Origin of the sequence: Streptomyces sp. NPDC007164 (genome assembly GCF_040634135.1) — a bacterium.
In the GTDB taxonomy this organism is placed as follows: Bacteria; Actinomycetota; Actinomycetes; order Streptomycetales; family Streptomycetaceae; genus Streptomyces; species Streptomyces sanglieri.
In genome coordinates this window covers 1-50,491 of sequence record NZ_JBEYFB010000046.1, presented here as the reverse complement: position 1 = coordinate 50,491, position 50,491 = coordinate 1, and the positions used below count along the sequence as shown (strand labels likewise).

General features: G+C 71.4%; 47 protein-coding genes and 2 pseudogenes. 21 read left to right on the top strand and 28 right to left on the bottom strand.

Features of this window, described 5'->3' with window-relative positions:
* Window positions 1–100: 100 nt before the first annotated feature.
* The 3 genes from ABZ622_RS34695 to ABZ622_RS34685 all read right to left on the bottom strand — a co-directional run bounded on the left by ABZ622_RS34695 (window position 101) and on the right by ABZ622_RS34685 (window position 4,246).
* Window positions 101–1,453, bottom strand: coding sequence for a carboxyl transferase domain-containing protein (locus ABZ622_RS34695; protein WP_360550159.1), 1,353 nt, complete (start codon window positions 1,451–1,453; stop codon window positions 101–103).
* Window positions 1,446–2,900 carry an acyl-CoA synthetase gene (locus tag ABZ622_RS34690; protein WP_360550157.1) on the bottom strand — a complete coding sequence of 485 codons (1,455 nt, stop codon included), beginning with the start codon at window positions 2,898–2,900 and terminating at the stop codon, window positions 1,446–1,448. The genes ABZ622_RS34695 and ABZ622_RS34690 overlap by 8 nt, the downstream gene beginning before the upstream one ends.
* 137 nt (window positions 2,901–3,037) lie before the next feature.
* A complete protein-coding gene (locus ABZ622_RS34685) occupies window positions 3,038–4,246 on the bottom strand; it encodes an MFS transporter (RefSeq protein WP_360550155.1) in 1,209 nt (402 codons plus the stop codon).
* 148 nt (window positions 4,247–4,394) lie between these two features.
* On the opposite strand from ABZ622_RS34685, the gene ABZ622_RS34680 reads away from it, so the two are divergent.
* Window positions 4,395–4,826, top strand: coding sequence for an Lrp/AsnC family transcriptional regulator (locus ABZ622_RS34680; RefSeq protein WP_124717831.1), 432 nt, complete (start codon window positions 4,395–4,397; stop codon window positions 4,824–4,826).
* Here the strand turns inward: ABZ622_RS34680 and ABZ622_RS34675 are convergent.
* The 4 genes from ABZ622_RS34675 to ABZ622_RS34660 form a co-directional block, all read right to left on the bottom strand.
* Window positions 4,804–6,213 (bottom strand): GAF domain-containing protein, encoded by a 1,410-nt coding sequence (locus tag ABZ622_RS34675; protein WP_360550153.1) that lies wholly within the window; start codon window positions 6,211–6,213, stop codon window positions 4,804–4,806. The two genes, ABZ622_RS34680 and ABZ622_RS34675, sit on opposite strands and share 23 nt — an antisense overlap.
* A gap of 122 nt (window positions 6,214–6,335) precedes the next feature.
* A complete protein-coding gene (locus ABZ622_RS34670) occupies window positions 6,336–7,373 on the bottom strand; it encodes a rod shape-determining protein (protein WP_360550151.1) in 1,038 nt (345 codons plus the stop codon).
* A 149-nt stretch (window positions 7,374–7,522) separates the two neighbouring features.
* A complete protein-coding gene (locus tag ABZ622_RS34665) occupies window positions 7,523–8,032 on the bottom strand; it encodes a hypothetical protein (RefSeq protein WP_360550161.1) in 510 nt (169 codons plus the stop codon).
* Between the two features lie 47 nt (window positions 8,033–8,079).
* The gene (locus ABZ622_RS34660) at window positions 8,080–8,553 is read right to left on the bottom strand and encodes a MarR family transcriptional regulator (protein WP_360550149.1); all 474 of its coding nucleotides are present in this window, start codon (window positions 8,551–8,553) and stop codon (window positions 8,080–8,082) included.
* A gap of 151 nt (window positions 8,554–8,704) precedes the next feature.
* Here ABZ622_RS34660 and ABZ622_RS34655 point away from each other — a divergent pair, with 151 nt between their 5' ends.
* The 4 genes from ABZ622_RS34655 (at window position 8,705) to ABZ622_RS34640 (ending at window position 11,827) form a co-directional block, all read left to right on the top strand.
* A complete protein-coding gene (locus tag ABZ622_RS34655) occupies window positions 8,705–9,724 on the top strand; it encodes an NADP-dependent oxidoreductase (RefSeq protein ID WP_360550147.1) in 1,020 nt (339 codons plus the stop codon).
* A gap of 89 nt (window positions 9,725–9,813) precedes the next feature.
* Complete coding sequence (locus ABZ622_RS34650; RefSeq protein ID WP_360550145.1) at window positions 9,814–10,242, top strand: organic hydroperoxide resistance protein; 429 nt, start codon at window positions 9,814–9,816, stop codon at window positions 10,240–10,242.
* 169 nt (window positions 10,243–10,411) lie between these two features.
* The gene (locus ABZ622_RS34645; protein WP_360550143.1) at window positions 10,412–11,203 is read left to right on the top strand and encodes an EI24 domain-containing protein; all 792 of its coding nucleotides are present in this window, start codon (window positions 10,412–10,414) and stop codon (window positions 11,201–11,203) included.
* A 15-nt stretch (window positions 11,204–11,218) separates the two neighbouring features.
* The gene (locus ABZ622_RS34640; RefSeq protein ID WP_360550141.1) at window positions 11,219–11,827 is read left to right on the top strand and encodes a LysE family transporter; all 609 of its coding nucleotides are present in this window, start codon (window positions 11,219–11,221) and stop codon (window positions 11,825–11,827) included.
* A 21-nt stretch (window positions 11,828–11,848) separates the two neighbouring features.
* On the opposite strand, the gene ABZ622_RS34635 is transcribed toward ABZ622_RS34640, so the two are convergent.
* On the bottom strand, window positions 11,849–13,807 hold the full coding sequence (locus ABZ622_RS34635; RefSeq protein WP_360550139.1) for an FAD-dependent oxidoreductase: 1,959 nt from the start codon (window positions 13,805–13,807) through the stop codon (window positions 11,849–11,851).
* 119 nt (window positions 13,808–13,926) lie between these two features.
* Entirely contained in the window at window positions 13,927–14,523 is a 597-nt protein-coding gene (locus tag ABZ622_RS34630) for a TetR/AcrR family transcriptional regulator (protein WP_360550137.1), read from the bottom strand.
* A gap of 151 nt (window positions 14,524–14,674) precedes the next feature.
* On the opposite strand from ABZ622_RS34630, the gene ABZ622_RS34625 reads away from it, so the two are divergent.
* Window positions 14,675–17,146, top strand: coding sequence for a glycoside hydrolase family 3 C-terminal domain-containing protein (locus ABZ622_RS34625; RefSeq protein WP_360550135.1), 2,472 nt, complete (start codon window positions 14,675–14,677; stop codon window positions 17,144–17,146).
* A 50-nt stretch (window positions 17,147–17,196) separates the two neighbouring features.
* On the opposite strand, the gene ABZ622_RS34620 is transcribed toward ABZ622_RS34625, so the two are convergent.
* Both ABZ622_RS34620 and ABZ622_RS34615 read right to left on the bottom strand, forming a co-directional pair.
* A complete protein-coding gene (locus tag ABZ622_RS34620) occupies window positions 17,197–18,195 on the bottom strand; it encodes an aldose epimerase family protein (protein ID WP_360550133.1) in 999 nt (332 codons plus the stop codon).
* 11 nt (window positions 18,196–18,206) lie between these two features.
* Complete coding sequence (locus tag ABZ622_RS34615) at window positions 18,207–19,115, bottom strand: SGNH/GDSL hydrolase family protein (RefSeq protein WP_360550131.1); 909 nt, start codon at window positions 19,113–19,115, stop codon at window positions 18,207–18,209.
* A 350-nt stretch (window positions 19,116–19,465) separates the two neighbouring features.
* On the opposite strand from ABZ622_RS34615, the gene ABZ622_RS34610 reads away from it, so the two are divergent.
* Window positions 19,466–19,960, top strand: coding sequence for a DUF3145 domain-containing protein (locus ABZ622_RS34610; protein ID WP_360550129.1), 495 nt, complete (start codon window positions 19,466–19,468; stop codon window positions 19,958–19,960).
* 129 nt (window positions 19,961–20,089) lie between these two features.
* On the opposite strand, the gene fabF is transcribed toward ABZ622_RS34610, so the two are convergent.
* The 5 genes from fabF to ABZ622_RS34585 form a co-directional block, all read right to left on the bottom strand.
* Entirely contained in the window at window positions 20,090–21,352 is a 1,263-nt protein-coding gene (gene fabF, locus ABZ622_RS34605) for a beta-ketoacyl-ACP synthase II (RefSeq protein ID WP_360550127.1), read from the bottom strand.
* A gap of 77 nt (window positions 21,353–21,429) precedes the next feature.
* On the bottom strand, window positions 21,430–21,678 hold the full coding sequence (locus tag ABZ622_RS34600; protein WP_360550125.1) for an acyl carrier protein: 249 nt from the start codon (window positions 21,676–21,678) through the stop codon (window positions 21,430–21,432).
* 62 nt (window positions 21,679–21,740) lie between these two features.
* The gene (locus tag ABZ622_RS34595; RefSeq protein ID WP_360550123.1) at window positions 21,741–22,742 is read right to left on the bottom strand and encodes a ketoacyl-ACP synthase III; all 1,002 of its coding nucleotides are present in this window, start codon (window positions 22,740–22,742) and stop codon (window positions 21,741–21,743) included.
* Window positions 22,743–22,755: 13 nt separating this feature from the next.
* Window positions 22,756–23,670, bottom strand: coding sequence for an ACP S-malonyltransferase (locus tag ABZ622_RS34590; RefSeq protein ID WP_360550121.1), 915 nt, complete (start codon window positions 23,668–23,670; stop codon window positions 22,756–22,758).
* A gap of 89 nt (window positions 23,671–23,759) precedes the next feature.
* The gene (locus ABZ622_RS34585) at window positions 23,760–24,959 is read right to left on the bottom strand and encodes a helix-turn-helix domain-containing protein (RefSeq protein WP_326765455.1); all 1,200 of its coding nucleotides are present in this window, start codon (window positions 24,957–24,959) and stop codon (window positions 23,760–23,762) included.
* A gap of 161 nt (window positions 24,960–25,120) precedes the next feature.
* Between ABZ622_RS34585 and ABZ622_RS34580 the strand changes: the two genes are divergently transcribed.
* Entirely contained in the window at window positions 25,121–25,786 is a 666-nt protein-coding gene (locus ABZ622_RS34580) for a pirin family protein (RefSeq protein ID WP_360550118.1), read from the top strand.
* A gap of 1 nt (window position 25,787) precedes the next feature.
* On the opposite strand, the gene ABZ622_RS34575 is transcribed toward ABZ622_RS34580, so the two are convergent.
* The 3 genes from ABZ622_RS34575 to ABZ622_RS34565 form a co-directional block, all read right to left on the bottom strand.
* Entirely contained in the window at window positions 25,788–26,378 is a 591-nt protein-coding gene (locus ABZ622_RS34575; protein WP_360550116.1) for a GNAT family N-acetyltransferase, read from the bottom strand.
* 92 nt (window positions 26,379–26,470) lie between these two features.
* Window positions 26,471–26,665, bottom strand: coding sequence for a DUF397 domain-containing protein (locus tag ABZ622_RS34570; RefSeq protein ID WP_360550114.1), 195 nt, complete (start codon window positions 26,663–26,665; stop codon window positions 26,471–26,473).
* The gene (locus tag ABZ622_RS34565) at window positions 26,625–27,473 is read right to left on the bottom strand and encodes a helix-turn-helix transcriptional regulator (RefSeq protein ID WP_360550112.1); all 849 of its coding nucleotides are present in this window, start codon (window positions 27,471–27,473) and stop codon (window positions 26,625–26,627) included. Before ABZ622_RS34565 ends, ABZ622_RS34570 begins: the two co-directional genes overlap by 41 nt.
* 85 nt (window positions 27,474–27,558) lie before the next feature.
* Here ABZ622_RS34565 and ABZ622_RS34560 point away from each other — a divergent pair, with 85 nt between their 5' ends.
* Window positions 27,559–28,044 carry an ATP-binding protein gene (locus ABZ622_RS34560; protein WP_360550110.1) on the top strand — a complete coding sequence of 162 codons (486 nt, stop codon included), beginning with the start codon at window positions 27,559–27,561 and terminating at the stop codon, window positions 28,042–28,044.
* Here the strand turns inward: ABZ622_RS34560 and ABZ622_RS34555 are convergent.
* The gene (locus tag ABZ622_RS34555) at window positions 28,004–28,825 is read right to left on the bottom strand and encodes a serine hydrolase domain-containing protein (RefSeq protein ID WP_360550108.1); all 822 of its coding nucleotides are present in this window, start codon (window positions 28,823–28,825) and stop codon (window positions 28,004–28,006) included. The two genes, ABZ622_RS34560 and ABZ622_RS34555, sit on opposite strands and share 41 nt — an antisense overlap.
* A 153-nt stretch (window positions 28,826–28,978) precedes the next feature.
* Window positions 28,979–29,938 (bottom strand): Lrp/AsnC family transcriptional regulator, encoded by a 960-nt coding sequence (locus ABZ622_RS34550; protein WP_360550106.1) that lies wholly within the window; start codon window positions 29,936–29,938, stop codon window positions 28,979–28,981.
* Between the two features lie 119 nt (window positions 29,939–30,057).
* On the opposite strand from ABZ622_RS34550, the gene ABZ622_RS34545 reads away from it, so the two are divergent.
* The 3 genes and pseudogenes from ABZ622_RS34545 to ABZ622_RS34535 all read left to right on the top strand — a co-directional run.
* The gene (locus ABZ622_RS34545; protein WP_360550104.1) at window positions 30,058–31,602 is read left to right on the top strand and encodes an MFS transporter; all 1,545 of its coding nucleotides are present in this window, start codon (window positions 30,058–30,060) and stop codon (window positions 31,600–31,602) included.
* A gap of 155 nt (window positions 31,603–31,757) precedes the next feature.
* Window positions 31,758–32,705 (top strand): 2-oxoglutarate and iron-dependent oxygenase domain-containing protein, encoded by a 948-nt coding sequence (locus tag ABZ622_RS34540; protein ID WP_360550102.1) that lies wholly within the window; start codon window positions 31,758–31,760, stop codon window positions 32,703–32,705.
* 64 nt (window positions 32,706–32,769) lie between these two features.
* Window positions 32,770–32,868 (top strand): annotated as a pseudogene (locus ABZ622_RS34535) (IS5/IS1182 family transposase); the annotation flags it as partial.
* 3 nt (window positions 32,869–32,871) lie between these two features.
* Here the strand turns inward: ABZ622_RS34535 and ABZ622_RS34530 are convergent.
* Window positions 32,872–33,158 (bottom strand): annotated as a pseudogene (locus ABZ622_RS34530) (serine hydrolase domain-containing protein); the annotation flags it as partial.
* 627 nt (window positions 33,159–33,785) lie between these two features.
* On the opposite strand from ABZ622_RS34530, the gene ABZ622_RS34525 reads away from it, so the two are divergent.
* The 4 genes from ABZ622_RS34525 (at window position 33,786) to ABZ622_RS34510 (ending at window position 37,586) form a co-directional block, all read left to right on the top strand.
* Window positions 33,786–35,282, top strand: a complete 1,497-nt coding sequence (locus ABZ622_RS34525; RefSeq protein ID WP_360550100.1) for an alpha/beta hydrolase — start codon at window positions 33,786–33,788, stop codon at window positions 35,280–35,282.
* Window positions 35,283–35,680: 398 nt separating this feature from the next.
* Window positions 35,681–36,142 carry a MerR family transcriptional regulator gene (locus ABZ622_RS34520; protein WP_360550098.1) on the top strand — a complete coding sequence of 154 codons (462 nt, stop codon included), beginning with the start codon at window positions 35,681–35,683 and terminating at the stop codon, window positions 36,140–36,142.
* On the top strand, window positions 36,142–37,158 hold the full coding sequence (locus ABZ622_RS34515) for an aldo/keto reductase (RefSeq protein WP_360550096.1): 1,017 nt from the start codon (window positions 36,142–36,144) through the stop codon (window positions 37,156–37,158). The genes ABZ622_RS34520 and ABZ622_RS34515 overlap by 1 nt, the downstream gene beginning before the upstream one ends.
* Before the next feature lie 173 nt (window positions 37,159–37,331).
* A complete protein-coding gene (locus ABZ622_RS34510; RefSeq protein WP_241196347.1) occupies window positions 37,332–37,586 on the top strand; it encodes a hypothetical protein in 255 nt (84 codons plus the stop codon).
* Window positions 37,587–37,604: 18 nt separating this feature from the next.
* Here the strand turns inward: ABZ622_RS34510 and ABZ622_RS34505 are convergent, their stop codons facing one another.
* From ABZ622_RS34505 to ABZ622_RS34485, 5 genes are all read right to left on the bottom strand, one after another.
* The gene (locus tag ABZ622_RS34505) at window positions 37,605–38,288 is read right to left on the bottom strand and encodes a response regulator transcription factor (protein ID WP_360550094.1); all 684 of its coding nucleotides are present in this window, start codon (window positions 38,286–38,288) and stop codon (window positions 37,605–37,607) included.
* Window positions 38,285–39,631, bottom strand: coding sequence for a sensor histidine kinase (locus ABZ622_RS34500; RefSeq protein WP_360550092.1), 1,347 nt, complete (start codon window positions 39,629–39,631; stop codon window positions 38,285–38,287). The genes ABZ622_RS34505 and ABZ622_RS34500 overlap by 4 nt, the downstream gene beginning before the upstream one ends.
* Window positions 39,632–39,733: 102 nt before the next feature.
* Complete coding sequence (locus tag ABZ622_RS34495) at window positions 39,734–40,702, bottom strand: DUF4429 domain-containing protein (protein WP_360550090.1); 969 nt, start codon at window positions 40,700–40,702, stop codon at window positions 39,734–39,736.
* An 85-nt stretch (window positions 40,703–40,787) separates the two neighbouring features.
* Window positions 40,788–41,999 carry an alpha/beta hydrolase gene (locus ABZ622_RS34490; protein WP_360550088.1) on the bottom strand — a complete coding sequence of 404 codons (1,212 nt, stop codon included), beginning with the start codon at window positions 41,997–41,999 and terminating at the stop codon, window positions 40,788–40,790.
* Window positions 42,000–42,284: 285 nt separating this feature from the next.
* The gene (locus tag ABZ622_RS34485) at window positions 42,285–42,956 is read right to left on the bottom strand and encodes a TetR family transcriptional regulator (RefSeq protein WP_360550086.1); all 672 of its coding nucleotides are present in this window, start codon (window positions 42,954–42,956) and stop codon (window positions 42,285–42,287) included.
* A 117-nt stretch (window positions 42,957–43,073) separates the two neighbouring features.
* Between ABZ622_RS34485 and ABZ622_RS34480 the strand changes: the two genes are divergently transcribed.
* Together ABZ622_RS34480 and ABZ622_RS34475 are read left to right on the top strand one after the other, a co-directional pair.
* Complete coding sequence (locus ABZ622_RS34480; protein WP_360550084.1) at window positions 43,074–44,684, top strand: MFS transporter; 1,611 nt, start codon at window positions 43,074–43,076, stop codon at window positions 44,682–44,684.
* Between the two features lie 203 nt (window positions 44,685–44,887).
* Window positions 44,888–45,265: a peptidase inhibitor family I36 protein gene (locus tag ABZ622_RS34475; RefSeq protein ID WP_360550082.1), complete on the top strand. Its 378-nt coding sequence runs from the start codon at window positions 44,888–44,890 to the stop codon at window positions 45,263–45,265.
* Between the two features lie 72 nt (window positions 45,266–45,337).
* On the opposite strand, the gene aceE is transcribed toward ABZ622_RS34475, so the two are convergent.
* Entirely contained in the window at window positions 45,338–48,079 is a 2,742-nt protein-coding gene (gene aceE / locus ABZ622_RS34470; RefSeq protein WP_360550080.1) for a pyruvate dehydrogenase (acetyl-transferring), homodimeric type, read from the bottom strand.
* A gap of 471 nt (window positions 48,080–48,550) precedes the next feature.
* Here aceE and ABZ622_RS34465 point away from each other — a divergent pair, with 471 nt between their 5' ends.
* The 3 genes from ABZ622_RS34465 (at window position 48,551) to ABZ622_RS34455 (ending at window position 50,356) form a co-directional block, all read left to right on the top strand.
* A complete protein-coding gene (locus tag ABZ622_RS34465; RefSeq protein ID WP_360550078.1) occupies window positions 48,551–48,973 on the top strand; it encodes a DUF3052 domain-containing protein in 423 nt (140 codons plus the stop codon).
* A 202-nt stretch (window positions 48,974–49,175) separates the two neighbouring features.
* Entirely contained in the window at window positions 49,176–49,634 is a 459-nt protein-coding gene (locus ABZ622_RS34460) for a peroxiredoxin (protein ID WP_124717865.1), read from the top strand.
* A 146-nt stretch (window positions 49,635–49,780) separates the two neighbouring features.
* Window positions 49,781–50,356, top strand: coding sequence for a TerD family protein (locus ABZ622_RS34455; protein ID WP_326770018.1), 576 nt, complete (start codon window positions 49,781–49,783; stop codon window positions 50,354–50,356).
* Window positions 50,357–50,491 lie beyond the last annotated feature (135 nt).

Genomic DNA, 50,491 nt, shown 5'->3' with positions numbered 1-50,491 from the left:
CCGAACCCGCACAGTCACCCTCGCCGCATGACCAAGGCAAACAGCTACAAATCCGATGGCGCAGCCTTGACGAAGGACATAGAGGCACCCCCCCCGCGCCTCACTCCCCGGGCGGCCCCACCACCGAGCGGGCGAAGCCCAGTTCCACCAGGTCCTGGGGGCGCAGCCGCAGCTGGTCGGCCGTGGCGTGCACCTCGTCCGGGGTGCGCTTCAGGATCGCCGCCGCCGGCTCCGGGGCGATGACCGAGAAGTAACTGTCCCGGGTGACATGGGTGTTCCCCGGCGCCGCCAGCGCCAGCGCGCCGCCCGAACCGCCCTCGCCGATCACCAGGGTGGTGACGGGGACCCGGGTCCCCGCTATCGCCGCGAAGGCGTCGGCGATGGCGGCGCCCGCGCCCGCCCGCTCCGCCGCCGCGTCGTTGGCCGCGCCGGGGGTGTCGATCAGGGTGAGCACGGGGACGCCGAGCCGGTCGGCCAGCCGGACCACCCGCGCCGCAGTGCGGTAGCCGGCCGGGCGGGTGGCGGTGCCGCACTGGGCCACGTACGCGATCGGGCGGCCGTCGCGCCGCCCGAAGCCGCAGAGCAGCCCCGGGTCCGTACCCCCGCAGCGGTCGCCGGTGAGCGGGAGCCGGTGGTCGAAGTACGCGTCCAGGTACGCCTCGGCGCGCGGCCTGGCGGGCGAGCGGGCCTGCCGCACCGCGTCCCAGCCGGTCACCGGGAGACCGGTGGCGGACAGGGCGTGGGGGACGGGGGCGGGGAGCGCCGGGGAGTCTGTGCCCCGCAGCGCCCGCAGCCAGTGGGCCACGGTCCCGGGGAGTTCGTCCGGCGGGACGACGGCGTCGATCTGGCCCGCGGCCAGCTGGCCCTCGGCGGTGTACGCGTGGGGGTCCGCGTCCGGCGGCCGGACCCGGGAACCGGCGAACCCGACCTGGGCGCCCGGCAGCGCCAGGATCACATCGGCGCCCGCCCCCAGCGTGGCCCAGCCGCCGCCCGTCGTCGGATCGCGCAGGACCGCGAGCTGGGCGGGGCCCGCCGCCCGCAGCCGGGCCGAGGCACGGGCCACCCGCTGGAGCTGGGTGAGGGCGACCATGCCCTCCTGCATCCGGCTGCCGCCCGTCGCGATGAGCGAGACCAGCGGCAGCGCCCGGACCCGGGCGGCGTCGTACGCGGCCTCCAGCCGGTCCCCGGTGCGCTGCCCCAGCGAACCGCCCAGGAAGCCGAACTCGAACGAGACCAGGACGCAGCGCTGCCCGCCGACGGTGGCGAGGCCGTGCACGACGGACTCCTCCTCGCCGGTCCGGGCGGCGGCGCGGGCCCGGGAGTCCGCGTAGCCGGCCCAGGACAGGGGCCCGTCCCCGGTGCTGTCCGGACCGGGCGCGGTGGTGTCCGCGAACTCCTCGAACTCGGTGGTGACGGCCGCGATCGCCGCTCTCGCGCTCATCCGGTCAGCCATGGAGCGACCGCTTCATGATCTTGCCGAGGTCGTTGCGGGGCAGCGCGTCCAGGTAGCGGACCGTGCGCGGGCGCTTGTGCGGGGACAGCTGGGCGGCCACATGGTCCGCGAGCTCCTGCTCGGACGGCGGCGCCGCCGGGTCGGCCGGCACCACCCAGGCGACGATCCGCTCGCCCAGGTCCGGGTCCGGTTCACCGGTGACGGCGGCCTCGCGGACGCCCGAGTGGTCCAGCAGCGCGTTCTCGATCTCCCCGGCGCCGATCTTGTAACCGCCGCTCTTGATCAGGTCGGTGGCCTTGCGCCCGACGATCCGTACGTAGCCGTCGGCGTCCCGGGTGGCCATGTCCCCGGTGCGGAACCAGCCGTCCTCGGTGAGCGCGGCGGCGGTGGCGTCGGGGCGGTTCAGATAGCCGGTGAAGAGGTTCGGGCCGCGCACCTGGATCTCGCCGATGGTGTCGGGGCCGGTGCCGTCCCCCGGCAGGACGGTGCCGTCCTCCTCGACCAGGCGGAGCTCCACGCCGCGCAGGGGTGCGCCGACCGTACCGGGGCGGGGTTCGCCGTCGGCCCGGACGCCCGTGTTCATCAGGGTCTCCGTCATGCCGTACCGCTCGATGACCCGGCGGCCGGTGGCGGCCGCGATCCGCTCGTGGTCGTGCACCGGCAGCGCGGCCGACCCGGACACCAGCAGCCGGGCACCGGCCAGCGCCTTCGCCAGCCCGTCCGCCCCGGGGCCGTCGAGGGCCTCGGCGAGCCGGTGGTACATCGTCGGTACGCCGAAGAGCATGGTGCCGCCGGACGACAGCTCCCGGGCCACCCCGTCGGTGGAGAACCTGCCCAGATGCCGCACCGAGCCGCCCCGGCGCAGCGGCCCGAGCACGCCCAGGATCAGGCCGTGCACATGGAACAGCGGCAGGGCATGGACGAGCACGTCGTCGCCGGTCCACTGCCAGGCGTCCTCCAGCGCGTCGAGCGAGGCGGCGATCGCCCGCCGGGGCAGGATCGCGCCCTTGGGCGGACCGGTGGTCCCGGAGGTGTAGACGATCAGCGCGGGGGATTCGGGGGACGGCTCGGGGAGCGTGGCGCGGGCGCCCTCCCCGGCCGTGTCGACGTCGATGCGGTCCAGCGCGTCCAGCACCGGCGGGAGCGCGTCGCCCGCCCCGGCCAGCACCGCGGTCGGCTCGCTGTCGGCCACGATGTGGGCGAGTTCGCGCGTCCCCGTCTTCGGGTTGAGCGGAACCGCCGGCACCCCGGCACGCAGCGCGGCCACGACGGCGACCACCGTCTCCGGGGTGGGGGTGGCCCAGACCGCGACCCGCCCCGCCCCGGCGAGACGCCCGGCGAGCGCGGCGGAGGCGGTGACCAACCGGTCGTAGGTCATGGTGTGTTCGCCGAACCGGGTGGCTTCCCGGGTCGAACCGTCATCCGGCACAAACAGAAGAGGAGTCACCCACCGCACCCTATGGGCTGAGCCCCGAAGCGCGGACTCAGTCCCGCTTGAGTCCGCGCGCGGCCGTACGCGCACACGCACGGGCTCAGTCCCGCTTGAGTCCACGCGCGCGGCCGTACGCGTGCACGCGCCGGCTTTCAGTCCCGCTTGAGTCCGCGCATGCGGCCGTACGCGTACACGCACCCCGCCAGTGCCAGGTCCGACAGCAGCATGAAGCCGATCGAGTACGAACCCTTCGCGCTGTAGATCGCGCCCATCACCAGCGGTGGCACGAAGCCGCCCAGGCCGCCCATCGCGCCGACGATCCCGGTCACGCTGCCCACCTTCGCCTGCGGGGTCACCTGCGATACCAGGGCGAAGACGCTGCCGCTCGCGGTGCCCAGGCCCGCGGCCATGCAGAGCAGCGCGATCGTGCCGCCCGGGGCCAGCGGCGGGTCGAAGGCCTGGACGATCGCCATGAGAGCGGCCAGGCCGAGTGCCCCGGCCGTGACCACGGCCGGGTGGACACGGTCCGAGAGCCAGCCGCCGATCGGCCGGAAGACGACCGTGACCAGGGCGAACCCGGCTGCCTTCGTGCCGGCGTCGGTGGGCGACAGGTCGTACCAGGTCTTCAGATACGTGGGGAGGTAGACACCGAACGCGACGATTCCGCCGAAGCCGATCGCGTACAGCGCGGACAGCTCCCAGGTGACCCGCAGCCGTCCGGCGTCGGCCAGCCGGTGGGCGAGCGAGTCGGTCGGCACCGGGCGGCCCGGCCGGTCGCTGACCAGCACCGCGGCCAGTGCCGCGTACACCACGAGCGCCGCCGCGACCACCAGGTACGGCAGGTTTTCGCCGTGCCCGGCGATCCTCGGGGTGAAGTACCCGGACAGCGCGACACCGCCCATGCCCATGCCGAACACCCCGAGCGCGAGGCCTCGTTTGGCGGGCGGGAACCACGAGTTGACCAGCGGGATGCCGATCGCGAACGTGGTGCCGCCCAGGCCCAGCAGAAAGCCCACGGCGAGCATCGCGCCATAGGAGTCCCGTGCCGGGATCAGCAGCAGCACGGGCACGATGGTGAGCGCCGAGACCAGCGGGAACATCAGCCGTGCGCCGTACTTGTCGGTCAGCGCGCCCGCCGGGATCCGGCCCAGCGAACCCACCAGCACCGGCACCGCCACCAGCAGCGACTGCTCGAACGAGCTCAGCCCCAGCCGTTCCTTGTAGTCCCCGGACAGCGGCGCGATCAGATTCCAGGCCCAGAAGGTGAGCCCGAAACCGATCGTGGCCATCAGGAGGTTGCGGTAGGCGGCCGGGGACGGCGCGTCGACCGGGGCGGGGGACTGCTTGACGGCTGTATCCACCCCTTCAGTCAAGGGCGGGCGGGGGCCGCGGGCCTGCCGGAATGAGCCATGCGGGTCACCGGCGACCGGGGGACCGGGTACGGGGGCGGGGTACGGCCGGACGCGACTTGCACAGTCGCGAACCGGAAAAAGCTGCGACAATCGCAGTATGGACCGGCTGGACAGAGAAATCCTCGGCATCCTCCAGGAGGATGCCCGGATCTCGTACCGCGATCTGGGCGTACGGGTCGGGCTCAGCGCCAACGCGGCGGCCGACCGGGTGCGCAGACTGCGCCGCGACGGTGTCATCCGCGGCTTCACCGTGATCATCGACCCGGCCGCCGACACCCGCACCGGCCTCGTCGTCTTCATCGATGTGACGCTGCGCATCGACACGACCAACGAGGTGTTCGAACGGGCGGTGCTCGCCCTGCCCGGCATCACCGAGGTCGTCCATGTGACCGGCGGCCACGACTATCTCGTACGGGCCACCGTCGCCGACACCGCCGCCCTGGACGGGCTGCTGCGCAGGCTGAAGCGGGAGGCCGGGGTCGCCCACTCCAACACCCGGGTCGCGCTCAGAGCGGCGCCTGCCAGGTAACGGTCGGCGAGCGCGAGCCGTCCTCGTCGCGCCCGTCGTCGGCGACCGTCAGCCGGACCGCGGCCCGGCCGTCCGGCAGCTCGGCCGTCGCGTCCACGGCCACCTCGATCGCCGACACCCCGGCCCGCCGGTGCGCGGTCGCGAGCGCGCCGCGCAGCGCGGCGAGCAGCTGCCGGTCCACGGGCTCCCGGACCAGCGCGTCGACCGCCCCGGTGAAGTGCACCGACGGCTGGAAGCCGAGTACGGCGGCGGCGCCCGCGGTCTCCCGCAGCACCTGGCCGCGGAAGGTCGCGGGGGCCTCGGCGGGCGGCTGCTGGAGGGCGAAGATCGCCGTCCGCACCTCCTGAATGGTGGAGTCCAGCTCGTCCACGGCCCTGCCGAGCAGCTCGTCGGTGTCCGGGGCGGCGGCCCTGCGGCGGGTCGACTCCAGCATCATCTCGGTCGCGAACAGCCGCTGGACCACGAGATCGTGCAGATCGCGGGCGATCCGGTCCCGGTCCTCGTACACCGCGAGCTGCTCCCGGTCGTGCCGGGCGTCCGCCAGGACCAGTGCCAGCGCGGCCTGCGAGGCGAACTGGGTGGCGAGCAGCCGGTCCACGGCCGTGTACGGGCGGTCGCCGCGCCGCCGGGGCAGGGCGAGGGTGCCGATCAGCCGCCCGCCGCTCTGCAGCGGCAGCATCATGCTGGGGCCGAAGCGCGAGCGCACATGCGTCGTCATCCGCGGATCGGTCGCCGAGTCCTCGATGAACACCGGCTCCCCGCCCAGCAGTTGGACCAGCACTGCGGAGCCGGGTGCGATGGCCGTACCGACGATCCCGGCCGGGTCGTCGAGCGTGGACGCGGTGACGATCTCCATCCCGCCCTCCTCGTTCGGCTGGAGGATGACCCCCGCGCAGGCGTCGGCGAGTGTCCGGGCCCGTTCGGCGACGGTCATCAGCGCGTCGGCCGCGCTCCCGCCGGTCAGCAGCGCGGTGGTGACGGCGGCCGCCCCCTCGATCCAGCGCTCCCGCTGCCGGGCCGCCGCGTACAGCCGGGCGTTGGCGATCGCGTTCCCGGCCTGCGAGGCCAGCGCGCCGAGCACCGCCGTGTCCGAGTCGGTGAACCCGCCGGTGTGCTTCTCCGTGAGGCACAGGTTGCCGAAGACCTGGCCGTGCACCCGGATCGGCGTCCCGAGGGAGGAGCGCGCCGACGGCCGGCCGGGCGGCGACCCGCCTGTCTCGTCGAGCCCCGAGGTGTACCGCTCGACGATGGTGCCGCGCTCCGGGTCGAGCACGCCGAGCGCGCCGTACCGGGCCCCGGTCAGGGCCGTCGCGGTGTCCACGATCTGCTGGAGCATGGTCCGCAGTTCGAGATCGGAACCGATGCTCAGCACCGCTTCCAGAAGCATCGACAGCGCCGGTTCCGCCGGGGCAGGAGCTGGGCCAGGGGCCAGGGCCGAGGCCGCCGGACCCGCTCCGCACGGTCCCGCGTCCGCTGCCTCGTCGGTCATGCGCCGCACGCCCGCAGTGCTCAGCAGGCCAGCGGGTCGAGGACCATCGGCTCGACCTTTCCGTCCAGCATGGCGCCGAGCCCCAGCACCGCGCAGACGTCCGGCCGCTCCGCGATGTGCACCGGCACGCCCGTCGCGTCCCGCAGCATCTGGTCGAGTCCGGGCAGCAGCGCGCTGCCGCCGACCATCATGATCCCGCAGTCCGCGAGGTCGGCCACCAGATCGGGCGGGCAGTCGCGCAGGATCTTGCCGAGCCCGTCCAGCACCGCGGTGAGCGGGGCGTGGATGGCCTGCTGCACGGCCGCGGTGTCCACATGCACCGAGCGGGCCAGACCGGTCGCCACGTCACGGCCGTGGATCTCGGTCGTGGCGGGCCCCTTCGAGGTCAGGCCGCTGCCGCTGAGCGCCAGCTGAAGCTGGCGCACGGACTGGCTCGGCAGCATCAGCTCATGGTGCTGGCGCAGATACTGGATCACCGCGTGGTCGATGGCGTCGCCGCCCACCGGGATGCGCACGGCGCTGACGATCGAACCGAGCGAGAGCACCGCGATCTGGGTGGTCGCCGCCCCGCACACCATGATCATGGTGGCGGTCGGCTGCTCGACCGGCAGTCCGCAGCCGACGGCCGCCGCGATCAGGGTGTCGACCAGCTCGACCCGCCGGGCGCCGAGCCCGACCATCGTCTCCACGGCGGCCCGCTGGGCGAGCGGATCGCTGTCGTGCGGGGTGCAGGCGGCGGCCCGCAGCCGTGGCTTGCGGCGCAGCTGCCGGCGGAGCTTCTCGCCCAGCAGATGGCGGAGCATGCGCTGGGCCATCTCGATGTCGACGACGGTCCCGCCGGTGACCGGCCGGGCCACCCGGATGTAGTCGGGGGTGCGGCCCGTCATCTGTTCGGCGAGCGCGCCGACGGCGATGAGCGACCCGGTACGGGTGTTCACCGCGGCGACGCTCGGCTCGTCGACGACGAGCCCGAGGCCCTTGACGTACACCCGGGTCCGGGCGGCCCCGAGGTCGACGGCGACATGGCAGCGGCGCAACTGCTCAAGACTGACGGTCACGGCAGGTCTCCCGAGAGCGCGGACGATGGCACCGGCGGCAGCCGGTTCTCTCCCGCAAGCGTGCGCCGTTCGGAGTCCTGGCGCGCGTTGGGATGAGCCGTCGGGGGGACCGGGCTGACGGGCCGACAGAAGAGTGCGGTACGCGGGAATCAGCCCGGCAGCAGCCGCTGGAGTAGCCCCCAGGTGAACTCGGCGACGTACGGCTCGCCCGTGCCCGGCGCGGTGATCGCGAGCGCCCACCGGGTCGGCGCACCGCCCTCCATCGGGCGAGCCGGCGCGAAGGCCCGCGCGACCTCGTCGACCGTGCCCGACCAGGGGCGCAGATCCTCGACCGTACGCAGCTCGGGGCCCGGCGCCCCCGGCGCCCGGACCAGCCACTCGTTCCACACCGCGCCGCCCGGCGCGACCATCACCTCGAACCACAAGTCCGGCCACAGCACTGTCCGCCACCGCAGCGCGTCGCACTCCAGGTCGCCGACGGTACGACGGACGGACGACACGGGCTCACCGAGCACCGAACGGTAACGGCGCAGCGCGCCCCGCCCGCCGGGCGCCCGCACCATGGCCTGCCAGCGGCGGTTGGCCTCGCGCATCTCGGCGAGCGTGGCGCTCAGTTCGTGCCGGGCGTCCTCGACCAGGCCGGGCTGGTGGTCGGCCATCCGGCGCAGCAGGACCAGCTGGAACTCACGGGGGCCGAAGGGGGCGGTCACGGCTTCGACGGTCCCACACCGGGGCCCCGGCCGCCGGACGGCCCCGGCTCGCCGAGCATCCGGCGCAGCAGGTCCCGCAGCATCGCCCGGTCCCCGTCCGACAGCCCGGCCAGCGGCTCCCGGGCGAAGGTGAGCGAATCACGCAGCTGCTGCGCCGTCCGGGCGCCCAGCTCCGTGGGGGCGGCCAGCTTCACCCGCCGGTCGGCCGGATCCGGCCTGCGCTCCACCAGGCCGCGGGTCTCCAGCCGGTCGACGATGCCGGTGATGTTCGACGGCTCGCACTTCAGCTTCTGGGCGATCCTGCGCATGGGCATCGGCTCCCGCGAGAGCAGCCCGAGCACCCGCGCCTGCGCACCCGTGAGCGAGTGGGCCGCCGCCGCCTCGTCGTACTCCTCGTAGTAGCGCGCCACGACGGTACCGATGAGCTCGACGACTTCGAGGGTCAGGGGGTCTGTGCGGGAGGTGGCCATGACACCCAGGATAGCCGGTTGCTTGACAACATGAAATATTCAGGAGCATGGTTGTTTCACCACCTGAAGTATTTCGCTCCCCCTGGTGCGGCCCCCACCGCCCGGCCGGAGTTTCCCCCACCTCGTAGGACATTGAGGAGAACCCGAGCCCATGTCAGCAGCACTTCCCACGTCCGGCCGTGAATGGCACCTCGTCGCCCGCCCCCACGGCTGGCCGAAGGCCGAGGATTTCGCGCTGCGTGAGGTCCCGGTCACCGCTCCCGGCGAGGGCCGGGTCCTCGTCCGCAACCTGCACTTCTCGGTCGACCCCTACATGCGGGGCCGGATGAACGACGTGAAGTCGTACACCCCGCCCTTCAAGCTCGACCACCCCATGGACGGCGGAGCGGTCGGCGAGGTCATCGCCTCGAACGCCGACGGCCTCGCGGTCGGCGACCACGTCATGCACGGTCTCGGCTGGCGCGAGTACGCGGACGTCCCGGCCAAGCACGCCGTGAAGGTCGACCCCTCGCTCGCCCCGCTCTCCGCCTACCTCGGCGTGCTCGGCATGACCGGGCTCACCGCCTACGCGGGCCTCTTCGACGTCGCCTCCTTCAAGCCGGGCGACGCCGTCTTCGTCTCCGGCGCGGCCGGCGCGGTCGGCAGCCAGGTCGGCCAGATGGCCAGGATCAAGGGCGCCTCCCGGGTCATCGGCTCGGCCGGCTCCGACGAGAAGGTCAAGCTCCTCGTCGAGGAGTACGGCTTCGACGCCGCCTTCAACTACAAGAACGGCCCGGTCGCCGATCAGCTGCGCGAGGCCGCCCCCGACGGCATCGACGTCTACTTCGACAACGTCGGCGGCGAGCACCTCGAAGCGGCGATCTCCTCGCTCAATCTGCACGGCCGCGTCACCGTCTGCGGAATGATCGCCCAGTACAACGCGACCGAGCCGACCCCCGGCCCGCGCAACCTCGCCCTCGTCATCGGCAAGCGGCTGCGCATCCAGGGCATGCTCGTCGGCGACCACGTCGACCTCCAGCCGCAGTTCGTCCAGGAGGTCGCCGGCTGGCTGGCCTCGGGCGAGCTGAAGTACAACGAGACCTTCGTCGAGGGCATCGAGAACGGCTTCGAGGCCTTCCTCGGCCTGCTGCGCGGCGAGAACACCGGAAAGATGATCGTCTCCCTCGCCTGACAGCCGCCCCGGCACCCCCATTAGGCTCATCCACAGGCCGCCGCGATCGTGGGCGCGAGTCGCGGCGCACAGCAGGAGGAATCCTCAGCATGACCATTCAGGACATAACCGTTGCCTACACCGCCGTCGCCACCGCCGAGAACGGCCGTGACGGCCGCGTCTCGTCCGACGACGGCAACCTCGACGTCGTCGTCAACCCGCCGAAGGCCATGGGCGGAAGCGGCGCGGGCACCAACCCGGAGCAGCTCTTCGCGGCCGGCTACAGCGCCTGCTTCCAGGGCGCGCTGGGCGTCGTCGCCCGCCAGGAGAAGGCGGACATCACCGGCTCCACGGTGACCGCCGAGGTCTCCATCGGCAAGACGGCCGAGGGCGGCTTCGGCCTGGAGGTGGCGATCAGCGCCACCATCCCGAACGTCGACACCGCCACCGCGCAGTCGCTCGTCGAGAAGGCCCACCAGGTGTGCCCGTACTCGAACGCCACCCGTGGAAACATCAAGGTCGAGCTGTCGGTCGCCTGACCGGCCGTCCGCGACAGCCGAAGGGCCGCACTCCCGAACGGGGTGCGGCCCTTCGCCGCCGCCGGTCGCGGCAACGGCCGCCGACCATTGGGGACAAACCGTCCGGCGGGCCGCGCCCCGCCCCAACTCCCAGGTCAAGGGCCCCCTTCGCCACCAGTACGCTGACGCCATGCGTGATCTGGGTGCGGGCTTCGGCTACTTGATAAAGGGACAGCGCTGGGTCGGCCGGCACGGCCGCTGGTTCGGCTTCGGGCTGCTGCCCGGACTCATCACACTCGTGCTGTACGCGGGCGCCCTGATCGGCCTCGGCCACGGCGCGGACGACCTCGTGGACTGGGCGACCCCGTTCGCCGACGACTGGTCCTCGCCCTGGCTCGGGCTGCTCCGCAACACCCTGACCGTGCTGGTCTTCGGCCTCGGACTCTTCCTCGCCGTGATCACCTTCACCGCCGTGACCCTGCTGGTCGGCCAGCCCTTCTACGAGTCGCTCTCCGAGCAGGTCGACCGCACCGAGGGCGGTGAGGTCCCCGAGTCCGGGCTGCCGCTCTGGCGGGAGCTGTGGATCTCCGCCCGCGACAGCGTCCGCATCCTGGTACGGGTGGGGCTCTACGCGCTGCTGCTCTTCGCCCTCGGATTCATCCCGGTTCTCGGCCAGACCGTCGTCCCCGTGCTCGGCTTCTGCGTCACCGGCTACTTCCTCGCCGAGGAGCTCACCGCCGTCGCGCTCCAGCGCCGCGGCATGGCGCTGCGCGACCGGCTCGCGCTGCTGCGCGGCCGACGGCTGCTGACCCTCGGCTTCGGCGTACCGCTGGGGCTCGCCTTCCTGGTCCCGTTCGTCGCCGTGTTCCTGATGCCGGGTGCCGTCGCCGGAGCGACCCTGCTGGCGCGCGAACTGGTCGCGCCCGCCGAGGACGAGGACGAGGACGACACCCCGGCCCCGTACACCCTCGACAAGGACTGAGGAGAACATCCGCCCATGACCGAGCTCATCGCCGTTGCCGTCATCACCGTCCTCGCCGTCATCAGCCCGGGTGCGGACTTCGCGATGGTCATCCGCAACAGCTACCTCTACGGCCGTGCGACGGGGCTCATGGCCGCCGCCGGGGTCGCCGCCGGCGTCCTCGTCCACGTCACGTACACGATGCTCGGCGTCGGGCTGCTGATCGCCTCGTCGACCGCCCTGTTCACCGCGATCAAGCTGGTCGGCGCGGGCTATCTCGTCTACATCGGCCTGCGGACCTTCTTCGCCCGCGGCGACCTCGACGTCGATCTGGAGTCCAAGCCGCAGCTGACGCGGCTCGGGGCCCTGCGCACCGGCTTCCTCACCAACGCGCTGAACCCCAAGACCACACTCTTCGTCGTGTCGACCTTCACCCAGGTCGTCGGGCCCGACACCGCTCTGTGGCAGCAGGCCGGCTACGGACTGTTCATGTCCGCCGCCCACTTCGGCTGGTTCGCTTTGGTCGCACTGTTCTTCTCGAACTCGCGGCTGCGCACCTCGATGCTGAAGTGGCAGAAGGCCCTCAACCGGGGCATCGGATCCGTGCTCGTCGGACTGGGCGTCACCCTGGGCCTGGCCCGCTGAGCGACGCCCGCCGGACCCGGGTCAGCTGCTGTGCACCTCCAGCGCCGACCTGACCGCCGACTCCAGCGCCCCCTCGATCCAGGCCGGCTTGACCGAGGTGTGGTCGCCGGCGAAGTGCAGCGGCCCCTCGGCCGTCCGCACATCGGCGAGGAGTTCGGTGTGCTGGCCCGGCAGCAGCACCGAGGCCTCGCCGTACGCGTACTGGTCGCGCATCCACGACTGGGTGGCCCCGGCCCCCGTGTAGAACACCTCGATGCGCTGCCCGTACACGTCCTGCACCCCGCCGAGCGTGTGCGGGTAGCGCTCGTCGTCGTCCAGCGAGTCCCACTTCAGGGCGTCGTCGGCCCAGCTGTACGAGGCGAGGAGGACACCGCCCCTGCTGCCCTCGACCGGGTGGGAGGGCTGGTAGACGAAGCGGTTGGCGTTGTCGGTGACCGATCCGCCGCCGATGACGTGGGCCGCCTCGGGCTGGTTGCGGGCGGTGGCCCGGGAGGCCGCGTAGTGCACCCGCTGGTTGGGGGTGATGTGGCCGGGCGGTACGGAGGGGTGCGCGCCGAGCAGCGAACCGTCGGCCGGTGCCCTGCCCAGCCGGTAGTCGTCGTACAGACCCGGCCTGACCTTCTCCAGCTCGGTCTTCCAGTCCTTCTCCTCGAACTCCCACCAGCGGCGGCTGAATTCGAGCAGCACCTTGGTCGCCGCGTCGTAGTGGATCTCGGTGATCGCGCGCCGCTTTCCGTACGAGAGCGCGGGCGCGACGGGGATGTGGCGCAGCCCGGAGAACGGCACGGTGACGATCGCCCGGTCACCGGTGAACTTCTGCCGCACCAGCGGCTTTCCGTCGCGGCCCTCGGAGACCGTCTCGACCTCGACGCCGTCGGGTCCGTAACTGATCCTGGTGGCCCGGCGGTCCAGCCGCACCATGTCCTTGACCCGCTTGTACATCGCGTCGGCCAGGGTGGCCGTGCCGTCCGGCAGCTCGTAGAACGCGGTGTCCGGGCTGATCAGTGCGGCCCCGATGAAGCTGTGCACGAAGGCGAGATGGAGGCGGGAGGTGAGGTTCTCGACCGTGCCGATGAGGTCGATGGTGCGCTCGTCGAGCTTGGCCGCCTCGGTCAGGAAGCGGAACATCGACCAGTGCCCGTACTTCTGGATCACCCGGGCCCAGCCCTCGACGAGCTCCCGGCCCTCCTTGCCCTCGAACTCCTGCCGTACGGGCTTGAAGGCGTCCCGCACGATCGCCGCGGCGGTCTTGTTCTCGAACTCGGCGGGGACCCCGAACGAGCGGTTGACCGCCTGGGGCCTGACCGCGTAGTCGGCCTTGCGCATCCGGACGCCGTTGACGTGGATCCAGGTGCGGTTGACGGGCTTGCCCTCGGCGTCGACGTCCACCAGGTAGAAGGGGCGGCGCTTCAGGCCGAAGCTGTCCATGAGGCCGGTGACCAGCGGATGGCTGTCGGGGATGCGCATCGCGCCGGCCTCGGCGTACTGGTTCGGGTCCGCGAACGGCGTCCTGGCGTTCTCGTGGCCGCCCTTGCGGAAGGTCTTGATCCGGCCGCCGACGCGGTTGCCGTTGGCCTCGATGACGGTGACGGTGTGCCCGGCTTCGTGGAGCAGATGGGCGGCGGTGAGCCCGGCCGGTCCGGCGCCGACGATCAGCACCTTCTTGGGAGCCTTGCCGCTGCGCGGCAGGCCCTTGGACAGCAGGATGTCCCGGTAGCGGGGGACCAGCGGCCGGTCCTGTTCGTCGTATACGAGGACGGCGCGGGCGACGGCCAGGCAGGCGTCCCAGTCGGAGCCGGTGGCCGCGGGGGCGAGCGCGGCACCGGAAGCGGTGGCGGATCCGGCGGCGGCGGGCGCCGCGGCTCGCGCGGTGCCGGAAGCGGCGGTGACGGCCAACGCGGCGGCACCGGCGGTGGCGCCGGTGATCAGGGTGCGGCGGGAGGGCAGGCCGGAGGAGGTTCCGGTGGGCTCGGTAGTCATGCGGCAACCCTGCGGCGCAGGCAAGGGTGCTCTGTGCCCGAACGCGCGTAGACCACCCTGAAATCACCCGCAGGGGGCGCGAGTTGATCGCGTTCCGCCCCGTGTCGCCGCAGGTCATGTCATGATTGCGGGTTCTTCGCGGTCTCTTGTTCCGGCGGCCGCAACAGCGCCAGGAAGTCCCCGAACGCCGCGGGCATGTCCACCGAGTCCGGGTCCAGCAGCCACTGGTACTGGAGCCCGTCCATCACCGCCACCAGCAGCGGCGCCGCACGCTCCGGGGTCAGTCCGCCCGGCAGCCGTTCGCCGTACTCCGCGCGCAGTATCGCCGCCATGCTCGCCCGGACCTGGGTGTAGCGGCGGGTGAAGAACTCCCGCGCGGGATGCCCCTCCGTCACGCTCTCGCCCAGCAGCGCCGAGAACGTCTGGACGATGCCGGGCCGCATCGCGTTGTACTCCACCAGCGAGGCCAGCAGCTCGATCCGCCAGACCCCGTCGCTCCGGGTGCCGCCCCCGGTGTCCCACTGGTCGCGCTCCTCCAGCACGGCGACGAGCAGCGCGTCCTTGGTCGGGAAGTAGTGCAGCAGCCCCTGCTGGCTGAGGCCGACCCGCTCGGCGACGGCGCTCAGCGAGGCGCCGCGATAGCCGCGCTCGGCGATCACTTCGAGGGCGGCCCGGACGATCTCCGCCCGGCGCTCCGTACTTCTGGCCCGCACCATCGCCCCGGCCCCTTTCGGCGCTCCATCGGTCCCGCACAGGGACCGTACGCCATCGCTCGAAATCACGGAATGGTAACGAAACCTACTGGTCTACCTGCGGTGGGGTCAGTATGGAGGTATTCAGTCCAGAATCCGACCAGGAGGCACGGCCGTGGCAGACGCGTCCACACCCACCAACCCCGATGCGGTCCGCGAGGCCGTGGTCGACGCGGCGCTCGCCGCGCTGGGGCTCGACGACAAGGCGCGACTCCTGGCCGGCCAGGACATGTGGTCGCTGCCCGCGCTCCCGGAGATCGGGCTGCGGTCCCTGGTGATGTCCGACGGGCCGATCGGGGTCCGGGGCGTCGCCTGGAGCGCCGACGACCCGTCCGTCGCACTGCCCTCGCCCACCGCGCTGGCCGCGACCTGGGACCCGGCCCTGGCCCGCCGGGCCGGCCGGCTGCTCGCCCAGGAGGCCCACCGCAAGGGGGTGCACGTCCTCCTCGCCCCGACCGTGAACCTCCACCGGTCCCCGCTCGGCGGGCGCCACTTCGAGACGTACAGCGAGGACCCGTACCTCACCGGCGAGATCGGCACCGGCTATGTGCTCGGGGTGCAGGACGGCGGGGTCGGCACGACCGTCAAGCACTTCGTCGCCAACGACGCCGAGACCGACCGCTTCACCGTCGACAACATCGTCTCCCCGCGCACCCTGCGCGAGATCTACCTCGCCCCGTTCGAGCGGATCGTCAGGAACGCCCACCCCTGGGGCATCATGTCGGCCTACAACCGGGTCAACGGCTCCACCATGACCGAGCACCACTACCTCCAGAACGCGGTGCTGCGCGGCGAATGGGGCTTCGACGGCTACATCGTCTCCGACTGGCTGGCCGCCCGCTCCACCGTCGCCGCAGCGGACGGCGGCCTCGACGTCGCGATGCCCGGACCGAAGACGGTGTACGGCAAGGCGCTCGCCGACGCCGTGCGGGCGGGCGAGGTCGAGGAGTCCGTCGTCGACGGCGCCGTACGCAATGTGCTGCGGCTGGCCGCCCGCGTCGGCATCCTGGACGGTGCCCCGCCGGTCGTCGACGAGGCCGCCCGCCCCGACGACGTCGACGGTGACGCGCTGGCCCGCGAGATCGCCCGCCGCTCCTTCGTGCTGGTGCGCAACGAACGCGCCGCCCTTCCGATCGACCCGGCGGCCGTCCGCAGGCTCGCGGTCAGCGGGGCGCTCGCCCGGGACGCCCGGGTCCTCGGCGGCGGCTCCGCCCAGGTCTTCCCGCACCACATCGTCACCCCGCTCGACGGCCTCCTCGCCGCCCTCCCCGGGGACGTCGTCGACTACCGGACCGGCGCCGACCCGAACACCGAACTCACCCCCGCCGAGAAGGGCTTCGAGGTCAGGGCCGTCTGCTACGACGAGGCCGGCACCGTCATCGGCACCGCGCCGCTGCGGGGCGGCACCGTCCAGTGGATCGGCGACGACCTCCCCGAGGGCGTCACCCGCGCCACGCTGCACAGCGTCGAGATCACCGGCACCTTCGTCCCGCGCGACAGTGGCGAGCACGTCTTCGGCACGCGCGGCACCGGCGCGCTCACCCTCACCGTCGCGGGCGAGACCCTGTACGACGAGATCCACCGGGTCGTCGGATCCGCCGACCCGGGCGAGGCCTTCTTCGGCAACCCGCTGGAGCGCGGCCGGATCACCCTCACCGCGGGCGAACCCGTCGAGGTCTCGCTGCGGCAGGTCCCCGAGACCCTGGGCGACGACCAGCCGGTCCTCGGCGTCTCGTTCTCGCTCTGCCACCTCGGCCCGCGCCGCGACCCGCAGGAGCTGATCGCCGAGGCCGTCGAGGCGGCCCGCGCCGCGGACACCGCGATCGTGGTCGTCGGCACCACCGAACGCGTCGAGTCCGAGGGCTTCGACCGCACCGACCTGAGGCTCCCGGGCCACCAGGACGACCTGGTCCATGCCGTCGCCGCCGCCAACCCGAACACCGTCGTGATCGTCAACTCCGGCTCCCCGGTGGAGCTTCCGTGGCGTGACGAGGTCGCCGCGGTCCTGCTCGGCTGGTTCCCCGGCCAGGAGGCCGGCCACGCCCTGGCGGACGTCCTGCTCGGCGCGGACGAACCGGGCGGCCGCCTCCCCACCACCTGGCCCGCCGCGCTCGCCGACGTCCCGGTGCTCAACACCACCCCCACCGACGGTGAACTCCACTACGACGAGGGCGTCTTCGTCGGCTACCGGGCCTGGGAGAAGGCCGGCACCGCACCGGCCTACCCCTTCGGCCACGGACTCGGCTACACCACCTGGGAGTACGAGAGCCTGGCGGCCGGCCCGGACTCCGTCACCGTCCGCGTCCGCAACACCGGCACCCGGCCCGGCGCCGAGACCGTCCAGATCTACCTGGCGCCCCGGGACGACACCGCCGACCGCCCGGCCCGCCGGCTGGCCGGCTTCGCACGGGTCGAGGCGGCCCCCGGCGAGAGCGCCGAGGCGGTGATCGCGCTGGAACGGCGCGCCTACGAGATCTGGGACGAGGAGGCGTACGACTGGGTCCTCGTCCCCGGCACGTACGAGGTGCAGGCGGCCCATTCGCTCGGTGACGTGCGCCGGACGGCCACCGTGGACATCAGGGAATAGCGGGCCGGCGGCAGGGGCGCGGGACGCCGCCCCGTACCCCTGCCGCGCCGTCAGCGCACCCCGAACCCGTACACGGTCGTCGAGACGAACTCCTCGCCCGGCCGCAGCACCGTGCTCGGGAACGCGGGCCGGTTCGGGGAGTCGGGGAAGTGCTGGGTCTCCAGCGCGATCCCGGCGCACGGTCCGAACGGCCGCCCGTCGAAGTGGTCCGCCGTGTACAGCTGGAGCCCCGGCTCCGTCGTGGTCACGCTCAGCACGCGCCCCGAGGCCGCGTCGTACAGCTCGGCCGCCGGACCCGGGCCCGCCCCGTCCAGCACGAAGTTGTGGTCGTAGCCCGCGCCGACCGGCACCGGCTCACGGAAGTCGAACCGGGTGCCGTCCACCAGCAGGAACTCGCCCGTGGGCAGCGATTCTTCGTCCGCCGGGGTGATCCGCCCGGCCGCGATCCGCAGCGTCTGCCCGAGCGCGCTGCCGCTGCCGGCGCCCGCGAGGTTCCAGTACGTGTGGTTCGTCAGGTTCAGCACCGTCGGCGCGTCGGTCGTCGCCCGGTACGTGATCCGCAGCGCCCCGCCCTCGTCCAGGGTGTAGGCCGCCGACACCGTCAGACGGCCCGGGAAGCCCTCCTCGCCGTCCTCGGAGACCAGCGACAGCTCGACACCGTCCGCCACCTCCCGGGCCCGCCACACGCGCTTGTCGAAGCCGCCGGCCCCGCCGTGCACCTGGTTGCGCCCCTCGTTGGCCGTCAACCGGTGCGTGTGCCCGTCCAGCTCGAAACGGGCCCCGCCGATCCGGTTCGCGTACCGCCCGACCAGCGCGCCGAAATACGGTCCCGAGAACTCCTGGTACCCGGCGAGATCCGGCAGCCCGAGCGCGACACCGGCCCGCACCCCGTCCCGGTCCGGCACCTCGACCGACTGCACGGTGCCGCCGTACGTCAGCACCCGCACCCGTGTGCCGTCCCGCTCCAGCGTCCAGCGGTGCACCGGGGTGCCCTCCGCGAGGGTGCCGAACTCTTCCGTACGCATCGCCGTGCCCGGACCAGTGACCATGATCACGGAGCCTACGCGGGGGGCCGGGCCGCGGTGACATTGCGGTAGGCGATCTCCGCCAGCCGCGCCTGCCCGTCGCGCCCCGGATGGAACCAGTCCCACTGGCTGAGCTGCTCGCCGGTGAACGGGTAGTCGAAGACCGCCCCGCCGTCGTAGCGGCAGCGCGGGTCCTTCGCGCAGACCTCCCGGAGCACCTCGTTGTACGCCACGACCCGCTCCTGCACCGATGCCCGCCGGGCCTTCGCGGGCGCGCCCATGTCGTCCGCGTCGCCCAGCATCGACCGGCAGATCCCCAGCTTCCAGATCTGCTTGCCCAGCGCGTTCCCGCGCCCCGTCGACCAGAGCCGCTTGAGATCCGGCACGCTCGACACGTACACCTGCGCCTTGGACGCCCCGGCACGAAGTTGACGCATCGACGCCTCGAACGAGGCACGGAAATCAGCCACCGGGGTCATGTGCCGGGCCGAGTCCCGGCAGGCGTCGTTGGCGCCGATCATCACCGTCACCAGATCCGGCTTCTTCTTCGCCGCCGTCGCCATCTGCTCCGGCAACTGCGCGATCCTGGCGCCCGTCTCGGCGTGGTTCCAGCTGCGCGAGGAGGCCCCCGACGCACCGAGCAGCCGCACGGCCAGGCTGCGCACCCCGCTGTCGGTGCCGGTCGCCCAGGAGACCTCCGGGCAGTCCGCCAGCACCGAACAGGCGTCGAAGCCGCGGGTGATGGAGTCGCCGACGGCGGCCACCGAACCCGGTTCGCGGTCCCAGACCGGCCCCGGCCTGGCTGACGGCTGTGCGGCCGCCCCCTTCGTCGTCCCCTCCCGGCCGGAGTCGCAGCCGGTCAGAACGGCCGTACCGAGCAACGAGACCGCCGCCAGGACGGCGGCCGCGGTACGCGAACGGCGGCGGGCGGAACGATCCTGCATCCCTTGGTCCCCTCGGTCATGCCCCCGGCAACCCCTGGTGGCACCGGTCGGAAGGCCCGGACGCCCCGGCGGGTGAAAGCTGAGCGAATGATGGGCCCGGGACCGACCGTACGTCACACCTGGGCCCCCGCCGCGCGGTAGCTTTTCCTCGTCGAACCAGCGGCGCGTTCCCCCGCCCGGCTCCACTCGGGTGGCTTTCCGGAAATCACATCACGTCACTTACTGTCCCTTTTCAGGAGCTTCACCCCGATGCTGTTTACTGATGACAACCTCGGGATCCGGCCGAGAAGAGACGGTACGGGCGCGAGGCCGCTGGGGAAGGCGAACTTCGTCCCACACTGGAGGTCCCGGTGACGACACGTGGAGTTCTGTACGTTCACTCCGCACCGCGCGCGCTCTGCCCCCATGTCGAATGGGCGATGGGGGGCGTCCTCGGCGTGCGGGTCCAGCTCGACTGGATCAGACAGCCCGCCGCACCCGGCACCTGGCGCGCCGAGTTCTCCTGGCAGGCCCGCCCCGGCACGGCGTCCAAGCTCGCCTCGGCGCTGCGGGGCTGGGACCTGCTGCGCTTCGAGGTGACGGCGGAGCCGAGCCCCACCTCGGAGGGCGAGCGCTACAGTTCCACGCCCGGCCTCGGCATCTTCCACGCCGTCACCGGCATGCACGGCGACATCCTGGTGCCCGAGGACCGGCTGCGGGCCGCGCTGGCCCGCTCCGTGCGGGGCGAGAGCGACCTGGAGGCCGAGATCGCCAAACTGCTCGGCAAGCCCTGGGACGACGAGCTGGAGTCCTTCCGCCACGCGGGCGAGGGCGCACCGGTGCGGTGGCTGCACCAGGTGGTGTAATTCCGGCCTCACCGGCGTTCGAGGCGCGGGGTCCGGGGCGGAGCCCCGGGAATGCCCCGCGCGACGTGCGATGCCGCCTCCCCCCGCAGGGGAAGGCGGCATCGTCGTACCGGGGCTGCGGACCGCAGGTCAGACGCTGCGGAACGCCAGGACCACGTTGTGCCCGCCGAACCCGAACGAGTTGTTGATCGCGGCGATCGAACCCTCCGGCAGCGGACGCGGCTCGTCGCGCACGATGTCCGCCTCCACGGCCTCGTCGAGGTGCTCGACGTTGATCGTCGGAGGGGCCATCCGGTGGTGCAGCGCCAGGACCGTCGCGACGGTCTCGATGCCGCCGGCGCCACCGAGGAGGTGACCGGTCATCGACTTCGTCGCGGAGATCGCGACATGGTCCAGGTCGTCGCCCAGGACCTTGCGCAGCGCCTTCAGCTCCGCGACGTCGCCCTGCGGGGTCGAGGTGGCGTGCGCGTTGAGGTGCACGACCTCGGACGGCTTGAGGTCCGTCTGGTCCAGCAGGTTCTGCATCGCGGCGGCGATGCCGCGCCCGGTCGGCTCGGGCTGCGCGATGTGGTGGGCGTCCGCGGACAGGCCCTGGCCCAGCACCTCGCAGTAGACCTTGGCGCCACGCTTCGCGGCGTGCTCCGCGGACTCCAGGACGACGACCCCGGCACCCTCGCCGAGCACGAAGCCGTCACGGCCGGTGTCGTACGGGCGGGAGGCCTTCTGGGGCTCCTCGTTGTTCTTGGACATCGCCATCATGTTGGCGAACGCGGCGATCGGCAGCGGGTGGATCGCCGCCTCGGTGCCACCGGCGAGGACCACATCGGCACGGCCGGTGCGGATCATCTCGACGGCGTACCCGATCGCCTCGGCGCCCGAGGCGCAGGCGGAGACCGGGGTGTGCACGCCGGCCTGGGCGTTGACCTCCAGGCCTACGTTGGCCGCCGGGCCGTTGGGCATGAGCATCGGCACGGTGTGCGGGGAGACGCGGCGTACGCCCTTCTCCTTGAGCACGTCGTACTGGTCGAGCAGGGTGATCACGCCGCCGATGCCGGAGGCGATGACCGAACCCAGCCGGTCGGGCTGGATCTTCTCGTCCTCGCCGGCCTTGCCGGTGAAACCGGCGTCCGCCCAGGCCTCACGGGCCGCGATCAGCGCGAACTGCGCCGAGCGGTCCAGCTTGCGGGCGAGCGGGCGGGGCAGGACGTCGCCCGGGTCGACGGCCGCGAGGGCGGCGATCCGGACGGGCAGTTCGGCGAAACGTTCGCCCTCGAGAGGCTTGACGCCGGAACGACCGGCCATCAGACCTTCCCAGGTCGACGCCGAGTCGCCACCCAGCGGAGTGGTTGCGCCGATACCGGTGACGACCACGGTGCGATTGGTCGAGTTCACTGGAAAATCTTCTCCACGTGTAGAGGGTCGTGAATCAGCGGCGCCACCGCCGGGTGGCGACACAGGAGCCGGGCTGATCAGGCCTGGTGCTTGAGGATGTAGTCGGTGGCGTCGCCGACCGTCTTGAGGTTCTTGACGTCGTCGTCGGGGATCTTGACGTCGAAGCGCTCCTCGGCGGCGACGACGACCTCGACCATGGACAGCGAGTCGACGTCCAGGTCGTCGGTGAAGGACTTGTCCAGCTGGACGTCCTCGACCGGGATCCCGGCGATCTCGTTGACGATCTCTGCGAGACCGCTGAGGATCTCTTCCTGAGTGGCGGCCATGATGGCTCCTTCGGTATTTATCTACAGGGTTCGGACGTCCGGGCCGAAACGGCCTGGTGTGCCTAGGGGAGGGTAACGACCGTCGCGGCGTAGACGAGACCCGCCCCGAAGCCGATGACGAGCGCGGTGTCGCCGCTCTTCGCCTGCCCGGTCGCCAGGAGCCGCTCCATAGCGAGCGGGATCGAGGCGGCGGAGGTGTTGCCGGTGGTCTCCACGTCGCGGGCGACGATGACGTTCTCCGGCAGCTTCAGGGTCTTCACCATCGAGTCGATGATCCGCATGTTGGCCTGGTGCGGAATGAAGACGTCCAGGTCTTCCGGGGAGATCCCGGCCGCGTCCAGCGCCTGCTGGGCGACCTTCGCCATCTCGAAGACGGCCCAGCGGAACACCGCCTGGCCCTCCTGGGTGATGGCCGGGAACTTCTCCGGACGCTCGGCGTGGAACTCGTCCCACGCCACGGTCTGCTTGATGGTCTCGGACTTGTCGCCCTCGGAGCCCCACACGGTCGGGCCTATGGCGGGCACCTTGGAGGGGCCGACGATGACCGCACCGGCGCCGTCACCGAACAGGAAGGCCGTCGCGCGGTCCTCCTTGTCGGTGAGGTCGCTGAGCCGCTCCACGCCGATGACCAGCACGTACTCCGCGGAACCCTCGACGACCATGCCCTTGGCCAGGGTCAGACCGTAGCCGAAGCCCGCGCAGCCGGCCGAGATGTCGAAGGCGGCGGGCCTGCCCGTGCCGACCTTGTGGGCGATCTCGGTCGCGATGGCCGGGGTCTGCTTGAAGTGCGAGACGGTGGAGACGATCACGGCGCCGATCTGCTCGGGCGTGATGCCGGCGTCCGCGATGGCCTTGCCGGACGCCTCCACGGACATCGCGGCCACGGTCTCCTCCTCGGAGGCCCAGTGGCGGGTGGCGATGCCGGAGCGCGAACGGATCCACTCGTCGGACGAGTCGATCGTTTCGAGGATCACCTCGTTGGGCACGACCCGGGTCGGGCGGTAGCCGCCGACACCCATGATCCGTGCGTACGGGGCGCCCTGGCTGGGCTTGATCTTCGACATTCTCTCGGGCTCCTTAGGCGCCGGCGTGCTCGGAGATGAGCGCGCGGGCCGCGTCGAGGTCGTCGGGGGTCTTGAGCGCGAGCGTCTTCACACCGGGCAGCGCGCGCTTGGCGAGGCCCGTGAGGGTCCCGCCGGGACATGCCTCGATGAGAGCGGTGACGCCCAGCTCCTTGAAGGTCTCCATGCACAGGTCCCAGCGGACCGGGTTGGCCACCTGGCCGACCAGCCGGGAGAGGACCTCGTCGCCCGTGGCGACGGCCTGCCCGTCGGCGTTCGAGACATATGTCACGGCCGGGTCGGCGGGCTTCAGCTCCGCGGCGGCCTCGCGCAGCCGGTCGACGGCGGGGGCCATGTGGCTCGTGTGGAAGGCTCCGGCGACCTTGAGGGGCACCACGCGGCGCACACCCTCGGGCATGTCCTCCAGCAGCGCGGCGATCTGCGCCGCGGTGCCCGCGGCCACGATCTGCCCGGCCCCGTTGACGTTCGCCGGGGTCAGCCCGAGCTTCTCCAGGTGCGCGACCGACACGTCCGGGTCGCCGCCCAGCAGCGCCGCCATGCCGGTCTCGGTGACCGCGGCGGCCTCGGCCATGGCGAGCCCGCGGGTCCGTACGAGACGCAGCGCGGCCTCGTCGCCGATGACTCCGGCGAAGACGGCAGCGGTGATCTCGCCAACGCTGTGACCTGCTACGACGTCCGGCGACGCGTCGAGCGCGGCGGCGGAGAGCAGACCGGCGGCCACCAGCAGCGGCTGCGCCACCGAGGTGTCACGGATCTCGTCCGCGTCGGCCTTGGTGCCGTAGCGGACGAGGTCGAGCCCGATGGCGTCGGACCACGCCGCGATGCGGTCGGTGGCACCGGGGAGATCGAGCCAGGGAGTCAGGAAGCCGGGCGTCTGAGCGCCTTGGCCGGGAGCGACGAGTACGAGCACCCTCACACTCTCTCTTGTGAACGGTCCCGAACACCCGTGGGGACAGGGACGAAGAACCGTATGGGGAATTGTTGATGTCCGACAAAAGTCTAGGACTGAGGATCTCTCGCGGCCAAGCGCCCCAGAATCAGGGCGATCCGCAGCGTGAACGCCGAGCGGACGTCGGACGGTGACCATCCGGTGACGTCTGTCACACGTCGGAGCCGGTAGCGCACGGTGTTCGGGTGGACGAAGAGCATCCTGGCCGCGCCTTCCAGACTGCTCGCCTGTTCCAGATAGACACTCAGTGTTTCCAGGAGCGCGGAGCCCGCTTCCTCCAGCGGTCTGTAGATCTCCTCCACCAATTGGTCCCGTGCGGCGGGGTCGCCCGCCATCGCGCGCTCCGGCAGCAGATCGTCGGCGAGCACCGGCCTGGGGGCGTCCTGCCAGGCGCCGCACGCCTTCAGCCCGGCGGCGGCGGCCTGCGCGGACCGGGTGGCCGCCAGCAGGTCGGGCACCACGGGGCCGGCGACGACGGGGCCCGCCGCGTACGGGCCGATCAGCGCCTTCGCGACGTGCAGCGGGTTGTCACTGCCGCCCGCGATGACGACCAGGCGGTTGCCGAGGACCCCGGTCAGGACCTGGAGCTTGGCGTGCCGGGCGGCCCGCCGGATCGCCTCCACGGTCAGCTCGCTGTCGCCGTCCGGGGCCGTACCGAGCACCACGCACACATGCTCGGGGGAGTTCCAGCCGAGCGCCGCGGCGCGCGACACGGCGCCCTCGTCGGCCTCGCCGGACAGCACCGCGTTGACCACGAGGGACTCCAGCCGGGCGTCCCAGGCGCCGCGCGCCTCGGCGGCCTGCGCGTACACCTGGGCGGTCGCGAAGGCGATCTCCCGGGCGTAGACGAGCAGTGCCTCGCGCAGCACCGACTCGTCGCCGGGCGCCGCGACCTCCTCGATCGCGGCCTCCATGACCTCGATCGTGGTACGCACCATCTCGACGGTCTGCCGCAGGGTGATCGCCCGGGTCAGCTCGCGCGGAGCCGTGCCGAAGACATCGGTGGAGATGGCCTGCGGGGTCTCCGGGTGACGGAACCACTCGGTGAACGCCGCGATACCGGCCTGGGCCACCAGTCCGATCCAGGACCGGTTCTCCGGTGGCATCGCCCGGTACCACGGCAGCGACTCGTCCATGCGGGCGATCGCGTTCGCGGCGAGCCGGCCGGAGGACTGCTCCAGCCGTTTCAGGGTCGCGGCATGCAGGTGGGCGGCGTTCGCAGCGGGCTGCTCAGGATCGGGTCGGGGCACGGAGACAAGATTGCCTTATCGGGCGACCGGCACGGGCGGCCGGGGCGACCGCGGGTCGTACCGGCGGGTAGCGCCGCGGCTGGATTCTCCGCGCTCCTGGTCGTACCGACCGGTAGTGGCCGGGGGATCCGGCCGCGCGCCGGCCCGGTTACCGTGGGCGGGTGATTTCCGTACACCGCGCCGAGGACCGCTTCACGGGCGGGGACCAGGACGCCGGCATCCTGACCCGGCACGCCTTCTCCTTCGGCAGCTTCTACGACCCGGACAATCTGCGCTTCGGTGCGATCATGGCCTGCAACTCGGAGCGGCTGGCGCCCGGCGCGGGCTTCGACGAACACCCGCACAGCCATACGGAGATCGTCACCTGGGTGGTCGAGGGCGAGCTGACCCACCGGGACTCCGCCGGTCACGCCACGGTCGTACGGGCCGGTGACCTCCAGCACCTCAGCGCCGCGTCCGGCGTACGTCACGTCGAACGCAACGACGGCGACGCCCCGCTGACGTTCATCCAGATGTGGCTCGCGCCGCTCGAACCGGGCGGCGACCCCTCGTACACGATCGTCCCCGGCCTCACCGACGACGCCCCCTATGCCCTCCCGGCGGCCGGTGCGACGCTGCGGGTGCGCCGCCTGGGCGCGGGGGAGCGGGCGGCGGTACCGGACGCGGCGCGGGTGTACGTCCATGTGGTGTCCGGAGGTGTACGGATCGGCGACGAGCGGGGCGAGGAGTTGGAGCCGGGCGACTCGGCACGGATCACCGGCGAGGCGGGGCTGGAGCTGGTGGCGGAGGGGGCGGCCGAGGTGCTGATCTGGGAACTGTCGGCCTGAACTACCGGCCGCCGTCCCGGTGCCACATCGACCACATCGGCGGCCCGGACCGGAACGTCATCTCCTCGTGCACGGCGAAGCCGTGCCGCTGGTAGAAGGTGAGATTGCGGCGGTTGCTGGACTCCAGGAAGACCGGCCGCCCGTCCGCGTCCGCCCGCTCCAGCAGCCCGCCGAGCACCTGGGCCCCGCGCCCCGTGCCGCGCGCGTCCGCGCGGGTGCCGATGTACTCGACGTACCAGTGCTCGGGACCGGCCGGGTGGCGGTGCTCCATGGCGAACAACCGGGCGGCGGTACGCGGGAGTTGCCCCCTCGCCGCGCGCACGAGCGGCCTCGCGTTGCGCAGCAGGTACGTCACCGGCAGCTTCCACTCACCGGGCTCCGCCCACACCGCCGCGACCGTGCGCTCCGGGTCGGTCCACACCCGGCCGGCCGGGACCTGCTGGGCCAGATGCGCGGTGAACAGCAGCCGCAGCCGCCGGTCCCGGTCGCGCGGCATCAGCCAGGACCAGACGGGGTCCTCGGCGTAGGCACTGGCGAGCACGGCGGCGAGCGCGGGGACATCGGCGGCGGTGGCGCGGACTATGTCTGCCATGGCCGTGGAGAGTAGCGGGTGTTGGGAGCGGAAGGGGCCCGGGCCGACCATCGGTCGGCCCGGGCCCCCTAGGCGCAGGTCCTGCGGTGACGTCAGCGGAGCCCGTCCACGAAGCGCTGCCAGGCGTCGGCCCCGATGGTCAGGACGGGTCCGCCCGGGTTCTTGCTGTCGCGGACCGGCACGGCGCAGGGGAGGCCGTCGACCACCTCGACGCACTCGCCACCGGTGTTTCCGCTGTAACTGGACTTACGCCACCGCGCGTTCTTCAGGTCGTGGCCGGTCTCCATAACACTCCTCCATCACGCGGGTGATCAGCGCCGCGGACTCCTCGACGGAGAGGGCCGTGGCCTGCAAATGAGCGTAACGGAGCGCGGCTTCCCTGACAGTGTCAGGGCTGGCGGTCATATGACCGGAGATCACATCCTCCGTGTAGACGATGTCGGGGTCTTCGTCGAAGCGCATGGTGGTGAACGACCCGGCCAGGCTTGCGTGTTCACCGGCTGCGAAGGGCAGCACCTGGATCCGCATCCAGCGGTGATCGGTGAACTCCAACAAGCGGAGCAGTTGCCTCCGCATTACGTCGTTGCCACCGACCGGCCGACGGAGCGCGGCTTCGTCGAGGACGGCCCAGGCGAATGGGGGCCGCTCCCGCTCCAGGATGCGCTGGCGCTCGATCCGGGCCGCCACCTGGTTCTCCAGGTCGTCCGGCATGCCGGTGGCCAGCACCGCCCGCGCGTACTCCTCCGTCTGCAGCAGTCCGTACACCACCTGCGACTGGTACGTGGAGATGTACGTGGCCTTGGCCTCCATGTCCGCGTACGGCTGGAACCAGGCGGGCAGTTGGCTGCGCAGGACGAGGCCGATCAGCCGGGAGAACATCCCGCCCGTGCCGAGTGCCGCGTCCACCCGCTCGGAGAAGTCGCGGGTGGGGAGCTTCTTCGTGGTCTCGATCTGGCCGATCAGGGAGCCGGTGCAGAAGATGATCTCGCCGAGCTGCCCCTGCTTGAGGCAGGCCGCTTCTCTCTGACGACGTAACTCCCAGCCGTAGTAGTCCAGTGGGGAAGCGCTCGGGTCGAGTGTCTGGATGTTGGCCACGGCGGGGCACCTCCGGCGTTCAACGCCTCGCGGCGTTCGTTTCCGTACGTAGCCGAGCGTAATCAAACCGCTGCACCCTGGTGACATGAATCACGTAATTGCCTCGCCGTCGGTCGGCGCGGAACCGACCTATCACGCCGACTTCGCGGTGGGCGAGCACTCCGCCCGGCATCTGCGCCGCATCCTGCGTCTCTACCTCAGGGGTTGGGGACTCCTGGACGTGGCCGACGCGGCGGAGCTGGCACTGACCGAGCTGATCGCGAACGTTGTGCGGCACGTGCCCGGCCGTCGCTGCCAGACGTTCATCCTCCTGCTCCCGGCCGGGGGTGTGCGGGTGGAGGTCGCGGACGGCTGCCCCGAGGTGCCGAGGATGGTCGTGGGGGGCGAACTCGACGAGGGCGGGCGTGGGCTGGTGCTGGTCGACGCCGTCACCGACAAGTGGGGCGTGGAGCCGCGCCCGGACGGCCGGGGCAAGGCGGTGTGGTTCGAGTGCCTGGCCACCGCCGGGACGGCGGACGAGGCGATCTCTCTCAGTGACCGGAGCGGATTTCCGCGAGGACCGCGTCCGTGAACGACGGCCACACCTCGGCCGCCCACGGGCCGAAGGCCCGGTCGGTCAGCGCGACGCACGCCAGGCCCGCGACCGGGTCGACCCACAGGAACGTCCCCGACTGTCCGAAGTGCCCGAAGGTCGCGGGGGAGGATGAACTGCCCGTCCAGTGCGGGGACTTGGAGTCCCGGATTTCGAAGCCGAGGCCCCAGTCGTTGGGGTTCTGGTGCCCGTAGCCCGGCAGCACGCCCTTCAGGCCGGGGTGTACGACGGTCTGCGCGGCCAGCACCGTACGCGGGTCGAGCAGGCGCGGCGCCTGCACCTCGGCCGCGAATCGGACGAGGTCGTCGACGGTCGAGACGCCGTCCTTGGCGGGCGAGCCGTCGATCGTGGTCGCCGTCATCCCGAGGGGTTCCAGCACGGCCTGGCGGACGTACTCCGGGAACGGGATGTCGGTGGCCTTGGCGATGTGGTCGCCGAGCACCTCGAAGCCCGCGTTGGAGTAGAGCCGGCGGGTGCCGGGCGCGGCGGTCGTCCGGTGCTCGTCGAAGGCGAGCCCGCTGGTGTGCGCGAGCAGGTGCCGGACGGTGGAGCCGTCGGGCCCGGCCGGTTCGTCCAGCTCGACCGCGCCCTCCTCGTACGCCACCAGCGCCGCGTAGGCCGTGATCGGCTTGGTGACGGAGGCGAGCGGGAAACGGTGCGCGGTCGGGCCGTGCGTGCCGAGAACGGTGCCGTCCGCTCGTACGACGGCAGCCGCCGCGGTGGGGACGGGCCAGTTGTCGATCATCGCCAGGCTCTGCATGCGTACGAGCCTAACTGATCGTTTCAGAATGAGATCAGTGTGGTGGTTTGGTGGTTGGGTGTTGGGTTGGCGGGATCTGGTGGGGTATGTGCCGACCTTGTGTCTGATGGCCTGTGGGGGCGCATGGCCCCGCCGCTGCCAGTTCCCCCATGCTCAAGTCACGTTGGTGGCAAGGCGTTTGACTTCCCGCAGGGTGGGGGCGGTCTCGATGCTCTGGATGCCGGGGAGCCGGCCGATGCGCCGGTCGATGTAGTCGTACAGGTCGGCCGGGTCGCGGAAGATGCCGTTGGCGACCAGGTTGGACGTGCCGGTGATGGCTGCGGCGAAAGCGATCTGCGAGTGGGTGGCGAGGGCTTCCCCCACGATGCGCAGGTGCGCGGGGGTGACGTTCAGCCAGATCCGGGTGGCCATGTGGTAGCCGAGGAGCTGCGGATCGAAATCGACAGAGAGATTCAGGGCACCCTCGCCGCGGAGGCGGTCCAGGTGGCGCTGGACGCTGGAGGGGGAGCGGCCGACGGCAGCGGCGAGTTCGGGCAGTGTCGCACGGCCGTCCCGGGCCAGCTCGGCGAAGAGGATGTGGTCGGTTGCGTCCAAGCTGAGCGGGGCGGTGGTGGACGCGCCGGAATCCACCGCGGCCGCGGTGCCCTCCGGCTCGAACCGGGTGGCGTGCCAGGTGCTGGTCGCACCGACGAAGATGCGCATCATGCAGTGAGCGCTGACCGAGAGCACCCGCGGGGTACGGGGGAGTTTCTCCAGCAGCAGTGCGTTGCGTTCCTCGGCTGTACGCGCGTTGAGCGCGCAGTAGAGCTCGGTGCCGCCGGAGGCGAGGGTGACCCAGCTGGTGTCGGGACGGCGGGCGAGGGCTCCGGCGATGGTCCCGGCGGCGTCCGGGGTGCAGTGCAGGCGCAACAGCCACCGGGTCAGGCCCAGACGGGAGGAGACGGGCTGGCCGATGATGCGCAGGCCGAGGGCGCGCAGTCGTTGATAGCGGCGGGCAACGGTGCGTTCGGAGACACCGCGGTCTCGCGCGATGCGGCTGAAAGGGGCGCGGCCGTCGAGCTGGAGGGCCCGGAGCAGGTGCTGGTCGAGGTCGTCCATGGTGTCGTGATCCACCGGTACACCTCGTTCCTTCGCCGGATGATCCCGCTTTCAAGCGTACGGCTTGGGCCGGAGCGGGACGGACCTGGATGGTGACCAGGTCGTTGTCCGCCCGGTGTGGGAGTAGGGAATATATGCGTATCTGGGGGCCGTTGGCCGCCGTCTGCCTGGGCACGTTCATGTTGCTCGTCGACGTCACGATCGTGCTGGTGGCGCTGCCTGCCATGTCGGAGTCGCTGGGCTCGTCGCTGTCCCAACTGCAATGGGTGGCCGACGGCTACGCGCTCGCGGTGGCGGCCGCACTGCTGGGCGCCGGGATGCTGGCCGACCTTCACGGCCGGCGCCGGATGTACGCGGGCGGACTGGTCGTCTTCGCCCTGGCGTCGGTCGCCTGTGCGCTGTCGCCGGGCATGGCCGTACTGATCGCCGCCCGCATCGTGCAGGGACTGGGCGCTGCGGCGATGTTCACGACCACGCTGTCCCTGATCAGCACCCTGTACTCGGGGCGCCGCCTGGCTCTGGCCTTCGGTACCTGGGCGGCCGTCGCCGCCAGTGCTTCCGCGCTGGGACCGATCCTGGGCGGCCTGCTCACCCAGACCCTGGACTGGCGGTGGATCTTCTACGTCAACGTTCCCGTCACCGCGATCGCCCTGGCCATGACCCTCCGCTACATCCCCCGCACCGCACCACCGGTGCGGGACACCTCACGGCGCCTGGACGTCCCCGGCCTGGTGCTGTTCGCCATCGGTGCGGGTGGGTCCGTCCACGCCCTGACCGAGGCACACGTCCAAGGGTGGGGATCGGCAGGGACACTGGTGCCACTGGGAGCGGCACTGGGCGCATTCGTCGCCTTCCTGCGCGTACAACAACGCCGCCGGCACCCGCTGCTGGACCTGTCGCTGTTCCGCCGGCCCGCGTTCACCGCCGCGATGCTCACGATCGCGGTCGGCGAGGGCACCGTCTACGGAATCATGCCGTACACCTCGCTGTGGCTGCAGTCCGTGCAGCACCTCTCGCCGCTCGCCGCCGGTCTGGTCGTGCTGCCGCACGCCGCGGCTGCCGCATCAGTGGCAGTGCTGGGCGCACGCCGGAGACGCAGACCCTCCCCCCGCCTGGGCGCCTCCCTCGGGCTGGCGCTCGCCGGGCTCGGGGTCGGCGCCGAGGCCTTCCTGGGACCCGGGTCGGGCTGGCCCGTCCTGGTGGGGGGCCTGGCCCTGAGCGGGGTCGGCATGGGCCTGATCTTCCAGGTCGCCGCAGCCCTGGCGCTGGGCTCCGTCCCGGCCGAGCACGCGGGTACCGCCAGCGGCACGTACAGCACCTTCGAACAGCTCGGCTACGCCTTCGGAGTAGCTGCCTTCGGCGCCCTGGCCGTCTCCACCATGACCACATCCCTCCACGGCGAGGTCACCGATCCCGCCGTCACCGCGCAGACCCTCTCCGGCGGCGGCGCCGACAGCCTCCTGGCCCACACCCCGGCCACACAGCGCGCCGGTCTGGAACACACACTCCATGCCGTGTTCGCCACCGGGCACAACACCCTCGCGCTCACCGCCGGTGCCGTGGCCCTGGCCGGAGCCGCTCTCGTGCTGTGGCTGACCCGACAGCCCCGGGAAGTACGCCCAACAGCCGCAGGTGGCACCACCACTGACACCCAGCCGGCCACAGCCGCACCCGAATGAGCCCGGCGGCAACCGGGCCCCCGCCGGACGGTCTGCGACACAACGCGCGGAGCGAACCTGCCCTGACCCACGAGGAGATCGCCACATTCCCACCGGCCGTCTTCGGCATCACCCGCATCCCGGCCCCGACCATCGACGTCAAAGAAGGACCCACCATGGCCACCACCCCGATTCCCGTCATCGACCTCAGCCGCTGGACATCGGAACACAGCGCGGACCGGGAACGGCTCGCCGCTCAGGTCGACCACTCCCTGCAGTCCACCGGCTTCCTGCTGGTGACCGGACACGGCATCGAACCGGATCTGCCCGGCCAAGTACGCGCCGCGGCACACGACTTCTTCCACCTGCCCCAGGCCGCCAAGGAGCACTATGACCAGAACCGACGTGGCTGGATCGGCCGGGAAAGGGTGACCACCGCCCGCTCCGAAGGCACCCACACCCCGCCGGACCTGCTGGAGGTCTGGTCGTGCGCCGTCGATTCCTCCGCACGGCCCGGCAACGCACAGCAGATGCCCCACGACTGGCCCGACGAAGCCCCCACCCTGCGCCCGCTCGTCACCGCGTACACCGACCGGATGCGTGCCCTGGCCGACACACTCCTCGAAGTCATGGCGACCGGGCTGCGCCGGCCGGCCGACTTCTTCACCCGCCACACCACGCGCCCGCACTGGGACTTCACGATCAACTGGTACCCGGCAGCCCACGAAACCGGCACCGCCGCCCCCGGCCAGTTCCGCGTCGGACCGCACACCGACTTCGGCCTCATCACCCTCCTGAACCGGCAGCCGGGCAAGGGCGGCCTTCAGATCCACGACGACGAAGCCGGCTGGCAGGACGCCCCCTACGAGCCCGGCGCCTACACGCTCAACATCGGTGACCTCATGGCCCGCTGGAGCGGAGACCGCTGGCGCTCCGGCCGCCACCGCGTTCTGCCGCCGCCCGCCGAGGCACCGCAGGAAGAACTCACCTCACTGGTGTACTTTCACGCCTGCGCGCCCCACACCGACATCACCTCGCTGCCGGCACCTCTCGGCCGCAGGCCCTACAGCCCCGTACGCGCCGGGGACTACCTCCAGGACAAGATGCGAACCATCCTCGGCTGACCCCGCCCGGGTACCCGCCGGCCCAACGCTGCGCCGTCGACCGGCCGCCCGGTTGCCGGCCGATGACCGCGCTGCTCTGCGGGGCATCGTTCACGTGCTGTGCGGGAGCGCGAGCCGGCGGGAGGTCCCCGCAGAGCTGGTGGGCTGCGGCGGGGTGACAGCAGGCGCCGGGCGGTCTGCCGGAACCCGGTGCTCGTCGAAGGCGAGCCCGCTGGTGTGCGCGAGCAGGTGCCGGACGGTGGAGCCCTGGGGCCCGGCCGGTTCGTCCAGCTCGACCGCGCCCTCCTCGTACGCCACCAGCGCCGCGTAGGCCGTGATCGGCTTGGTGACGGAGGCGAGCGGGAAACGGTGCGTGGTCGGGCCGTGCGTGCCGAGAACGGTGCCGTCCGCTCGTACGACGGCAGCCGCCGCGGCGGGGACGGGCCAGTTGTCGGTCATCGCCAGGCTCTGCATGCGCACGAGCCTGGCGGGCGGGGGCGTCGGACCCTCGGCCGACCGGGTCACCCGATCCGCGCGGGGGTCGGCAGTACGCGCGGTCGACCGCGACCTGCCGGACCGGGAAAGCCTTCGTCGGCCGCTGCGGCGAAGTGGGCGACGAACTCGGCTCCGCTGTCGTCGCCGATCGCCTGCGGGACCTCACGGACGCATACAACCAGATAGGGCCTCTTTTACGGATCCTGCTGGACGCGCGAGGCCGGGTATCCCTCCCCTTACCCCTAGGGGGCGTGGTGTTCACCCGCTCCCGCCCGGACGCCGACGACACGGCGCTCGGCCGCGTCGTCGGCGCTGCGGCCGCCAGTGCCGTTGCCGCGCTGCGGGCCGGGGTGTCCACGGCGTGACTGCCGGCAGGTGGTCGGTCGGCCGCCGACCCGGAGAGATGAACGACGAGGAGCGGGACTCCAGCAGGACGGCGGTGCGTCGTCCTACTCCACAAGTCGGATCATGAGCCCATCCCCGCGCCGTACAGGCACGAGTGGGGACGAACTGAGACTGGAGGCGATCCGAGAAACTGATTCTGTACAGAGGACTGGCATGGCTCTACGAGGCGCTCGAACGATTTCCGTGCTGACGGTCGGCGCGGTGACGACCGTGATGGCAGCGCTCACCCCCGTGACGGCGTTCGCGGCGGGGGATCCGCTCCAGCAGTACGCGCAGCAGAAACTCCGTTGGGAACGCTGCGACACGGGCGGCCCGGCGGCCCTGGAGTGCGCGAAGGTCAAGGTGCCGCTGGACTACAGCGCCCCCGGGGGGCGGAAGATCGACCTCGCGGTATCGCGGATCAAGGCGGGCGGCGCGAAGGAGCGGCGCGGCGTGCTGCTGATGAATCCCGGGGGGCCGGGCGTTCCGGGGCTGACCATGCCCGCGGAGATGGAACCGCTGCTGCCGGCGCAGGTACGAGAGCGGTTCGACCTGATCGGCTTCGACCCGCGCGGGGTCGGGCAGAGCGCGCCGGTCGGCTGCGACCTGACGGACGAGGAACAGGCCCTCCAGCACCCCTACACCGCGGGGACGTTCGCGAAGGACGTGGCCTGGGCCCGGACAGTGGCCGACAAGTGCTGGGCCAAGGCGGGGGACGTGCTGCCGCACATCACCAGCCGCAACACGGCCCGGGACATGGATGTCGTCCGGGCGGCACTGGGAGAGAAGAAGATCTCCTACTTCGGGTACTCGTACGGCACCTACCTGGGCGCCGTCTACACGCAGATGTTCCCCCGGCGTTCGGACCGGTTCGTGCTCGACAGCGCGCTCGATCCGACGCTCGCGTGGCGCGGGCTGTTCCGGGGATGGTCGGCGGGGGCCGAACTCGCCTTCACGCGGTGGACCGAGTGGGCCGCCGCACGCAACGCCACGTACGGGCTCGGCCCGACTCCGGCGGAGGTCCGGAAGACGTACTGGGAGCTCATCGCCCACGCCGACCGCACGCCCGTCCCGACGGAGGGTGGGGCGCTCAGCGGCGGCGCCATCCGTTCCGCGTACAACGCGTTCGTCCACGTCGAGGCCGTCACCCCGTGGATCGTCGGGTTGAAGGCTGCGGCCGAGGGCGGACCGCCCGCGCCGGCCACGCCGGCCGCGTCGGCAGCCCCGGCCGGATCGGCGGCCCCCGGCTCCGCCCCGGTCCGGTCCGCCGACGCGGGGGCGTTCACTGCTGACGTTCCCGCGGACAACGCGTCCGCCGTCGTATGGGCCGTCTTCTGCGGCGACACCCGCAGCTGGCCGCGCAACCCCGAGCAGTACCGCCGGGACGTGATCCGGGACCGAGCCACGTACCCGCTGGCCGGCGACCTGGGGGCCAACATCCAGCCGTGCGCGTTCTGGAAGTCGGCGGCACGCGAGCCGGCCACCGTGGTGAACAACCACGTCAACGCGCTGATCGTGCAGAACCAGTGGGACCCGCAGGCCACGCTGGCCATGGCGCAGGGCATGCGTCGGGCGCTGCACGGTGCGCGGATGATCACGGTGACCGGCGGTGAGGGCCACGGCGTGGTGGTGGCCGGCCCGTCCTGTGCGGATGCCGACGTCACGCAGTACCTGACCACGGGGCGGCTGCCCGCGAAGGACCTGACCTGCGGCGACTAGTTGGGATACAACAAGGCGCCTCGTGGCGCGCATGCGGCGTTCGACGGTACTGCGCTGCTTGTACTGCGCTGCTTGTACGACTCGCGGTCGAATGGCCGACGGCCTGCCTTGTCGGGCCGTCGGCCCCCTGCGGAGCCGACGCCCATCCCGCGCAAGCGTAGTGAGAGGCGCTGAGGAAGATCACGGCTCCAGCCCCGATCCAGAGGATCGATGCCCCAGAACGGTACCCATTGACGGCAAGGCCGAGCAGCACGGACGTCCTCAGTCATCCGGAGCCGACACGCGCCGCCGCCGACGGTCCGCTCTCCCGTCCCGAGTAGCGGCAACGTCGGCCTCGGACCCGCGAATCACCGACCGCGCTTGCTTAGAGTGCACTCAAAGGTTCTAGCGTGGAGGGCATGACGGTGACGGAGAGCACTTCAGCGAAGGTGGACACCTGCGCCACGGCCCCGCAGGCGCCCACGCGCCCCGAGGGTCAGGACCGGTACACCATCAGTGAGGTCGCGGCCTTCACCGGGCTCACCGCGCACACCCTGCGCTGGTACGAGCGGATCGGGCTGATGCCGCACGTCGACCGGTCCCACACCGGCCAGCGCCGCTTCACCAACCGTGACCTGGACTGGCTGGCCTTCGTCGGCAAGCTGCGGCTGACCGGGATGCCGGTGGCCGACATGGTCCGGTACGCGGAGCTGCTGCGCGAGGGCGAGCACACCTTCGAGGAGCGGCAGGAGCTGCTGGAGGCGACCCGCCGCGACGTGCGGACGCGGATCGCGGAGCTCCAGGACACCCTCGCCGTGCTCGACCACAAGATCGACTTCTATGCGGGCGCCCGACGGGCGCCGGAAAGGCCCAGTGCCTGATGACTGACGACAAGATCACCACCGTGGAGCTCGGCGACGGCGGACCGCAGGTCGGCGTGCAGGGGCTCGGCTGCATGGGCATGAGCGAGTTCTACGGCGACACGGACGAATCTGCCGCCCGCGAGACGCTGGAGACGGCCCTGGCGGCCGGCGTCACCCTCTTCGACACCGCGGATGTGTACGGCCTCGGCGCCAACGAGACCTTCCTCGCCCCGTTCGTCGGGGCGCACCGGGACGAGATCACCCTCGCCACGAAGTTCGCCATCGAGCGCAGGGACGACGACCCGCACTACCGGGGCGTGCGCAACGACCCCGCGTACATCCGCAAGGCCGTCGAGAACAGCCTGCGCCGGCTGGGCACCGACGTCATCGACCTCTACTACATGCACCGCCGCGACCCGGCCGTCCCGCTCGCCGAGTCCGTCGGAGCGATGGCCGAGCTGATCCAGCAGGGCAAGGTCAAGCAGCTCGGGCTGAGCGAGGTGACCGGCGCGGAGCTGCGCGAGGCGCACGCGGTGCACCCGATCGCCGCCCTCCAGTCCGAGTGGTCGCTCTTCAGCCGGGACATCGAGCGCAGCGCCGTACCGGCCGCCGTCGAGCTCGGGGTGACCGTCGTGCCGTACTCGCCGCTCGGCCGGGGCTTCCTGACCGGGGCGTTCGCGGACGCGGCCAAGGAGCTGTCGGAGGGCGACTTCCGCAGGTTCCAGCCCCGCTTCACCGGTGACAACGCGAAGAGGAACGCCGCCCTGCTGGAGCCCGTCCACAAGATCGCGGCGGCACACGGGGCGTCGGCCGCGCAGGTGGCGCTCGCCTGGGTGCAGCAGCGGGCCCAGGTGCACGGGCTGACCGTGGTGCCGATCCCGGGCACCCGCAAGAGCAGTCGGCTGCTGGAGAACGTGGCCGCCACCCGGATCGTCCTGACCGCCGAGGAGCTGGCGCAGCTGGAGCCGATCGCGGGGCAGGTGGCGGGAGACCGCTACCCGGACATGAGCTCGACGTCCGCGGCGCGCGAGTAGTCCGGCCGCCCGGGGCCACCGCACCCCGTGGCCCCGGGTTCCGGTGCCGTGGTGGATGATGGCATCGACCTGCGGTACGGCACGTTTATACGAGGGGTGCGCCCATGCTGTTTGTTGCAATTATTTCCATTGTGATAATCGGGGGTTCTATTTCCTACATCGTTCGTCTCTTCATGCGCGACCACAAGATCCGGTGGGAGGGCCGGGACATCCTGGCCGTGGTCGAGGACGTGCGATACCTCGGTTCGAACGACGGCGGATCCTCCAACATCAAGTACCGGCTCTCCTGGACCGAGGACGGTGTGACCAAGGAGGTGGAAGGCAGGGACACGGTTTCCGCCTTCTACTCGTCGAGGCTGCAAAAGGGCTGCGAGATCGACATCAAGTACCTGGACGACAACAACATCCGCTTCGTCTTCGACAAGTAGAGCGAGTCGAGAACGGCGTCACCCCTCGCCCGGCACCACCACCCCCGCCTCGTACGCGAAGATCACCGCCTGTGCCCGGTCCCGCAGGTCCAGCTTGGCCAGCACCCGGCCGATATGCGTCTTCACGGTCTGCTCGGCCAGTACCAGCTTCCCCGCGATCTCCTGGTTGGACAGGCCCCGCGCGATCAGCTCCAGCACCTCCGTCTCGCGCGGGGTCAGCCCGTTCAGCCGCAGCGACTGGCCGCTCCGGGTGGCCCCGGTCGGGCCCTGCCGGGCGAAGTCCGCGATCAGACGGCGCGTCACGGACGGCGCGAGCAGCGCCTCGCCCGCCGCGACCACCCGCACCGCCGAGATCAGGTCGGCCGGCGGCGCATCCTTCAGCAGGAAGCCGGACGCCCCGGCGCGCAGCGCCTCGTACACGTAGTCGTCCACGTCGAACGTGGTGAGCATCAGGACCTTCGGCCGGTGCACCACCCCCACCGGCGGGTTCAGCAGCTCACGGGCCGCCGCCAGGCCGTCCATCTCCGGCATCCGGACATCCATCAGCACCACGTCCGGACGGGTGCCGCGGCCGACCTCGACGCCCCGGCGCCCGTCCGGCGCCTCGCCGACCACATCGATGTCGCTCTGCGCCGACAGCAGCGCCGCGAAGCCCGCCCGCACCATGGCCTGGTCGTCGACGATGATCACGCGAATGGTCAAGAGTCCTCCGGGGCCGGCGGCACGACAGGGGTCAGGGGCAGCCGCGCCGCCACCCGGAAGCCGCCGTCGGGCAGCGGTCCGGTGTCGAGCGTGCCGCCGGTCAACCGTACGCGCTCCCGCATACCGACCAGTCCATGCCCCGTGCCGGACGCCTCCAGCGGCGAATCGGGCTGCCGCGCCCGGTCGTTGACCACCAGGACGGTCAGGTGCGCGCCGTCGGAGCTGACCGATATCCGGGTCCGCGCACCGGGGGCGTGGCGGATCACGTTGGCCAGGGCCTCCTGCACGATCCGGTACGCCGACACATCCACCGCCTGCGGTACGTCCGGCAGCCGGGCCGGCACCGACAGCTCGGCCGGCAGCCCCGCCCGCACCGTCGCCTCCACCAGCTGCTGCACCCGGTCGAGCCCCGGCTGCGGTGCCCGCTCGCCCTCCGTGCCGTCGCTGCGCAGCACCGTCAGCAGCCGCCGCATCTCCGTCAGCGACTCCCGTGCGCTCGCCGCGATCGCGGCGAACTCCTCGTGCGCCTCCTCGGGCAGCCCGCCGATCCGGTAGGGCGCGGAGTCGGCCTGCACCGTGATCACGGACATGTGGTGCGCGACCACGTCGTGCAGCTCACGGGCGATCCTGGCGCGCTCCTCCAGCAGCGTGCGCTGCGCCCGCTCGGCCTCGCTGATGGTCTCCTGCTCGGCGAGCCGGCGCTGTGCGTCGCCCCGCTCCCGTATCACCGCACCGATCACCATGAACACCGCTCCGAGCGCCGGGAGCAGGCCCGCGGTGCCGTTGCTGCGGTCCGTGCCGCCCAGATGCAGGACCAGGCTCGCCACGGCGGTCAGCGCCCAGACGGAGACCACGGTCCGGCGGGTCTCGCGCAGGGCCACCGCCAGCATCACGAAGAGGTAGGCGATCAGTGTCGGCGGCGGCCACGGCCAGATGGCCATCAGCGGTTCCTGGTACTGCAGCAGTACCAGCGCCCCCACGATGTCGGCGGGGAAGATGATCCACCACGCCTGCAACGGGCGGTGTGCCAGCATCAGCAGCGGCGCGGTCTGGGCGACGGTCAGCAGGCCCGCCAGTCCCTCGGCCATGCTGTATTCGTTGATCAGCACATTGAGCGTGACCGGGACGAAGATCGCCCCGAGGGCGAACACGACCACGTACGGCAGCAGCCTCCGCCACCGTTTGCGCGCGCCCGCCAGCGGGGGGACCGGGGGATGGGACGGGTGGGCGAGACCGTGGGCGATCTCGCGCAGATTGCGGCGGGCGGCGCTCACCAGCCCATCGGCGGCGGGCGGCGGGCGCGGCGGCGCCTCGGGCGGAACGTACGGCGGGGTGGTCGTCATGGCCGCAGCAGCCTAAGCAGCGGCCCGGCCCGGTGGCGTCATACCAGGGGCCGGTCCGCCTCTCATACGGAGGTACTGCCGGCCCGGTCCGCCGGACAGGCGCTACAGCTCGGCGAGCAGCTGGGCCTTCTTGGCGCTGAACTCGTCGTCCGTCACCAGACCGGCCCGGTGCAGCTCCCCGAGGTGCCGGATCCGCTCCGCGATGTCCGCCGGGTCGCGCCGTCCGGCGCCCGCCAGGACGGCGGCGGGCGCGACGGCAGCTGAATGGTTCCTGCGCACCGATTCCAGCACGGCCGCGGCGAACGGCAGCGACTCGTGGACCGGTCCGTAGCCGAGGCCGAAGATCACCGCGGCCGGGTCCTGATCGGCCCGGGTGGGGCGGGCCGCGACCGGCTGCGGGCCGTGCGCCGCGCCCGGCTCCGCGACCGGGCCCGGACCACTGCTCCGGGCCGGCCCCTCGCCCGCGCCCGGTCCCGGGACCGCGGTCTCCAGGCCCCTCGGCACCAGCCGCAGATAGCCCTCGAAGGCCTCCGGCGAGCGCCACTCGACACCGCTCAGCTCCGTCACCGGGAACGTCTGGTCGCCGGCCTTCCACTTCGCCGTGGAGGCGCCCGTCCAGAACCAGCGGAAGGAGACCCGGTGCCCGTCGAAGCCGGCCCGGCCGTCGTACGCCTTGAACTGCAACGGTGCCTCGGGCGCCGCGACCAGGAACCGCTCGGCGGGCTCCGCCGCGTCGGGGCCGAGCCGGGCGCGCAGTTCGTCCGCGTAGTACTCGGCCAGCGTCTCGCGCTCGGCGGGGAGCACCAGCCGGTACGGATCGCAGCCGTCCTTCAGCTGCCCGGCCGCGGCCTCGACCAGCGGATCGGCACCCGGTCTCGGCACGGCACGCAGGACCACCGTGCCCCGCTTGCCCGGGGTCAGCGTCACCGATGACAGCGCCGCGTGCGGCACCCGTCGTTCCCGCAGGCTCTGGAAGAGCTTCGGCGTGCGGATCCCCCGTTCGAAGCGGATGAGCACGGAGTCGGTGTCGAACTCCCAGGTGGCATGAATTCCGGCCAGCACATCACCCATGTGCCTCATCGTATGCGGCACTTGCCCCACCCGTCCCCCTTCGGTGCAAGCTGCGATCGACGGCCGACCAGGGCCCCCGCCCCCGTCAGATGGCCCGGCTTCCGGTGATTCGTTCACGGCAGGTGTCATCGGCGGACGCGCAGCTCACCGATTGGTAGGAGCCCGTGCCGATGGCGGCGAAGTTGCCGAGGCTCTCGGTCCCCGGCTCGAAGTAGCCACTGTGCCCGACCGCGTCGCCCGCCGAGACGATCCGTGCGCCGAAGCCGGGGTCGACCGGGTCCGCCCCGTGACCCAGTCCGCCGAACTCCAGGTTCGGCACGTCCTCGATCCAGTCGTCGCGATCGCGCATCGCCCACACCCTGGCCCCGGTCCGCAGCTGCGCGGCGTTCTCCACCCGCATGCCGGGGCTGCCGGCCACCGCGATGTCACCGACCCTGGCGGGCAGTTCGTGCGCGGCGACCCCGCACAGCACCGAGCCGTAGCTGTGGCAGAACAACGCGACGGGAGCGGTGCCGGGCAGCGCCTCCACCAGGGCGTTCAGCCGTACCGCCCCGCGCCCGGCGAGATTGCCCAGAGCGGCGTCCATACCGATCCCGGCAGGCGTGGTGTAGTCGGCCCAGGCGATGACGGCGGTACGGGTGCCGGGGCGCGCGGCGCGCTCCGCCGCGTACAGCGACTTCGCCATGCCGACCGGGGCGGCGTTCACCTTGGGCTCGGGCCGTTCCAGCGTCAGCAGGTTGGTGTCGACGCCGGGGACGATCACGGAGATCCGTTCGGCCCGGTCGAGACTGCCGAACACCTCCGCGGCGCGGCCCTTCCCGGACGGGTCGAAGGCCAGGAAGTGGCGGCCGCGGGTGAGCATCGAACCGAAGCGGTGCATCCGGCGGACCGCCTCGGCGCGGCCCTCGGGCGAGAGCCGCACATCGTGCGTGCGCCGCTGCTCGGCCTTCCGTGCCTGCGCCACGGCCCGCCGATTGGCGCGATAGCGCAGAGTCACCGGCGCGCCGTTCAGATTGCCCACGACCAAGGGGTACTTGTCGGCCAGAGAGGCACGCTGCGCGGCCGTGAGCGTGGCGAAGAACTGGGCCAGCCGGTACGGCGGCGCGTCGGCGTCCGGCAGCGCATGACCCGCCACCCGGCCCCGCGCCCAGTCGGCGAGTGCGACGGTGCGTGGCTCGTCGGAGCGTTGGTGACGTACGGCGGTCCAGCCAGTGGTCGCCAGCATCACGAACACGACCGCGACGGCGAGCAGCGCGCGCCATGCGGTGAGCGTGGGGGAGGAGTCGAAGGAAGTCACTGCGGCCCACATTAGGAGACGCGCGACGGCAGCCGTGAAGAGGGTGACGCACATCACTCGGCTGCGGGGAATTCAGCATCGCGCTTTTCACGCTGTGTGGTTGTCTTACGTACGCTCAGGCGCGCGGAGCGCCTCCCGGAGATCACATCCGCCCACCGGGGCACGGCTGTTGTGAAGTCGGTCATGCCGCGCACTGAGGCGTACGGCACACCGGGCGGGGATGTCACGGGTGTTGCCCGTACGCCGCTCCGGCCGCTGTCGCGCCGGATCCGGTACGCCGCGCCGCTACCCGGTCGTCGCGCCGGATTCCGTACGCCAGTTGCCGGCCAGTGCCGGTCCGAGCTGGTCCAGGTACGCCTCGGTCAGGGCGCGCAGTGAGTCCACGCCGGATTCCCGGCCGCGCCCCCAGAGCTGACCCGTCACCCGTATCACCCCGCAGAACGCCGCCACGGCGACCCTGGGCCGCGGGTCCTCGTCCACGTCGAGCCCCTCGCGGCCGGCGATCAGCAGCGCGATCTGGTTCTCCAGGTCCGAGCACCGCCGCAGGTGGGCGGCGAGCAGTGAGGGCGTCGATTCGATCATCCGGTACGTACGCATGTGGAGTTCGACCGTGACGAGCTCCTCGATGGTCTCGCCGATGCTGTTCCAGGCGCACAGGACCGCGCCGCGCAGCGCGTCGAACGGGGCCTCCCCGGCGGGGCGCCGGCGCAGCTCCGAGAGGAAGCTCGACTCCACCATCTCCTGGATGGCGAAGGCGGCCTCCTCCTTGCTCGCGAAGTAGCGGAAGAAGGTGCGCTGGGAGACCTCCACCGCCTCGACGATCTCGTCGACGGTGGTCTCCTCGTACCCCTGGGTGGTGAAAAGATCGAGGGCGGCGTGCAGCAGGGCGTCCCGGGTGCGTCGCTTCTTCCGTTCACGCAGTCCGGTCGGATGCGCGGCCCGCTGCTCATCGGTCACTTAAACGGCCTTCTTTCTCCTGCTTTGTCCAGCTCAGCGTACCTGTGAGCTACGTGACAGTTACTGTCTTGTGAAATGGTTTGTCAACTGTCAGAGGCTGACACTAATGTCCCCGGCATGACTAGTCAGACCACCGTCGACAAGGCGTCGCGGGAGCCGCACGACACCGTCGCTCCCGCACCGGCCAAGGGGCTGCGCGGCCACCCCTGGCTGACGCTCTTCTCCGTGGCCATCGGCGTGATGATGGTCGCGCTCGACGGCACGATCGTCGCGATCGCCAACCCCGCCATCCAGCAGGATCTGAACGCGTCGCTCGCAGACGTCCAGTGGATCACCAACGGCTACATGCTCGCCCTCGCGGTCTCCCTGATCACGGCGGGCAAACTCGGTGACCGGTTCGGTCACCGTCAGACCTTCCTCATAGGCGTCGTGGGCTTCGCCGCGGCATCCGGGGCCATCGGCCTGTCCGACAGCGTCGCCCTGGTGATCGTGTTCCGGGTGCTCCAGGGCCTCTTCGGTGCCCTGCTGATGCCCGCCGCGCTCGGCCTGCTGCGCGCCACCTTCCCGGCCGAGAAGCTGAACATGGCGATCGGCATCTGGGGCATGGTGATCGGCGCCTCGACCGCCGGTGGCCCGATCCTCGGCGGCGTGCTCGTCGAGCACGTCAGCTGGCAGTCCGTCTTCTTCATCAATGTGCCGGTCGGTGTGATCGCGCTGCTGCTGGGCCTGGTGATCCTCAAGGACCACCGCGCCGAGAACGCGCCGCGCTCCTTCGACATCGGCGGCATCGTGCTGCTGTCGCAGGCGATGTTCTGCCTGATCTGGGCGCTCATCAAGGGCTCCGAGTGGGGCTGGGGCGACTACCGGACGCTCGGCTTCCTGGGCGCCGCCGTGGCCCTGTTCGTGGTCTTCGCGTTCTCCCAGAAGAACGTCAGGGAACCGCTGATCCCGCTCGCCATGTTCCGCTCCATTCCGCTGTCCGCGGGTGCGGTCCTGATGGTGCTGATGGCCTTCGCGTTCATGGGCGGGCTGTTCTTCGTCACCTTCTACCTCCAGAACGTGCACGGTCTGAGCCCGGTCGACAGCGGTCTGCACCTGCTGCCGCTGACCGGCATGATGATCGTCGCCTCGCCGCTGGCCGGCGCCATGATCACCAAGTTCGGCCCGCGGGTCCCGCTGGTCGGCGGCATGGTGTGCACGGCGGTCGCCATGTTCGGCATGTCCCAGCTGGAGATCGGCACCGGCACCCTGACCATGTCGATCTGGTTCGGTCTGCTCGGCCTCGGCCTCGCCCCGGTGATGGTCGGCGCCACCGAGGTCATCGTCGGCAACGCCCCGATGGAGCTCTCCGGCGTCGCGGGCGGCCTCCAGCAGGCCGCCATGCAGGTCGGCGGCAGCCTCGGTACGGCGGTGCTCGGCGCCGTCATGGCCTCCCAGGTCGACTCCAAGCTGGCCGGCAACTGGAAGGCGGCGGAGCTTCCGCCGCTGAGCCCGCAGCAGCTGGACCAGGCGTCCTCGGCCGTCGAGGTCGGCATCCCCCCGGTGGGCGGGAACGTCCCGCCGGAGGTCGCGGGGAAGATCGCGGGCGTCGCCCATGACACCTTCGTGTCAGGGATGAGCACGGCGTTCATGGTCGCCGGCATCGTCGCGGTCGTCGCGGCGCTGGTCGCCACGCTCACCAAGCGCGGCGCGAACGCCGAGGCGGGCGCGGGCGCCGGGCACATCTGACCGGTCGTCACCGAGTCGCCCCGGGCTCGCGCCCACGCGTCAACACAGTACGTACGACAGCCCCGCCGGACCGTTCCGGCGGGGCTGTCGCCTATCAGGGTGGTGTGCCCCGAGGCCCCTTCCCCGGCTGCTTCCCCGCAGGTCAGGGTGTGCATGCAACTGATCCGCACAACTGATCCGCACCACCACGGGGGACGATTTCCATGCGCACGACCGTTCTTGCCACCACCCTGGCCGCCGCTTCCCTGGCCGCCACCGCCCTGATCCCGCAGACCGACGCCCACTCCGCGCCCGTCGCGCTCGGGTCCTGCGCCGCCGGGCAGCTCTGCCTCTGGGACCAGCCGGAGTTCACCGGCACCCGCCGGACCCACGAGCTGTCCACGACCGACATCGACAGCTGCGTCCCGCTGCCGAAGGGCAGCAAGGTCCAGGCGCTCGCCAACCGCACCGGCCGCCCCGTCACCACGTACCAGTCGGCGGAATGCGCCGAGACCGGTGAGTTCGACACCTACCCGGGCGGCGGCACCTGGGTGCCCCGGTCCCCGTACCAGGTCCGGGCCTTCAAGATCTGGGAGAACTGACGCGAACGCCGAAGGGCGGCGGGACCGGACCGGTCCCGCCGCCCTTCACATGTCACATGCCGCGCGTCTCGGCTACGCGTCGCCGCCGGCCGCGCCGGGGGCGGCCGCGGTGACGTCCAGCAGCTCGTACCGGTCGATCGCCTTCTTCAGCAGCGAACGGTCGATCCGGTTGGCCTTCGCGAGCTCGGTGAGCACCGCGAGGACGATCGACTGCGCGTCGATGTGGAAGAACCGGCGGGCCGCGCCACGGGTGTCGGCGAAGCCGAAGCCGTCCGCACCCAGCGACTGGTACGCACCGGGCACCCAGCGCGCGATCTGGTCCGGCACCGAACGCATCCAGTCCGAGACCGCCACGAACGGACCCTCGGAGCCGGAGAGCTTCCGCGTGACGTACGGGACGCGCTGCTCCTCCTCCGGGTGCAGCAGGTTGTACCGCTCCACGTCCACGGCCTCGCGGCGCAGCTCGTTCCAGGAGGTCGCCGACCAGACGTCCGCCCGGACGTTCCACTCGTCGGCGAGGATCCGCTGCGCCTCGACCGCCCACGGGACCGCCACACCGGACGCCATGATCTGGGCCGGGATCTCGCCCCGGTCGGCCGCCTTGAAGCGGTACACGCCCTTGAGGATGCCCTCGACGTCCACGTCCGCCGGCTCGGCCGGGTGCTGGATCGGCTCGTTGTAGACCGTGAGGTAGTAGAAGACGTCCTCGTTCTCCTCGGGGGTCCCGCCGTACATCCTGCGCAGACCGTCCTTGACGATGTGCGCGATCTCGTACCCGAACGCCGGGTCGTACGCGACACAGCCCGGGTTGGTCGAGGCGAGCAGCTGCGAGTGGCCGTCCGCGTGCTGGAGACCCTCACCGGTCAGCGTCGTACGGCCGGCGGTCGCACCCAGCACGAAGCCGCGCGCGAGCTGGTCGGCCATCTGCCAGAACTGGTCGCCGGTGCGCTGGAAACCGAACATCGAGTAGAAGACGTACACCGGGATCAGCGGTTCGCCGTGCGTGGCGTACGCCGAACCGGCGGCGATCAGCGACGCCGTGCAGCCGGCCTCCGAGATGCCGTCGTGCAGCATCTGACCGGTCGGCGACTCCTTGTAGGCGAGCAGCAGATCGCGGTCCACCGCCTCGTACTGCTGGCCCAGCGGGTTGTAGATCTTCGCGCTCGGGAAGAAGGCGTCCATGCCGAAGGTGCGGTACTCGTCGGGCGCGATCAGCACGAAACGCTTGCCGATCTCCTTGTCCCGCATGAGGTCCTTCAGGATGCGGACGAACGCCATGGTGGTGGCGATCGACTGCTGACCGGAACCCTTCTTCGCGGTCGCGTACGTCTTGTCCTCGGGCAGGACCAGCGGCTTCGCACGCACCACGCGGGTCGGGACGTAACCGCCCAGACCCTTGCGGCGGTCGTGCATGTACTGGATCTCCTCCGAGTCACGGCCCGGGTGGTAGTACGGCGGAAGGCCGTCCTCCAGCTGCTGGTCCGTGATCGGGATGTGCAGCCGGTCGCGGAACCGCTTGAGGTCCTCGACCGTGAGCTTCTTCATCTGGTGGGTCGCGTTGCGGCCCTCGAAGTTCGGCCCCAGGGTCCAGCCCTTGACCGTCTGCGCCAGGATCACCGTCGGCTGGCCCTTGTGGGCCTTGGCCGCCGCGTAGGCCGCGTAGACCTTCTTGTGGTCGTGTCCGCCGCGGCCCAGGTGCAGGATCTGGTCGTCGGTCATGTCCTTGACCATGTCGCGCAGCCGCGGGTCGTCCCCGAAGAAGTGGTCACGGATGTACGCGCCCGACTCGGTGGCGTACGTCTGGAACTGGCCGTCCGGCGTGGTGTTCAGCTTGTTGACCAGGATGCCCGTGCGGTCCTGCGCGAGCAGTGGGTCCCAGGAACGGTCCCAGACCAGCTTGATCACGTTCCACCCGGCGCCGCGGAACTGCGACTCCAGCTCCTGGATGATCTTGCCGTTGCCGCGCACCGGGCCGTCGAGCCGCTGCAGGTTGCAGTTGACCACGAAGGTGAGGTTGTCCAGGCCCTCACGGGCGGCGATGGAGAGCTGGCCGAGCGACTCGGGCTCGTCCATCTCGCCGTCGCCCAGGTACGCCCAGACATGCGAGTTGGAGGTGTCGGCGATACCGCGCGCCTCCATGTAGCGGTTCATCCGCGCCTGGTAGATCGCGCCGAGCGGGCCGAGGCCCATCGAAACGGTCGGGAACTCCCAGAAGTCCGGCATCAGCCGCGGGTGCGGATAGCTGGACAGGCCGTTGGGCGCCTTCGACTTCTCCTGGCGGAAGGCGTCGAGCTGCGCCTCGCTCAGCCGGTCGAGAAGGAAGGCGCGGGCGTAGATGCCCGGGGACGCGTGCCCCTGGAAGAAGATCTGGTCGCCGCCCAGGCCGTCGTCCTTGCCCCGGAAGAAGTGGTTGAAGCCGACGTCGTACAGCGAGGCCGAGGAGGCGAAGGTGGCGATGTGACCGCCGACACCGATCCCCGGACGCTGGGCGCGCGACACCATCACGGCCGCGTTCCAGCGGGTCGCGTTGAGGACCTTGCGCTCGATCTCCTCGTCGCCGGGGAAGAACGGCTCGTCCTTGGTGGCGATCGTGTTCACGTAGTCCGTACTGCGCATCTCCGGCACGGCGACGCGCTTCTCGCGCGCACGCTCGATGAGCCGGAGCATCAGGTAACGGGCCCGCTCGCGGCCTCGCTCGTCGACTGCGGCGTCGAGCGAGTCGAGCCATTCCTGGGTCTCTTCGGGATCGAAGTCCGGGACCTGGCTCGGCAGGCCGCCAATGATGATCGGGTTGCGATCGGATCCGGAAGCCACGCTGTTCCTTCGCTGTTCGGTGGTGCTCTACGGGGCCTGATCGAGGGCGAACATGCCCCCGGGATGTATGCAAGTGCGCCATCACCATCGTGTACCGCGAGGGCGCAAACGTCATCTCTACCGAGGGGTAACCGCCGTGTTGCGAGACATCGCGGCCGGAGCGCGGGGATGGGTCGGGCCAAACCGCAACCATACGCCCAACCCGTCCAGGCGTTCCCAAAAGATGTTCGACTCCGAATGGCGGACCGAAACGGCATAAGCTGTGGAAGGACGTAAAGGGTGTGGACGGTAGCGCCGGGCCCCCGGAGGGGATCTGCCGACAGTGCGGCGACGTGGCAGGGAACGTCACCGTTTAGGCGGTCTCGGACGCCGGGTACTTGCGCGATCCGCCGCTCCCGTGTGGACTACGGCCAACGCCCCGCGCACGCGCGTGGCTCAAGCATTTTCCGAAACATGATCAGGAGGCAACCCGTGAGCGCGACCGCGGACCACGCGGAGGAGCGGACCAACCCGGCAGCACGCCTGGGGTTCGAGCCCGGACAGGTGGTCCAGGAGATCGGCTACGACGACGACGTCGAGCAGGAGCTCCGTGAGGGCATTGAAGCCACAATCGGCCAGGATCTCGTCGATGAGGACTACGACGACGTCGCAGACGTCGTCCTGCTGTGGTTCCGCGACGAGGACGGCGACCTTACGGACGCGCTGGTGGATGCCATTGGTCTGCTTGAGGACGGCGGTACGGTCTGGCTGCTGACGCCGAAGACCGGCCGTGGTGGATACGTCGAACCGAGCGACATCAACGAGGCCGCGCAGACGGCCGGTCTCTCCCAGACCAGGAGCATCAGCGCCGGCAAGGACTGGACGGGCAGCCGCCTGGTCACGCCCAAGCGCTGAACCGCGCTCCACGCATTTCGCCCTGAAGGCCCCCGACGGCACCGAGCCGTCGGGGGCCTTCGTGTGACCGCGGGGCGGCCGGGGATGCCGGGGATGCCGGGGTGTCCCCGTGCGGGCGCCGCGTGGCCCGCTGGGGGCTCTGCGTAGGGTGGGAGCCACCCGGACAGCCCAGCCCGGTGAATGTAGCGAAGGGACGCTTTTCATGGCGATCGAGGTCGGCACCAAGGCCCCGGATTTCGAGCTGAAGGACAACCACGGCCGGACCGTGAAGCTCTCCGACTTCCGTGGCGAGAAGAACGTCGTCCTGCTGTTCTACCCGTTCGCCTTCACGGGCGTCTGCACGGGTGAGCTCTGCGCGCTCCGCGACGAGCTGCCGAAGTTCGAGAACGACGACACGCAGCTGCTCGCCGTGTCCAACGACTCCATCCACACCCTGCGCGTCTTCGCCGAGCAGGAGGGCCTCGAATACCCGCTGGTCTCGGACTTCTGGCCGCACGGCGAGACGTCGCGGGCCTACGGCGTCTTCGACGAGGAGAAGGGCTGCGCGGTGCGCGGCACCTTCATCATCGACAAGGAGGGCGTGGTGCGCTGGACCGTCGTCAACGGTCTGCCCGACGCACGCGACCTCAACGAGTACATCAAGGCGCTCGACGCGCTCTGATCCGGCACCGGCGGATCTGCATGCGACCCGGTGAAAAGCCTGCTTCGCCGGGAACCGGTCACTAGGATCCAGTCGTTGATCGGATGCCAACGCAACGTGGAGGCGCCGGCGCCTGCCGGCCCCCAAGGAAACCAATGGGAGGACTCGTGGGAGTCAGCCTCAGCAAGGGCGGCAACGTCTCGCTGACCAAGGCCGCGCCCAACCTGACGGCGGTTGTCGTCGGGCTCGGCTGGGACGCTCGCACCACCACCGGTGGTGACTTCGACCTCGACGCCAGCGCGCTGCTGACGAATGCCGAGGGCAAGGTCGGCAGCGACGGGAACTTCGTCTTTTTCAACAACCTCAAGAGCCCCGACGGTTCCGTCGAGCACACCGGTGACAACCTCACCGGTGAGGGCGAGGGCGACGACGAGGTCATCAAGGTGAACCTGGCCGGTGTCCCGGCCGATGTCGACAAGATCGTCTTCCCGGTCTCGATCTACGAGGCCGAGAGCCGGCAGCAGAGCTTCGGCCAGGTGCGCAACGCGTACATTCGCGTGGTCAACCAGGCCGACAACAGCGAGCTGGCCCGCTACGACCTGAGCGAGGACGCCTCGACGGAGACCGCCATGGTCTTCGGCGAGCTGTACCGCAACGGGGCGGAGTGGAAGTTCCGTGCCATCGGTCAGGGGTACGCCTCGGGGCTGCGCGGCATCGCGCAGGACTTCGGCGTCAACGTCTGAGAAGGCGCGACCGGGCCGTGCCGTCGAGGCGCGGCCCGGGTCACGCCGGCAGTACCCCGTCCGGGGGGCGCCCCCCCGGGGGCGCCCGGGCGGGTGGGGGCCTCGCGCGCGGGGGCGCGCCCCCCCCCCCCCCCC

Bases quoted from the DNA above. Each gene is read 5' to 3' on its own strand.
- ABZ622_RS34620 (WP_360550133.1), bottom strand. From the start codon at position 18,195: ATGGTCACTGGTCCGGGCACGGCGATGCGTACGGAAGAGTTCGGCACC.
- ABZ622_RS34520 (WP_360550098.1), top strand. From the start codon at position 35,681: ATGACGGTGACGGAGAGCACTTCAGCGAAGGTGGACACCTGCGCCACG.
- ABZ622_RS34510 (WP_241196347.1), top strand. From the start codon at position 37,332: ATGCGCGACCACAAGATCCGGTGGGAGGGCCGGGACATCCTGGCCGTG.
- ABZ622_RS34575 (WP_360550116.1), bottom strand. From the start codon at position 26,378: ATGGCAGACATAGTCCGCGCCACCGCCGCCGATGTCCCCGCGCTCGCC.
- ABZ622_RS34595 (WP_360550123.1), bottom strand. From the start codon at position 22,742: ATGTCGAAGATCAAGCCCAGCCAGGGCGCCCCGTACGCACGGATCATG.
- ABZ622_RS34500 (WP_360550092.1), bottom strand. From the start codon at position 39,631: ATGACGACCACCCCGCCGTACGTTCCGCCCGAGGCGCCGCCGCGCCCG.
- ABZ622_RS34540 (WP_360550102.1), top strand. From the start codon at position 31,758: ATGGCCACCACCCCGATTCCCGTCATCGACCTCAGCCGCTGGACATCG.
- ABZ622_RS34495 (WP_360550090.1), bottom strand. From the start codon at position 40,702: ATGGGTGATGTGCTGGCCGGAATTCATGCCACCTGGGAGTTCGACACC.
- ABZ622_RS34515 (WP_360550096.1), top strand. From the start codon at position 36,142: ATGACTGACGACAAGATCACCACCGTGGAGCTCGGCGACGGCGGACCG.
- ABZ622_RS34545 (WP_360550104.1), top strand. From the start codon at position 30,058: ATGCGTATCTGGGGGCCGTTGGCCGCCGTCTGCCTGGGCACGTTCATG.
- ABZ622_RS34640 (WP_360550141.1), top strand. From the start codon at position 11,219: ATGACCGAGCTCATCGCCGTTGCCGTCATCACCGTCCTCGCCGTCATC.
- ABZ622_RS34615 (WP_360550131.1), bottom strand. From the start codon at position 19,115: ATGCAGGATCGTTCCGCCCGCCGCCGTTCGCGTACCGCGGCCGCCGTC.
- ABZ622_RS34570 (WP_360550114.1), bottom strand. From the start codon at position 26,665: ATGGAGACCGGCCACGACCTGAAGAACGCGCGGTGGCGTAAGTCCAGT.
- ABZ622_RS34475 (WP_360550082.1), top strand. From the start codon at position 44,888: ATGCGCACGACCGTTCTTGCCACCACCCTGGCCGCCGCTTCCCTGGCC.
- ABZ622_RS34560 (WP_360550110.1), top strand. From the start codon at position 27,559: ATGAATCACGTAATTGCCTCGCCGTCGGTCGGCGCGGAACCGACCTAT.
- ABZ622_RS34555 (WP_360550108.1), bottom strand. From the start codon at position 28,825: ATGCAGAGCCTGGCGATGATCGACAACTGGCCCGTCCCCACCGCGGCG.
- ABZ622_RS34660 (WP_360550149.1), bottom strand. From the start codon at position 8,553: ATGGCCACCTCCCGCACAGACCCCCTGACCCTCGAAGTCGTCGAGCTC.
- ABZ622_RS34630 (WP_360550137.1), bottom strand. From the start codon at position 14,523: ATGGTGCGGGCCAGAAGTACGGAGCGCCGGGCGGAGATCGTCCGGGCC.
- ABZ622_RS34655 (WP_360550147.1), top strand. From the start codon at position 8,705: ATGTCAGCAGCACTTCCCACGTCCGGCCGTGAATGGCACCTCGTCGCC.
- ABZ622_RS34635 (WP_360550139.1), bottom strand. From the start codon at position 13,807: ATGACTACCGAGCCCACCGGAACCTCCTCCGGCCTGCCCTCCCGCCGC.
- ABZ622_RS34675 (WP_360550153.1), bottom strand. From the start codon at position 6,213: ATGCTTCTGGAAGCGGTGCTGAGCATCGGTTCCGATCTCGAACTGCGG.
- ABZ622_RS34650 (WP_360550145.1), top strand. From the start codon at position 9,814: ATGACCATTCAGGACATAACCGTTGCCTACACCGCCGTCGCCACCGCC.
- ABZ622_RS34460 (WP_124717865.1), top strand. From the start codon at position 49,176: ATGGCGATCGAGGTCGGCACCAAGGCCCCGGATTTCGAGCTGAAGGAC.
- ABZ622_RS34600 (WP_360550125.1), bottom strand. From the start codon at position 21,678: ATGGCCGCCACTCAGGAAGAGATCCTCAGCGGTCTCGCAGAGATCGTC.
- ABZ622_RS34695 (WP_360550159.1), bottom strand. From the start codon at position 1,453: ATGGCTGACCGGATGAGCGCGAGAGCGGCGATCGCGGCCGTCACCACC.
- ABZ622_RS34680 (WP_124717831.1), top strand. From the start codon at position 4,395: ATGGACCGGCTGGACAGAGAAATCCTCGGCATCCTCCAGGAGGATGCC.
- ABZ622_RS34645 (WP_360550143.1), top strand. From the start codon at position 10,412: ATGCGTGATCTGGGTGCGGGCTTCGGCTACTTGATAAAGGGACAGCGC.
- ABZ622_RS34480 (WP_360550084.1), top strand. From the start codon at position 43,074: ATGACTAGTCAGACCACCGTCGACAAGGCGTCGCGGGAGCCGCACGAC.
- ABZ622_RS34665 (WP_360550161.1), bottom strand. From the start codon at position 8,032: ATGGCCGACCACCAGCCCGGCCTGGTCGAGGACGCCCGGCACGAACTG.